This window comes from Clostridium coskatii (assembly GCF_001675205.1).
Classification (GTDB): Bacteria; Bacillota; Clostridia; order Clostridiales; family Clostridiaceae; genus Clostridium_B; species Clostridium_B ljungdahlii.
Map to the genome: position 1 here is coordinate 1 of NZ_LROR01000055.1, position 57,671 is coordinate 57,671.

A 57,671-nucleotide genomic window follows, 5' to 3' on the forward strand; every position below is an offset into this window, starting at 1 on the left:
ACTGTACACCGGTGAAAAATTAGACACCGAATTTCATATCAAGACGAACTAACATTCGATTTTTTGTCAAAAAATTCGAACGTCTATTTTGTGCGCCCTTTTTTAAGAAAAACATATCGAAATCTTTTAAAAAACTATCTTGACATATTACCAGATTGCTTATTATTTAATTTCATTATTATTTACAGCAATTAGGTTTACTTTTTCCTTTACAAATACAATCATCTGTATCAGTTATGATATTCATTAAAAATAGCATTAATCTGTTTGCATTATTGTTATTCAAACGGTAATGACTCCATAAACCTTCTTTTCTAGATTCTACAAGTCCGCATTCCATCAAAACTTTCATATGGTGAGATAAAGTAGGCTGTGTAAACTCAAAATATTCTAGTATGTCACAAGCACATTTTTCACCGCAGGATAATATATCAAGAATTTTTAATCTGCTAGGATCTGATAATGCCTTAAATATCTTTGCATTATCTTCATATTTTTTATCCATTGTATCACCTCGTGTATAGACAATTATCTATATATAATATAAACTATAATTTATATACAGTCAATAAAATATAGTGTTATTAATTAGAACTAGTATTTATATATAAATGATAATCTATGCATACATTTTATGTATTTAATTTTAAAGTGTTCCAATCAATTTTTTAAATATGTTTTATTTATTGTAATATATTAAAATTATCTTATAACATTTGCTTATACAAAATTGACCTTTTATTAATATAAATAATAATTATTGCAAGAGAAATTTATTGAATTTAATATATGACTGAGGGGAATTATATCAAACTGCTTACAATTATATGGCAGTTTTAATATTATAAAAATACTATAGGAGGAAATTACATTGAATAAGATTATTGACTTACATAAAATAAAAACTACGGCAGAAAATTATTACCGTAATGGGGATTTTTATTGTTCTGAATCAATAGTAAAAACAATTAAGGATGAATTTAACCTGCCAGTATCCGATGACATTATAAAGATGGCTTCGGGTTTTCCAGTAGGTATAGGTGGATCTGGATGTACTTGTGGTGCAGTAACCGGAGGCATTATGGCAATAGGCTTATTTTTCGGAAGATGTGAACCCAAAGATGAAAGGGTTAATAAAGCTATGGCTTTATCTAAAGAACTGCATGATATTTTTAAAGATAAACATAAATACTTATGCTGCAGAGTTTTAACAAAAGATATGACCCTTGGTTCTGAAGAACATATGAAACAATGCATTTACTTTACAGGAGAGGTTGCAGAAGAATCAGCAAAAATAATAGCCAGAGAATTAAACCTAAAGGTGAAATAATTAATCTATTTAGCATAAAACTCCCAATACCAATCTTGGGAGTTTTAACAATTTATCCGATGGCTACCGGCCGTAATACCCCATCGCACTCTGTGAAAGCGACTATCACCAAATCAAAGATTTGGGATATCTGCTTTTCTTATAAAGTGGGGTATAACGGCTGCTACGGCCCTAGATAACGATTTCTAAGCATCAGGTGGAGTCAAAACTACATCGCACCATTTTCCATTACTCATCTTTCCTAGTCTTTCTCTTACACCTACTTCTCTAAAACCACATTTTTTATGTAGTGCTATGCTTGTTAAATTTTCTTTTATAATTCCAGATTGTAAAGTCCAAAATCCATTTTAAACAAAAACATTATTCCTTTAACACAACTCCAAGTAGGCTAATAATCGAAACAGCCTGAGTATATGAGATTATTGCGCCGCGAATATCTTCCACACCTGCAGCGATAGCATCAATTTTGCAGCTTGTAAAATCTATTCCTTTTAGTTTAGTATTGCAGAATTGCCCCTGTGTAATATCAGTGTCTTTAAGTTCCAATTTAGAAAATTTGCTCTCATAAAAATCAACATATGGAAACTGACAGTTACTGAAGATTGCTTGTTTGAAATCTGTAAATCTAAAACATGTATATTGTCCACTACACTGATCAAACATAACATTTCTAAAAACCGCTTCCGTAAAATTACTTCCCGTGAGCTTACAGTTTATAAATTCTACTTTATATATTGAGGATTCGCTCAAATTAACATTAGATAAATCACAGTTTTCAAATCTTACATCTAAAAATTCTGCCTGCTCAAATGATATATTTATAAACTTTACATTTCTGAATATTACTTCATTAAAGGATACTCTTCTTGCCTTAAAATTTTCCACCAAGCATTCATTCACCAATACAGATGAAATTGAATCATAATCAGATATTCCTCTTTGTAATAAATCAAACTCAGGTAGATTGTCTTTAATCTTTGGCTTTAGTACTTTAGTAACATTTCTATTTTGAACCATTTTGTTTTTATCTCTCCCCTATAACTTATTTCTGAAATAACGCACCTATTTAATAAATAAGTTTTTCATATCAGTAATTACAGATTATGCGAATCTTTATATTAATTATAAAGCATATTTCCATACATTACATTATAATATGATGTGTAATAATTTTGCTATAAAGATGGCATATCAAGTTTGTATATAAATGAATTATAGGTAGTCATTGGATATGTAAAAATTTATAAAATGGATATAGACTAATTTATAACACCATGATCTGAAATATTTAATTTTACATTAACATTAAACTTAACACTGGGATACACGTTTTTCCAGTTAACATTTTCAAAATAAGAATTATATTTAGCGCGAATAATGTCACCTATTCCCAAAGGATCACTATCAATTTTTTGTGTATAGGTTAAAACTTGCTCACAACTTTTTTTTATCTCCGCTTCCAATGTTTTTTCAATATTTTTCCGCACTTCCACATCTGGAATGGCATTCCAATGCATTTCATTCAGCGAACCATCAAAGTTTAAAGTAATATCTGCTATTGGTGTATTGTTCTCCAAATAAACATTAACTTTTCTTTTAACTTTTCTAATACCAATGGCACATCCCCTTTTTCCATTATTATATCCTGGATTTTCAAAATGTTTACTTACATATACAGATTTTTTTGCTTTTCCCATCATCGATAATAATAGTAAAGTTTGATTTGTATCTATTTTGCCAACCATTTTATCTTCAGAAAAAAGTGCTGACCCAATTACTTCAATGCCCTTTCCCTTATCATACTGCAACTTTACCATGGGAGTAATTGGATCTATACCTGGTGAAAAAAATGTTGTAGTGAATCTATGTATTTGAGTATCAGGCACATAAGATTGCTCTATATTATCCTCAATTAATTGATGTATATAAAATGCTGGACGGGGCTTATCTCCAAAACTTTGAGCTTTTTCCATCAAATTTCTTGGACTTCCTTCCACAACTGCAACGTATGCTATTATAGAGGTAGTTGGATCTCTTTCAAAAACTTCCAATAAATTATTTATGCCCTTTGCAGCTATGGAATCTGATATTAAAACTTGCTGTACTTTTCCCGCTTCCAACATCTTAGACGAAACTTTTCTTGCATCTTCTCTAAATTCTCTTAATAAATTTTCCTTACTATCATATATAACTTCAACCTGCTCTTTTGATTTTGGCTCTACAACTGGATCTGTATAAGTAATCAGGAGATTATTATTAGAGGGCTCTATTCCAACCTGTAATATAAAACCTGTTCTCTCATAAATTGTTTGATCCCAACAACCTTCTAAAAATATGGTAAATATTAAAATTATAGTAATTAGTCTTTTTTTCAATATTACTCCCTCCCTTTTAAACATGAAATAAAAAAGGAAATTATTATAAATGCTATATTAATTATTCCCCATATAGCTATATAATTGATATATCTGCAAATCATCTGTATATCACTAAGTGTTACTCCAATTATGAACATAATTATAAAAATTACTGCAATTAATAGTTTTTCTCTTTTTATTCTAAATATTTTTAAAACACAATAGTAAGATGAAAAAAAATAATTTGTTACAGAAGATGCCATCATAGGAAACCAAAACAATATAAAAATCATATCAAATCTTTCTATAACCGGTACCCTTACTGCCTCCTCAATATTATAGATTGGGAATACAAGCATTTTTAACTTCATTTCACCAAATATAAGTACTGAAACTACAACAATAATTAGATAAAATAGTGTAGTATATACAACACCTTGTATAATATGCATTGTTATATGTTCTTTGTTAACTACATTTGGATAAAAAACTGAAGCAAGCTCAAATCCTAAAAAAGAATAAATTGTATAAGGAAGACTTTTTATTATTAAGTTAAAATCTGACTTAGCAATAGGCATTATATAAGTAATTCTAATATCTTTAATAATCATTGCAAATGTAAAAATTATTACTATATGAGATAAATACAGCAGCGTAGTAAATCTACATATTACTTTTAATCCTTTAGCAGTAAGATAAGTTGTAGGTAAAGCAATCAAAAATGATATAACAATTTTGGGAGTTTTCCTTAAGATTAAAACACTTACTATTCCAGTAAGCAGCCTTATATTGAGAGCTGCAAAAGCAAATATATAGCAAATAAATATAAAATTCAGAATTACTCCCAAACTTTTGCCATATAACTTTATATTTATCTCCAAAATCGAGTTATTTTTATATCTTTTTAAAAGTGCTAACTCAAAGAGTGCAGAAAACAATACTAAAACTCCTGTTAAAATAACAGCTATCCAACCATCATGACCAACTTTTTTTGCAAGAACAGAGGGCAATGTCATAATGCCTAAGCCAATTTGAGACGATAAAGCAAATGTCCTTAATTGTTTAGAAGTGATCTGATGCCTTTTATCCTCCAACTATTTACCACCCCTTTTCTTTTTGAGTGGCTTTGATATATGCGGTATTATCTTCATAAAATCTAAAGGTGCTCTAATTATAGTATCCTTAATATTCCTTTTTTTGAAAGGAACTATAGGCATTAAATAGGGCTGGCCCAGCGATTCCAATGATAATAGGTGTGCTATTACTAAAACTGTAGATATTAATACTCCTATGATTCCAAAAAAAGATGCTAAAATTAAAAACATAAATCTTGTCAATCTTAATGCTGACCCAAAGTCATAAACTGGATTTACATAAGATGCTATAGCAGTAACTGCAACTATTATAATAAATAAGCTGCTGACTATTCCGGCATTAACAGCTGCCTGCCCAATTATAATACCACCTGTTACAGCTATGGTAGTAGAAATATAGGTAGGCAGCCTAATAGATGCTTCTCTAATTATTTCTATTGTAAATTCCATTATAAGCGCTTCAACAATAGGTGGAAAAGCTACTTGAGTTCTGGATATTGCCAAAGGTTCAAGCAAATTTATAGGTACTAAATAATATTGAAAGGATGTTATAGATATGTAAATGGAGGGTAAAATTACAGCAATAATCATTGAAAACAGCCTTATTAATCTAAAAAAAGATCCAATCATCCACTTAGTACTATAATCATCTAATGCTTGAAAAAAGCTCCAAAAAGAAACTGGAACTATTAGCGCAAAGGGAGTGCCATCCATTAATATTGCAAATCTTCCTTCCAATAATGCAGCTATTACCTTATCTGGTCTCTCTGTAGGTAAATATTGTGGAAATGGCGAATTTGGTGAATCTGTAATATATTGTTCAATATACCCAATAGCCAATAGTCCATCCGTATCAATTTTGCTAATCTTAGTAAGCAATGTATTTAGTAGTTTCGGATTTGCAATACCTTGAATATATCCGATAGTTACTGTCTGCTTTGTTCTACTTCCTACCTGAACAGTTTTAAACTTTAAATCATTGTCCTTGATTTCCCTTCTTATTAATGTAATATTTGTGTCAAGGTTTTCAATAAAACCCACATATGGACCTCGCACATTCTTCTCACCCTCAGGTTCTTTTATACTTCTCTTTTCAACTTCCTTTAAATCGCATATGATTGCATAGTTTAGCTTATCCATTAAAAAAACTGTTTTTCCGTTTAGTACTGATGTAACAAGAATATTAATATCATAACCTAGAGAAGTATTAAACAAAGGCAAATAATCCAAAATTTCTTTATCAGATATATTATCAATATCTATAGACAAAATAGGCTTTATAAAATCTCTCTGAATCAAATCAAAATTTATAAACCCCTTGAGATAAAAAAAACATCCTTTTATTCCATTTTTTAGAATCAACTTTTTAGTTAATATATCTGGACAATCCTTGAACTTTTCATCTAGTTCATTTATATTGACATCTATATCTTCGGATAAAACTTTATTCGAATTCATCTTTTAAGTACCCCTTAGTAAATATAATAAATTCTACAAGCTTATATCTATTATTTTTTATGAGTGCTATAATAAATATTTTTCAAAATAGAATTACATTTTTCACTTAACCTTCTATATTATTTTAGTATAGCTATTTTAGTTCAAAATATGTAAAATAAACTTGCTTAAGTCTACTACTTCACATACTCATTGCTTTAGCAATTACAGTAAAGATGAAACTCAAAATTAGATATTAACTGGATTAATAAAATGTCTCATAAACGGATTGTTGCTTAGAAATGGAGAAAGCGTGACTACCAGAAGTATAATCTCTAATTGGTCTTTCCTGTGTGGGAGGGAATGGATATAGATTTGTGTAAAAATCAAATCTATATCCATTATTTTTGTTCTCCATAACTGAGAACTGTGTAATTATTCCATTCTTTTAATGTATCAAATTGAGAGGCATTATTCCTTTAACACAACTCCTTATAACTTATTAATTATATTTGCCCCTCTAATAACATCCAATCTTGCAAAAAGTCTATGTATTCCTGCAACCCCTACATCAATCACTTTTTCAACTCTATTTCCTAGTATTTTTGCAGTTTCATACGCCTCTTCTACTACTGGCAAGTCAGAAGTTCCTGCCGAAACAATGGCTATATAACTATCTGTAATGGCTTGTTCTTTTTTTCTGATAGTTATTGTTTTTCCAAGCTTATTGTACTCTGCCTCAATGCATATCTCCTTTACCGCATTATACATTTCTTCATTTGCTCTAGTACCTAATATATTAACATTTTTTGTAAGCATAAATTTCACAATATCTCTAACTTGATCTACTGTCTTTCCAGCACAATATATTACTTCCGGATAACCAACTCTAATTTCTCTATGATTATCTATTTTTGCAAAACCCAAATCCTTAAAAGGTAAATCTTCTAATTTTTCAAGAACTTCTTCTACATTTATTCTATTCTCTTTAACACTTTTCAATAAAATTTTAATTTCTTCTTTATCCACTATGACCTTTCCTTATATCAATTACATAATTATAATCTTGCTCTTTAGCAATATATAATATGATACTAAACACTGCAGTTTTGCAAATTATACTCTTAAGACATTTGCAATATAAATAAAATTTTATAGTGTATCTAGACCTCTAGAGCTTCGATGACTTTTAACAGAGTCACTTTAATTAAATAAAAGTGTAAATGTTCACCATCAATAATTTGATAATTAACATTTACACTTTTACAGTACCACTACAGTTTGCCTATAACTATAATAAATCTAATAGGTAATAGTAATGACTATACAAATTTATACTAGATTTATTAATAAATTTGTTTAAATAAAAATATCGCAATAATGCTTCCAGCTATTGGTGCTACCACAGGAATCCAAGCATATGACCATTGAGAATTTCCTTTATTTTTAAGAGGAAATAATGAATGTACGATTCGAGGACCTAAATCTCTGGCAGGATTTAATCCAGGACCAGTTGGACCGCCTAAGGATGTAACTAAAGTACATACAAGAAAACCAAGACCAAGATAGCCTATTCCAATGGTTTGTTTTAAGTCTGTGGAATTAAGCATAAATTCTGCACCAAGAACTAATAAAAATGTACCAAAAAATTCCGTAATAAATCCATTTATATAACTTCCAGAAGCTGATATGGTAGAGCATGTACCAAGAATGCTTTCAGTATTCTCTGTTTTTTTATAAAATGGAAGATAAACAAAGTAAAGAATAACCTGACCAATTATAGCACCAATAAGTTGAGCCACTACATATGGAAAGACTTCTGACCAAGAAAAAAATCCATTTATTGCTAAACCTATAGTCATAGCTGGATTTATATGGCTGCCACTGATTGGCCCAAACATTAAAGCTGGAATCATTACACCAATTCCATAACCAACGGCAATAATAAGCCATCCATTGTGATAGCCTTTTGTTCCTTTTAATTCTACATTAGCAACGGCATCATTACCAAATAGTACCAAAATTGCTGTGCCAAGCATTTCACAAATCAATTTTACAATTAAACTATAATGCATTATTTAAGACAACTCCTTTTTTATGTTACCAATCTCTATTTGACAATAACAGAAAGTCCATCTGGGATAACTGTTACTTTAGCGTTTTCTCCTTCTATCTCATAAGCACGCTTTAGTGCCTGATCAAATGTTGCAGCAAGTTCCATATGCATGTCTTTAATAAGCTTTGGCTCAACAAGATCAGAAACCATTATGACATGATGCTTTGAAAGAATACGTGCCAATATTTGAGAAGTCCACTGGTCTGGAATAGTTTTCTGACGCTCTGTATGAATAGCTTTTTCTAAGAATTCCTCAGGTGTTTTGGAATTGGCAAGATTTTTATAAAATCCTTCACCACCATGACCATCGACGCAGCCAGCAACCATTATAATAACGCCGTTTTCTTTATTTGTAGCTTCTGCTGCTGTCATTCCTTTTACTGCTTGATAAATATTTTGATCAAGAGGATAACCGCCATTTGTTGATACAGCAATATCACAAGGTATCTTTTTAACTTGTGCCAGCTCCTTTACAAAATTACAGCCAGTTTCATGAGCTTTTTCAAGATCTCCAGCAAAGGAGCCTATGATTTGTTTGTTACCATCAAGAACAACATTTAAGATAAATTTAAGACCAACTGTTTTAGCTGCATATACCATATCTTCATGAACAGGATTACCTTTTATATTACCAGTACGTGCCTTATTTGAATCTATAAATTCACCACAATGATTTGCCATAATTGTTTTATAAGATGCTATTCCAGGTAATACAGATTTACGTCCACCAGAAAAGCCAGCAAAAAAATGCGACTCAATAAAGCCTTCAGCAATTAATAAATCAGCTTCAGCAGCAACTTTGTTAATAATGCATGGTCCACCTGATGGAAGAGTGCCTATTTTTACCATAGTAGAATCATCGGTTGAAACATGCATTACAATATTTTCATTTTCGACAATTTCCTCACCATATTTATTTACAAGTTCTTCGTGAGTGGATGGGCGATGAAAACCTGTAGCAACAAGTATTTTAATATCTGCATTAGGTTCAACACTTCGAATACGGCGAAGAAGTATAGGTGTAATAATTTTTGAAGGAACTGGACGTGTATGATCTGAGCTTATCAAAACAATATTTTTCTTTCCTTTTACTAGCTCCTCCAATTTAGGTGAACCAATAGGGTTATCAAGGGATTTTTCAACAATTTCTTTTTGAGATAAGTTATTTTTGTAATTTTCTGATTTTGAAATTAAAATACCAGCTAAGTTTTTTTTATTTACTTTTGCAATAATTTGCTTTTTATCATAGGGCAAATTTATATTAACATACTCCATAATTAATATCATCCTCTCTTTATACTTTACGAAGCATCCTTTTAAAAAACTTCTTCTTTTGTATGTCGAAATTAGTATAATTCAAGAAAGTATGCTTGTATAGCCAAATAAAAAGATAGCTGACATAAGAAAAATTTATAACAAAATTAGTCTTATATCAGCTATAATAAAAATAATAAATATTAGCTATTATTTTTATTTAATTTGACCACATAATCAATAAATAGTTTTATTGCACGGTATTTTGGATTTTCTTTTTTATATAATAGGAAGGCTTTCATAGTATATGATGGGTCAATATTACAGTATCCATGCTCATAGCTATCACCGAGCGTATTAAGAAGACGTTCTGCAATAAGTGCTCCGGCAGTATTTCTCTTGCAATATTGAATTATAGCATAGGGAGATGGCAATTGTGCTGCCACAACCGGTACTTTACCAGCAATGTTAAAATACTGATCAATCATTTTGTTCATAAAATTATCTGGTGGATACTTTACTAAAGGAAAATTTAAAATAGTTTTTATACTTATTGTATTACATATTTCCGTAATATTAGGTGCATAATACACCATCTTATCCCTTCGAAATAGGACTTTTTCAAAGTTTTCTAGAGTTTCATCATCAGAAAGAAAACTGGATGCAATATCAATTTTACCACTATTTAAAGAGTGTATAAGTTCATTTTTCTCCATACTGTAAACAGTAATCAATATATTCTTATTTTTTTGAAAATAAGTGACATACTGATTCATAAGTATATCACCAAGCGATGTAAGTACACCTACTTTTAGTTCTATTGCTTTTTCACTACTTTTTTGCTGAAATTCATAGATTGTTTCAACTAATTCTGGCAATATTCCACATATTTTTTTATAAAAAATTTTACCTTCAGGTGTTAAACAACTTCCCCGATTGGAACGTAAAATAAGTTTTACTCCCAAAGTTTCTTCAAGTTTTTTCATTTGAAAGCTAAAAGCAGATTGGGTTATATTTGCTTGATTGGCGGCAAGTGTAAAATTTTGTACTCTTTCGTAAATTATAAAATTCTTTAACTCTTCAATGCTAGGTAACTCTTTTATTTAAAACATCTCCTTATCCTTTGTAATATATCATATCTGCTTTTTAATTGCAAGAATAGCATATATTTGAATAAATATATGCTACTTATCCAATTTTCTTCTATTTATTTTTTAATTTCTACAAAAGTATCATAATAAGCTGCCTGCTTACCCATATCGGCAATTTGATTTTCCGTTAGAAAATTTGGATTTGAACTCTTTTCCCACCAACCTACATTCATATGGACAAGGTTATCTGATACTTTATCCGTTATATTTATCTTTACCCGTATTTCTCCCCTAGAAGATTTCAATTTAACAATATCACCATTATGTATATCCTGTTTCTCTGCTGTATTTTTACTTATATTAGCTGCAGCCATGGTGTCTACATCTTTAAAGCTTTGAGACATAAGTGATTTTTTAGGATGAGTAGTTAAAAGTCTTAATTTATCACTTTTTTCGTCATTAACATAAACTGGTATTGGACTCAATCCATCTTTCTCAGCCTCTTTAGAATATATCTCTATTTTTTTAGATGGTGTTTTAAATTTTAAATCACTCCAGGCAATAGAATTTTCCTGTATGGTTACATATCCATTTTTTATTTTTTCAAGGGTTATTCCCTTCTTTTCTAAAGGTTTTATTACTTGGGTTAAGTATTCCCTTTTAGATACGTAAGGGTACTCTTTCATCCCCATCTTTTTTGCAAGTTCCATAAAAAAGTAGTATTCATCCATTAATTTATGCTTTGGCTCTATGCACTTTTCATTATATATTATGTAGGGATTACTCATAGAAGAATATAACAGGTCTTCGCTTTCCAGTGTATTAGTACATGGAATAATCAAATCGCAGTGTTTAGCCGTATCAGTCATAAACATATCTATGCATACCTTGAACTCTATATTTTCAAAAGCCTTTATAAAATTATTCAAATCAGGCCATTGGTTTAATGGATTAGCCTTACTTACAAATATAGCCTTAATATCTTTCGAGCATTTAAGTAATTTATGAAAATTCCAGTTTCTATCCTTTAATGCATATTTATAACTGCCATAGGGGTCCAAATTTAATACTTTAGGATACACCTTGTTGGAATAATTTACTCCACCGCCTTTTTTCCCTACACTTCCCGTTATAGCAGCAAGGGCATCTATGCTCCTTACAGAATTTCCCCCATTTTTATACCTTTGAAGTCCATATCCCATACATATAGTACTGTACTTTTCTTCAGCATAAATATGAGAAATTTCTTTTATAGTGTCTATATTAACGCCGCATTCTCTAGACAAATACTCCATACTAAGAGTATCTAAATAAGCTTTATATTCCCTAAAGCCCACTACATTTTTCTTTATGAATTCCGCATCCTGCAGATTTTCTTCTATTATTACCTTTGTCATAGCCATGGCCATAGCAGCATCTGATGCTGGATTTATCTTTATATGAATATCACAAAAATTTGTGCTGTCAGTAGAAATAGGATCTATAACTATTATTTTTGCCCCGTTTTGCCTTGCTTTTTTCAAAAATGGCAGCAGCTGAATATGAGAATTTGCTGGATTTTTGCTCCACAGTATTATATTTTTTGCATTCAATATGTCTTCTATGGAATTTGATTTATTATCTCCAAAATCATACTTTTGGGCCTTATTACCTGCACTCCAGCATATTTCATTTTCTATTTTAGTTATGCCTCCATAAAAATTAAAAAATATATCTTCTATACCTTTCAGTATAGTTCCCGTTCCGGATGAACCATAATGAATTACAGAGTTTGAAGAATATTTTTCTCTGTAATATCTCAATTTATCTGAAATTATATTTATTGCTTCTTCAAAAGTTATATTTACCCACTTACCATTTTGTTTTTTCATAGGTGAATACAATCTATCTCTGGCATTTAACCTCTTCAAATGATTTTTTGCTTTTTCACATACTATACCCTTTGTATAAGGATGGTTTTTATCTCCCTCTATTTTAACTACTTTATTATCTTCCACATATACATTTAATTTACAGCATCCAAAGCAGTCCAGGGGACATCCATGACTCTTCATAATCTATACGCCTCACTTAAAACATCTAATTTTATATATTTTACACCAATTATTTTAAAATTTTCTCCATTATATCTTTTTAATTCATTAAGTACAAGCCTCAATATTTTAAAACTATCTTGCTTTCTTAAAAAATTAGGATTACAATTGTAATTGACTTTTAAAATTAATTTTACTTATAATATGGAGGCATTAAAACATGAAAAGTAAATCTAAAAAAATTTTAATAACTATACTCATAGTTTCTATAACGCTCAATGTGCTTTTGCTATCAAAATTGCACAATCAGCCATGGAATATTCATTTTACAAATGCAAATTCAAGAGATAACTATTTTACAATACACAATGTAAAACAAGCTCAAAGCATAAGTAAAGGAAAGGGAATTAAAGTAGGCATTCTAGATCACTGTTTCGGATATGAATATCATAAAGATTTATACGCTGGTGCTGTTGATTTTATGAATAGTCCTTATGCTTTAAATAAATCAAGTGAACATGGTTACTGGATGGCGAGCACTTTAAAAGAAATTGCTCCAGAATGTCAAGTATATGTATTAAATACTGCAGCAAGCAGCAATGAAGATAAAAGAGTTACTGCTATGATAAACGCAATAGATTGGGCAATAAAAAATCACATTGACATTTTAACCTATTCTCAAATGCCTATATCAGATAAAAATCGTAAAAGATTTGATGCTGCTGTAAATAAGGCAGTAAAAAATAATATTGTAACTACTTTTATACATTATGATAATCCTAATAATATTTGGCCAGAGGAAATGTCTGATCCTAGATTTTCAGATAAAGGTCAGCGAAAACCAGATTTTAGTATATTTCCTTATGACTATAGCGATTTCAGAATAGATACTTACACTGCATATGAGAAATTAAAAAATAATGTTTCTACTGCTGATGGAGATGATATTCCATATTTCTCAGTTTCATCCACCTCACCTGTTACAGCAGGCTTTATAGCTATATTGAAAAGCATAAATAATAAACTTACGCCGGATGAATATAGGCAGATTTTGAAGAAGACAAGTTATAAAACTACTTTTAAAGATCCTTTTAGATTAAATACTTTCCAGTGTTCAAATGTTATAGATATAGGGAAAGCTGCTGCATATATTAAGGAAAATCATTAATTTTTGTATATTGAAATTTTAAAAACATAAATTATTTTTCTATTTATACTATTGTTCTAATTTATATCAAATACAAATTAAGGCATGAAAAAACCGCTATAAATACTAAGTATAGCGGCTTAAATTGCTATTATTTTTTCATTCCAGTATAAACTAAAACTGCATCTCTTAAAAACTCTGCTGTCCCTGGTTGTTTTTTGTCATAATACGCTTTAAATCTTTCATCCTCTACATACATTTTAGCAATACCTGCGTGAGCTTCTTTATTGTAATTTTCCCAATAAAAACTTATCCACTTTGCATGGAGAGAAGCAGCCCTTTGAGCCAGTTCACCTGCAGGATTACCTGTTTTATAGGCTTTACTCAGTGTTTCAAGTATTTCATTTTCAAGTCCAGTTACCTTTTCATATTCCTCAGGTGTCATATTTTTAAGATTGCTATTTGCTTTATCTACAATTTCATCTCCGTACTTTTTTCTGATTTCTTCTCCATATTTTCTTTCATTGTCATTAATAAGCTTTTTCTTGAATCCTTCAAATTTTTCTCTATCACTCATTACAATTCTCCCTTCCATGGATTTAATTGTATTTTCAACATTAGAAATCAATAAATCCAGTTCAATTCTTTTTTCAAGAAGCTTTTTGTGATGTTCTTCAAGTGCTTTAACCCTGTCAAAATCAGGAGAAGTTATGATCTCTCTGATATTTTCAAGCTTTATGCCAAATTCCCTATAAAAGAGTATTAGCTGAAGCCGATCTACTTCATTTTGGCCATAAATACGATATCCTGATGAATTGATTCTTGCCGGCTTCAAAATTCCAATTTCATCATAATATCTAAGAGTCCGTGCACTGACACCCGCCATGTGGGCTAATTTCTGCACTGTATATTCCACTGCTATCACCTCCTGACAATTTAACTATAAACTTATACGCTGCGTCAATGTCAATAAAAAATCTCTGTAAAATACAGAGATTTTTTATTATTCAAATCTGAGTGCATCAATTGGCTTGAGTTTTGAAGCCTTATATGCCGGGAATATACCAAATACAACTCCAACTATAAGGGAGAAAGAAAATGCTACTGCAATTATAGGCAGAGAAAAGGTAACTGACATTCCAAAAGTTGATACAAGCCATCCTATTCCAAGTCCAAATAATACCCCTATTACTCCTCCAAGAGAACTTAGTACAAGTGCCTCAATAAGAAATTGAATCAGTATGTCCTTTCTAGAACCACCCAGTGCCTTTCTTATGCCTATCTCCTTTGTACGTTCCGATACAGATACAAGCATAACATTCATTACTCCTATGCCACCTACAATTAAAGATATTGCAGCTATTCCTCCAAGCAGATAAGTCAAAGTATTTGTTATTGAACTCATCGTGTCAAGCAGCTGTTTTTGACTCATAACCGTATGGTTTTTATCTGCTGACTTGAAGAAATTCGTAAGATAATTATCAACTTCATTTGTTACATAATCAACATTATTGTCATTAGAAGATTTTATATACATGGTACTTACATTTCTATTTCCTGCAAGAGATATAGCAGTAGTTATTGGTATAATCACCATATCATCTGTATTACTTCCCATAGAATTTCCCTGAGACTTCAACTCACCTACTACCGTATAGGTACTTCCCTTTATAGTTATATTCTTTCCAACAGGATCTGTAAGCCCATACAGCTGTTGTGCTATATCTGACCCTAAAACAGCTACTTTGCTTCTATAATCCACATCAAGGTCAGCTATAAATCTTCCTTCTGCAACATTCATGTTCCTTATTTGATAAAAGTTGCTGGTAGTTCCAGTTACTGCAGTATTTTGTGAATTTTCTCCTACTTTAACTGAAGTACTTGAAGATATGATAGGAGCCATTTCATCTACACCATTAAGTTTCTTTATATTATCCATATCATCAAGAGTCAACTGCTTGGTTCCACTGCTGAATGTATTAGCTACAATAAGATTAGTTCCAAGTGATTCAACTTGAGAAGTTATATTCTTTGTAGATCCGCTTCCCATACCAACAAGTACTATTACAGATGATATTCCTATAATTATACCTATCATAGTAAGGATAGATCTCAATTTATTGCTTCTTATATTTTTTATAGCCAGCTTTACAGTTTGAAAAAAGTTCATCTAATCTCTCCTCCTATGCATATAATTTACCATCTCTTATGGTTATGATTCTCTCAGCTTGTTTAGCTACATTAGGATCATGAGTTATAAGTATTATAGTTTGTCCATTTTTATGGAGTTCTTTAATAAATTCCATAAGCTCAGCACTTGTTTTACTATCCAGTGCACCTGTTGGTTCATCAGCTAAGATAATCTTTGGACTACCCACTAAAGCTCTTGCAATAGCTACTCTCTGCTGCTGTCCTCCAGATAACTGATTTGGCTTATGATGTTCTCTTCCTTTAAGCCCCACCTTCTCTAAATATTCTAATGCCAACTTTCTACATTCCTTTTGGTTTATTCCCCTATATAAAAGAGGAACTTCTACATTTTCTACTGCATTTAATTTAGGCAGTAAATTAAAATTTTGAAATATAAAACCTATCTGCCTGTTTCTAATTAGGCTTAACTCATTTTCGCTTGCATTTTCTACATTTACATTATCAAACATATAGTTTCCGGAATCAGGTATATCCAAGCATCCTAGTATATTCATAAGAGTTGATTTTCCTGATCCTGAAGGTCCTATAATAGATATAAATTCATTTTCATCTATACTTAAATTTATATCATCCAATGCCTTTACTACTGTATCTCCCATGGTATAGTATTTACATACATTTTTAATGTCTATCATAAGGTTCCCCTTTCTTTAATTCTCACAGCTCTGCTGTTACTACAAACTTAGTTACTGCTTCTACTGCTGCTTCCTTGAGAACCAGATTGTCTATTTCCTCCGCCAGAGTTTCTCATCATCTGGAAGCTTCCCATTCCTCTCGTTGAAGAGCTTGTACTAGAACTTTTAACTTGTGGGAGTTGAACCTCTTCTCCTGCTACCAATCCATTAGTTACTTCAACTGACTTTCCATCACTTATACCAAGTTCTACTTTCTTCATAGATGTTTTATTACCATCATACACAAGTACATATTTTCCAGCATTAATATCTCTAACTGCTTCTACCGGTATTGCAAGTACATTATTTTTAGAATCTGTAGTTATGGATACTTCTGTAGACATTCCAACTTTAATATTTTGAACATCATCAAAATATACCGATACATCAAAATTTGACACTCCATTTGAGTACTGTCCCTGCTGACTTATACTTGTAACTGTCCCTGTAAATTTCGTATCGGGAAAGGCATTTAATTTTATATCAGCTTTTTGTCCTACCTTTAACTTCATTACATCTGTTTCATCTACAGATATAGTTGTAAGAAGATTTGTATTATTAAACATAGTTACAATTGGAGTACCTTGATTTACATTATCTCCTGGATTAACATTTACGGCACTTATAACTCCACTCATATCTGCCACTATAGGCGCACTTCCATTAGTAAATGTCACAAGTTCATCTCCTGTACTGACTATTTGATTATTATTTACAAGTACAGATGCAACCGTGTCTTTACCTGCTGCTTTGAATACTTCACTTTGAGATGCTTGAACACTTCCCGAACCGGATACAGACTGTGTAATGTCATTTACAGTTACCTTTCCCCTAGCAAACTGAGAATTCACATTTTGAGCTGACTTCTTAGCTGATACATTTTTATATACCAAGAAGCCTCCAACTGCAACTACCGCCACTAGTACTATGCCAACAATCATTTTTTTCATATCTATCTATTCCTTTCAATAAATTTAATGTATCCTTTATGAAAATGATTATGACATTTTAATCTTAACTTTTGCTTAACTAAAATTATTTTTTAAAACTACTTCTACAACCGTTCCTCTAGGTATATTTTCAAAAATATTTATAGTTCCTTCATGTTTTTGTACTATCCATTTAGCTATAGAAAGTCCAAGACCTGCACCACCTGTTTCCCTATTTCTACTCTTATCACCTCTATAAAACCTTTCAAATACCAATTCTTTTTCCTCACTTTTTATACCAATACCATCATCTTTTACATAAATGATGCACTTATTATCTTTTTTAGTAAGGACAACCTGTATATTTCCTCCTCTATAAGTATATTTAATAGCATTATCCAAAAGAATTACCATTAGCTGCTTAATTCTTTCTTCATCACAGTTTACAATTAAGTTTTTCTCTAAATCAGTTTTTAACTGTTTATCCTCCATATCTGCAACTTCAGCATATATATCAGTTATTTCTTTAATGAGCAAATACATATTTACAGTTTTTTTATCTATTTCTACTGCATCAGAATCAGAACGGGTAAGAATGAGCAAATCAGCTACCAGTTTTGATAACCTTCTTGTTTCCGATAAGGCTATTCCTAAATTCTCACTTTTAGTTATTATTTTATCCTCCGAATTTCTAATAACCAATTCCAACTGTGCCTGTATTACGGTAATCGGCGTCCTGAGCTCATGGGAAGCATCCCCCACAAACCTCTTTTGCTTTTCCCATGCCTTAACTATTGGAACCATACTCCTTTGGGCCAGTAAATTTCCAGCTAGCGTACAAACTAAAAGTACAATAATGCTTCCCCATATTATTATTTTTAACAAATTATTTAAGAATTCTATTTCTGAATTTGTATTTCTAAGCAGCTGAACCATTACTGTTTCACTTTTTAGTTGAGCTGAAAAGGCTATGCTTCTGAAATGAAATCGTTTAAAGTTTATGTCATATAATTGATCTACCTTAGCTGGTTTGATATATTCCTGATTTGCCCTATAAAATATATTTATATGAGTATCTAAAATAACTTTTCCACTCTTGTCACGTACTATGGCTATCACCCTTGGATCTAATGTAGATAAATAAGAACTATTTTGCGGCATATTTTTTTGAATCATATCTCTTGAAATCAGCAAATTTTTATCTATTGAGGAATATACATTTGATTTAGCATATAGGTAAATGACAACATTAAATATTAAAAAAAGTATAAAAAAGACCCCTACATTTAAAAATGTAAGCTTTAATTTTAGCTTTTTAAACATTTGACTTCTCACTGGATTTAAACATGTATCCAATTCCCCTTACAGTTTTTATTTCTCCATCACAACCGTGTTCAACTAATGTTTTCCTCAATTTGTGCATATATACCTCTACAACGTTTATTGCAGTATCTGATTCAAAACCCCACACTCTATCAAATATCTGCTCTTTGGTGAGTATAGTTCCTTTGTTATTTATTAAATACTCCATAAGATCAAATAGTTTAGCCTGTAAATTTACCTTTTCATAATTTATTGATAGTTCTCTAATTTTAGTATTGATTTCTAAATTTCCACATTTTAATATATTCTCATTTACCAGTGCTCCGCTTCTTCTAAGTAATGCCTCAATTCTCACTTTTAGCTCTTCTATATGAAATGGCTTTGAAATATAATCATCAGCACCTATTTTAAAACCATTTATTTTATCCTCTAAAGAATCCTTTGCAGTAAGCAATAGTATTGGCGTACTTATTCCCTTTTTCCTCAAGCTTTTAAGTATTTCACTTCCATTTAAACTTGGGAGCATTATATCTAGAACTATAAGGTCATATATATTTTGCTCTGCCATGTAGAGTCCTTCTTCTCCATCCAAGGCAGTATCTATACTATAATAATCTTTAAGGCTGTTTTTTATACTTTGAGAAATAAGTTTATCATCTTCTACTACAAGTATTTTCATTATTTTTCCCTTTCAAATAAAATGTTCTTTTAATTAAATATTCCCACATAGGCTAGATATTATTTAGAAAGGCTTTTGGTTAATAAATCAGATAACAAGCAGAAACTTTCTATCATAGTCCTTCCTTGCTCTTGAGACATATTACTGAGAGCTTCTACCTCCGATGCTTTAAGTTGTTCTAATATTCCCCTTGCATATTTGTCTCCTTCTTCTGTGAAGCTGACTACTTTATTTCTGCGGTCTTCAGGATCTAACTTTCTAGAAATATATCCTTTTTTCTCAAGGTGGGATAATATTAAAGAAACCGTCTGTTTTGGCAGGCATAATTTATCGCAAATTTCATTTTGACTGCAGCAAGGAGAAACTTCTATTACATATAAAATAAACAAAACCGTATCCTGAATACCATGTTTTTTTGACCAGATACGATAAATTTCATTAATTTTAAACCAGGATTCATAATAATCACTTAATAACTCAGTGACTTCATTTTCTTCATTCATATTTCATACACTCTTTTCTAATTATCAATAAATCTTGCTTAGTAGGAGTTTGTTTCTCCTACTAAGTTTAGATGAATTATCCAGGGGCGTAGCTACTGTTACCTCCCACTTTGATAGAAGTTGGAGTGTTACAGTAGCTAGCCATCGGATAAAAAAGTTAGTGACTAACGCCGCTAAAGTTTAATCCTACAACTCCTAATATAATAAAAAATATAGACAAAACTTTTAAAATACTTATATTTTCTTTAAAAATAAAAATTCCTATTACTGATATAATAGTAGTTCCTGCAGCTGACCATATAGCATATGCCACACTCACAGGTATCTTTTTTAATGATATTGAAAAAAGTACAAAGCACAAGCCATACGTTAGAATTGTCCCTAAAGCTGGCAGTAATTTTGTAAATCCATCAGACATCTTCATACAAGTTGTTCCTATTGTTTCAAGTATAATAGCTCCAATTAGGTAAATCCATTCCAACAATAAAACCTTCTTTCACTGTTTATAATAATATTAGTCCATTTATGGACTAATATTATTATAAGCTAAAAGCTCTTTTTGTTCAATTAGAAATAATTTTACTGGAAACAAAACGAAACTATATAATAAGATGATGCTCTTATTACAATCTCTATTGGCCTAAATTCTTATGCAGTGCTATAATTACATTATTAATTTTATATAGAGAGACTAACTATATGAAGTCAATATAATTTTAAAGGTTTTTTCATTTTTTAGCCTCTTAAAAAAGTGCATAACAAATAGAGCAACTAAGTTGCCAATTTTAAAAATAAGGATTACATTTGTGGAACAAAAGCTGTATTGGTTTTTAAAAGATAAAATATTACACGCACTAATTTTTTAGCAACATGACTCAGAGCAACATAATAGTGCTTACCTTCAGATCGTTTCTTTGATAAATATGCAAAAAAGGTTGCGTCTCTCATTGAAACAGTTCTGGCAGCTGTAAGTACAGCCCAACGTAGATAAGTAGATCCACGTTTGACCATTGGGGTATGCGAAGCATTATATTTGCCAGATTGGTAAGTTGAAGGATCTAATCCTGCGAAAGCTAAGAGCTTACAAGGACTTGTGAACCTTTCTATATCCCCAATTTCAGACAATATTATTGCTGCTAGAGTATATGAAATGCCAGGAATACTAATCAGTGGTGAATTTATTTCAATAAGAATTTCTTTTATTTGAAGTTCTAAAGCATCAATTTCAACTTGAACTGATTGTATTAACCTAATAGTTTGTTGAAGTTCAAAACTTAAAGCCCTCGAACTAGTGCCAATAGAATCCACGGCAGATTTCTTTATAGAAATTGCTTTATCTTTACTATACTTGCCTTTGGAAGCTGCACTTAGTATGTTTGTAAGCTTAGTCAAGTGGCAAGCGGCTATCTCATTTGCATTTGGCAATATAGATAAAAGAGCATAGGAAGAACTTTGATGGATTGACCAAAATAGCTTAGGTAACTCTGGAAATATAATGTCTATCAATCTATTGACAGATATTTTCAATTTAGCTCGATATCCTATTAAACGATATCTGTGCCTAGTTAGTGACTTTAGCTCTTGAATCTGGTATGATACAGGAGAATAGGATTTTGTATCATCAGAAAAAAGCATTTTAGCAATAACTAATGCATCCGTTTTATCAGTCTTAGTTTTTCTAAGAGTCTGAGCTTTACGGAAAAGATTTGTAGCTAAAGGGTTGAGAATGGAGAGCCTGAAGCCTTTAGCATACAAAAAATTTTGAAGATTAGTGCTATAATGACCTGTTGATTCAAGTCCTATTTTTACGTTAGAAATATCCTTATCAGGCAGAATAGAAAGTATGGAAGAGTAAAGGAACTCAAAGCCTTGACGAGAATTGGATATACGTAAAGAATCATTAAGAATAGCACCATCAGAATTTATGATACAGCAGTCATGCTTATTTTTAGCTACATCAATGCCAATGTAAATCATAAAAACAACTCCTTTAAGGTTTAGTCCGCTATGCTCCACAAATCCTATGCTAAATGTATCCTTGCTCTATATAAAACGTCATGCGTTATCTAACTAATTAACAAATAAGCATAAGACAGTGGTTAGATCCTCAATTAAAATAGTCTAGCTATAGGTGCGAAAACTAATCCACAGCGTCTTATGATAATTATAGTAAAAAATCTTTAAGAAAGGAAAAAGTATAATGAATTTTTTACTACATGTTCATTATACAAGGTGCAAATTATGGACAACACAACTACTGAATTAGAACTGCTTTATACTGATGCTAAAAAAGATCCTTCCTTAAGAAAGAAGCTGCTGGAAACTCGTCTCGCAGATGATCCTATGGATACATTTTGTAAAATAGCCTGTGATGCAGGACATCCTATAACTGTTGGGGGTCTTCTTGCAGTTGGACAAGAGTACAGTGACAACCAATGCAAAAGCACAAACGGCGGAAATCCAGATCCCTACGATTCATTTGAAGACGCATACGAAATGTTTTTATCTTCCTTATAATCTCACTTAATACATAATTAATGGATTGCCTAATTTTAAGGCAATCCATTTTTGTGGTCTATAACTTTAGTAACTTCGTACATTTGCCGGACACTTGATAATGCAAACACGTTACCTATATTTAACCCCTCTAACAATTCGTATCCTACATACCCTATCATTTGTGTAATACTTTTTTAATGTCAAATCTCCAGCATTTTCTTGGTAACACACATTTTTGAATTTAGATTTCCATTTTGCAGAACTAAAATTGAAAGTTACAGATTATTAATAATAATTTCCAATTATTGATATTGAAACTAATATAATAATGTGTATAATAGTTAGTATAGTTAATCATTAGTTATATTAACTATTATACACATTAACTATTATTTGCACTAACTATTATCTATATGACTATCAGTATATTAAATTAATAATGTTAACAGAATAATATGAAAAAGCATTTTAGGAGTGTTGTTTATGAATAAGAAAGATACCGATTTAATTAAGATTGATCCAATGGAGTTAACTTTTGAGATAACTGACGAGATTATTAAAATATCAGATTTAATAAATAAAATTGGTGAAGAAGGCTATAAAAAGTTTGAATTAACACAGGTACAATTCAAAGTTCTGTATTACCTATATTTATGTGGTGATGAAGGAAGTACTTCATCTACTCTTAGTAAGAAATTAGGAGTAAAGAAACCTAGTGTAACAACTTTAATTGATAGAATGACATTAAAAGGAATTGTTCTACGACAGGAAAATAAAAATGATAGGAGATATACAAAGATTACTATAACAGAAGATGGGAAGAAAATTTTAGCTGAGATATTACCAGATAAAGAAAATATTATAGTGTCTTTATTAGGTGTTTTACCAGAAGAACAGATGCAAATTCTACATGAATCACTTGTAAAAATTAGACAACGTTTGACTAACAGGTTCTTATAAGTAAATATATTAGTTGGTTTGGGAGGATTTATATGAAAAGAAAAAAAATTGCATTAGTATTAGCTCTAACAATTACAATCGGTTTGTTTTCAGGATGTAGTAAGGATTTTGTTTTGACGGGAGATAAAATAGTAAAACAGCAGAGTGACCACTTAACTGTTCAAGGAGACATAGAAACTAAAGAAATAAATATAAATTCTAAAGCTGCAGGAAAAATAACAGCTATAAAGGTAGCTGAAGGTGACAGCATAAAAAATGGACAAGTTTTAATAACTATAGACAATAGTTCGCTAGTTGCAAAGGAAGCTCAATCAAAAGCTCAAATCGATGCAGCTACTGAACAAATGAAAGCAGCTCAAGCAGCAAAATCATCAGCACAAGCACAACTTCAGAAGGCTCAAAATGGAGCAAGACCGGAGGAAATTGATGAAGCTAAGTCTCAATATGATTTAGCGAAATCTACATACGATAGGATAAATGCACTGTATAGTAAAGGCTATGCAGCTAAAGAAGATTTAGATAAGGCTCAAACAGATATGGATGTAGCACAAAATCAATATAATGTTGCTAAAGATGGTTCAAGACCTGAAGATATAGCCGCATTACAAGCACAAGTAAGTCAAGCAGATGCAACCATACAGGGATATCAAGCCCAAATTAAACAAGCTGAAGGTGGACAAGATGAAGTGCAAAGTTATATAAATGATACAACAATAACAGCACCGGCAGATGGAGTTGTAAATCAGTTAAATGTAGAGGTTGGTGAACTTGTATCTACAGGAATGCCTCTTCTTGTAATGACAAATACAGTTGCACCCTGGGTTGAATGTGATATAAAAGAAACAGATCTTTCAAAAGTGAAGTTAAATGAAGAAGTGCCTGTGAAAATTCCTGCTTATCCTAATCAAAAATTTAAAGGTAAAATAGTTAGAATTAATAAGGATGCTGATTTTGCAGTTAAAAGGGCAACAAATGATAATGGGGATTTTGATATAGTGTCCTATGGAATTAAAGTTGAATTAATTGATATGAATAAACCACTTCATGCTGGAATGACAGCCTTTGTTGATTTTGGAAAGAAGTGATTATTATTATGAAAGAAAAAATATTAAGATTTAAGTATATGATAACTCCTATATTAATGCTTTTTATAATTGGCATTGGGGGGGCTGTTGTTTTAGCACTTGAATTTAGTGCTCATTCACTTAGCAAAATGCCAACTGTTATTGTAGATCATGACAACTCTTTATTATCTCAATCTTTTGTTAGGGAAATAAGGACAAATTCAACATTTAATATAGTTGCATATAGTCAGATTAATAATGATGTTAAAGATTTAATAGACAAAGGAGACGTAGCTGTAGGATTTATTATTCCTAAAAATTTTTCAAAGGATCTAACTGATGGGAAGAACCCCAACATTATGGTTATTTATGATGGAGCACAAATGGCCATGACTTCTTCTAGTAGAACAAAAATTGCACAAATTCTAGGTACCATTAAGTCAGCATATTTAATAAATGTAGCAGAGGGTCAACTTGGATTAATGCCAGAAGTAGCTAAAAATTATATCAATCCAATAAGTTATAATTATAGGCTTATAGGAAATCCTACTCAAAATATGTTTAATTTTTTCATTCCAGGATTTTCAATTAATACTATTCAGGTTGGAATGATTATAGTTGTAATTTTATTAATAAAAAAAGGTAATAGTTATAAAAAAATGTGGATTAAAGGTATTATGGTTGGACTTCTGGGATCAATTTCGGTTTTTATTATATTCGTAATTTTTTGTAAATATTTCGGTTTACCCTATAGGGGTTCTGTTGAAGCAGGAGTTACGTTAACTACTCTCTTTTGTATTGGAATGACATTTGTGGGAGTACTTCTAATTATCTTGCTTAATGGAAAGCAGATAGATGCAGTAGGACTAGCAGGCCCAGTAGCAATAACTCTATTTTTGGTTGGATACACATTTCCAACTGTAGCTATGCCTGATATTGCTCCTATAATAGCTAAATATATTCCATTTTACTACTATGCCATACCTCTAAGAGATTTAACACTTATAGGCGGAAGTTTTCAAGATAACTTATCTAATATATTCTGGCTTACTAAATTTATGATTTTTATGTGGGTGGTTACATTCCTTTTATATAAAATGAAAGAGGCTAAAAGGCTTAGAAATATTAGAATAAATGAGAAAAATAGTATCATCAATAGTCAAGATGAAGAGGTGATAACATAATGAAGAGTCTTTTTAAGATATTAAAAGAAGAAAGAAGCTCCCTACTTAAGACTATTATACTCACTATTGTAGCAACACTTATTTTTGGCTATGCCATGTCTAATCCTTATATAGAGCATCTTCCCTTTGGTGTAGTTGATAGAGATAATTCAAATTTGTCAAGAACTATTGTACAACAGCTTAAAATTAGTCCAGGTTTAAATGTTAATTATTATGCAAATTCGGATGCTGAACTTGAAAAAGCAATAAAAGATCGTAGGGTAAATGGAGGTATAATAATACCTAAGCATTTTGAAAAAGATATAAGCATGGCAAAATCACCTAGTGCCTTATTGTTAATAGATGGGACTGATCTTCCCATACTATCCAATATTTTGGCATATGCTAGTCAAGTTTTAGGTACGGTAAATGCTGGTGCTCAAATAAGTGTTCTTCAAGGAAATGGTATGGTTCCATACCAATCTAAGCAAACCGTTCTAAACTTTTCCTATGTTGAACGCGTACTGTATGAGCCCCAAAGTAGTTATCTTAGATATTTAATTTATACTTTGATACCTTTAGTTAATCAAGGTTTTTTTGTACCAGTACTTTTAGTACCTGCTTTAATGAAGAAGAAAGAGCAATTTGCACATATTAAGATGCGTTCAAAAGAAGGTATAAAAGCTATACTCGGTCTTATAGGAAGACTATTACTATATTCTACTCTATGCATTATAGTAATTTTCACTTGCTTATGTATTGTTGATAAATTATTCTGTGTACCTCTTCGTGGTGATATATTAATATATATTGTTTTAATGTCTTTATTCTTTATTAACCTTACAGCTATGGGATTAGCTTTAACATCATTTATGGATAACCTTGGTCACTTTATACTGTTTTTTAATTTGATAAATATAGTTATATTTCTAACCTGTGGTGTTGTAATGCCAGATTATCTGCTGCCAAGTGGAATGCCAGAGGCTCTTAATAGTCTATGGCCATTCAGACATATGACTGTAGCATTAAAAATGTTAAGTCTAAAAGGATTAAGTTGGGATCTTATGCTTCCTTATTTGCAAAATGAGCTTAACTTTGGTGCATTTTGGTTACCAGTAGGACTTGCGATGTATGCGGCTAAAATTGCTTTTATGAAATATAAAAATAGTAAACTACTACAAAAAGCTTAAATCTTTACGTTTTTCATCTTCACTAGAAACATACTTAATATTATAATTCCCGCCACATATTTTCATCGAAAGTTACTTCATATTGGCATTAAAATTTGTTGTTTCTATGTTTATTATGCGCGGTTTCTAACTTAAAAATCAACTTATACGTAGGTATATTTTTACAATAATGAAGTTCTTTTAAATATTTTGCATATAAGTCTTAGGAAAAAATTCGCAAAAACTTAGAACTTTTGAATTGTCTGAGGTACGAGTTTTCAAAAGTTCTTAAATTTTTTAGAATTTTTTACTTAGACTTATCAAAATATTTAATGAACTGAAGGTTGTAAAAAATATCCGCAGTATAAGTTGATTTTTCGTTTAGAAACTCTATATTATTTTACAAATTTAATAACTCCATCTTTTCTTTCATGTGCTTCTGGTATGCTTTCAGGATATCCAATGGATGCCATTCCCCAAACAATATGATTTTCAGGTATACCAAAACTACTTAGTACTTCCCTTACTTCTTTTTCATCACAAATAGTTCTTAATTGGTTGATCCAACAGGAACCTATTCCCAGCGAATTTGCCATTAGAAATATATTTTCAAGAGCACAAGCACAATCAGCAAGCCCATTTACATTTTCCTTCTCATTGGACAGTATAATTAAAGTTGGAGATGCATAAAAATTATATCCAGCGTCTCTCCCTAATGCTTTTCTAACTACTTTTGCAAGCAGCTCCATCTTCTCTCTACTTTGAACGACTGTAAACTGCCAAGTTTGTTTGTTCATGCCACTTGGTGCATACACTCCAGCTTTTAAAATCAATTCTAATTCTTCATCTTTTATTTGTTCTTCTTTGAACTTTCTTACACTTCTTCTTGTTAAAATATTTTGTAAAACTTCATTCATAATGATGTCTTCCTTCCATATATATTATAAGTTAATTGCCTATAAGAAAATCTAGAATATTCCATCCAGCTGAAGACTGTGCCTTGTACAATTCTGTATACCCACACTTTTTACAGCTAATAGTAATAAATTTCTTATTCTGTACATCAAATATCTTTGAGAAATTTCCTCCTGTTGCCTGAAATTGATCTGATTCATATTCTGTATTTCCACATTTTGGGCAGATGTATTGTTTCTTTTCCATTTAAACCCTCCTCTTAACCTATATATGATTGTAAAATAATTATGATTGATTTACGATAATATCTTAGTATACCCTTTGCGATTATATTCCAAATAAATAAAAAATAGTGTTAAAATATAACTCATAACAATATATAAATGAAGTGGACATAATTAGAAAGGTACAGAAATTAAAACTAGTAGTATCTCTCAAGCAAATGGTCGTGTAGAGCGTCTATTCCAAACGTTACAGTCACGGTTACCCTTAGGACTTGAACTAAGCAGCTGTAACAATTCTGGAACAGGCAAATGAATTCTTCAACCACTACATAAAAGAATTCATTACCAAATTTGCTCTTGAAATCAATCATACCAAATCTGTGTTTGAAAAACAACCATCTGTTGATAAAATTAATTTAACACTTGCTGTTTTAGCAGATCATAAGATTGATTGTAGACATTTTCGAAAATGGTTGACACATTACTTCTGGGAATTTATTGTACTTAATTTTATATTTGGAAAATCAATTTTCATTAAAACTACATAAACAATTGCAGCTATAGCAACACCTACAAACCATGAAATGTTACTTAAACTTTTTAATGAAGGAATGAAGTCTCCTATTAGTGCAAAAAATGCTCCAATTAGCGTAGCAATAAATGCTCTATAGTTATATCCTTTATTATAAGTATATTCTCCATTCAAAGCATATAAATCATCCACATTTAATTCTTGCTTACGTATAATAAAATAATCAGCAAACATAATACCTGCAACCGGACCAAGTGCCCCACCAATTGTTCCTAAAAATGACATTACATTTGTAGCACTTTCCATTGTCTTCCACGGAAAAGTAAACACAGCTAAAATTGCTGTAATATAAGCTCCACGTTTAAAATTTACATACTTAGGAAATAAATTAGCAATATCATACGCAGGTGAAACCATATTTGATGCAACATTAACTGACATTGCTGCAATGCAAAGTGTAATTACTGCAGCTGCAATTACAAATGGACTATCAAAACGAGAAAGTACATCTACAATATTCCAAATTGGTTTTCCATAAGCTACCTGAGTTCCTGACGTTACAGTAATACTAGCAAATGCAAACAATGCAAAAGTTCCAGGTAATCCTAAAAATTGTCCCTTCTTTTGAGCTTCTTGAGATTCCGCAAAACGTGTAAAATCCGGAATATTTAATATTAAAGTTGCCCATATTGATATAACTCCCGTAACACCTGCAACAAAAGGCCAAAATGCTTCTTTAAATGTTCTAAACTTTCCTGGTTGAGAATAAATTGGTCCAAGACCACCAGCAATGCTAATAGCCCAAAAAACCATACCACCAAAGACTAGATAAACCATTGGACCTGCAAAAACTTCAAATTTTTTAATAGATTCCATACCATGATTTAATGTAAATAAATGAAGTGCCCAAAATAACAAAAATGAAATCATACCCGAAAGATGAAGTCCAAAAAAACTCCAGTTGCCACCAAGGCTATTCCATGATGGCCAAAGTTTTTGTATCAAAATATTAATAGCTGTGCTTCCTGCATAGGTTTGAATTCCAAACCACATAATAGCAACAAATGCTCTCAACATTGCTGGAATATTAGCACCAATAACACCAAAGGAGGAACGAATTAAAACTGGAAATGGTACTCCAAATTTCGTGCCTGCATGTCCATTAAGTGTTAATGCAACATATAATATTAGAGAAGCAGTAATAATTATTCCTAGGGTTTGCCATGGCGAAAGCCCTAATGCTATTAACCCTCCTACAGTAGCATAAGTAGGAATATTGTGAATGATTCCCATCCAAAGTGTAGCATAATTAACAGTCTTCCACGTACGTCTTTCTTTTATAATCGGTTTTAAATCATCATTTGTCAATGAATTAGAATTTTCAAACTTATAATTTTTCAATTTAATGCCCAAAATATAAACCCTCCTCATATTTAAATAACAATTCTACCTTTTATCGTATAGCTTTAACTAAACAGCCCGTACCATGTTTTCCTACAATTTTGCCATCATCATAAACTATATTTCCCCTTACTATTGTAGTAACTGGAATTCCTTTACCCTGAAGTCCAATAAAAGCTGATATTTTGTTCTTATAAAAAAGTGACTCTGAAGTAATTTTCCATTTTCTTCTTGGATCAACAATTACAATATCAGCATCTGAACCAATATTTAAATTACCTTTTCTAGGATATAAATCAAAAGTTTTTGCCGGCTCATTAGATAAAATTTTTGTCAATATAGTAGGAGATAACCCTTTCTCATTTACTACTTTATCAAACATAACCTGGAATGTAGTTTGTATGCCACTTATACCTCCCCATATTTCCCATATATTATGTTTATCTTCTGATTTTTCTTCAATAGTACAAGGAGAATGATCAGATGATATACAGTTTATTGTGCCATCCATCACATAATTCCAGAGCTCTTCCTTAGCTTTATAGCTTCTTAATGGTGGAGCACATTTGAATATTGCACCATTTTCCACCATGTCATTATTTGTAAATACAAGATAATGAGGACATGTCTCTGAAGTTATGTTTACTCCTTCACTTTTTGCTTTTTTTATTTCTTTAGCAACCTCTGGATGGCTTACATGACAAATATGAACTTTTCCACCTGATTCTCTTGCCATTTCTATCACATTTTTAACTGATAATAATTCTGCAATAACCGGCCTTGATTGAGAATAATCTGATCTACCAAATTTATTCTCCTTTTTTAACTTTGCTTCATAACTTTTTATTATTGAATAATCTTCACAATGGAATCCAATAACCATTCCTAATGGAGTAGTTATTTCCAATGCCTGCCTTGCTATTCCCATATTTATGGTAGAATAATCAGAAGAAACTGGACCTAAAAATGCTTTTAGTCCTATTACACCTGACTTATAAAGCTCATCTATATTCTGCACATTATTATCTACAAGTCCTCCCCAAAAAGCATAATCAACAACAGACTTGTGCATTATTTTATTTTGCTTATCTAAAAATATTTTACTTGATGTAAGTGCAGGTTCGTTCTGGAGCGGCATATCAATTATAGTTGTTACACCACCTGCTGCTGCTGCTTCAGATCCATGTATGAAGTTTTCTCTCCATTCAAATCCCGGGTCATTTAAATGTGCATGACAATCTATAACACCTGGAAATATCATTTTCCCGGAAGCATCAATTACGTTAACAGCATCAATTTTAACATCAGTATTTGTAATGCCCACTATTTTACCGCTTTTTACAGCTATAGAACCTTTAAAGATATAATCATTTTCTATGATTTTGCCACCTTTAATAAACAAATCTAACATCTAAATTTCACCTCAAAATTAATTAATTATTAATTCACCACGATAACCATCATCTAAAATCTTTCCTTTTTCAAATACTTTATGACCTTTTGCAACTGTATAAACTACCTTACCTCTATATTTTTTACCAATAAATGGACTAACCGGATGTTTATATAACAAGTCCTCTTTTTTGAGTATAAAAGATTGATTTAAATCAATAATGGCCAAATCCGCATCACTTCCAACTGAAATTGTTCCCTTCCTAGGATAAATTCCAAATCTTCTAGCTGGATTAGCAGATGTTAATTTAGATATTAATTCCAGCGAAACTCCCCTCTTCCAATATCCTTCCTCTAACAGAACATTTAATGTACTTTGAGCTGAAGATATACCTCCCCACACATTAAATATGTTTTTTCCATCACTCATATCCTTTAAATCAGGTGAGGATGGTGAGTGATCAGAAGATATAATATCAATATCCCCATTTATGAGCGCTTTCCACAATTGATCCACATCATCTTTTTGTCTAAGTGGAGGAGAACATTTAGCTATTGCACCTTGTGTTACGATGTCCCCTACAGTTAGAGATAAATAATGAGGACAGGTTTCTAATGTAACATCAACTCCTCTATCTTTTGCAAGTTTAACTCTTTTAACTACTTCACTATTACTTACATGAGCTATATGAATTTTACAATTTGCCACTTCTGCCATACACATAGCTCTATCTACAGCCTCAATTTCTGAAATAATTGGTCTTGAAGCAGCATAATCTTCAGCAGCAATTTTTCCTTCACTTATTGCCTCTGAAGCTAAATGACTAGTTATAACCTCACTTTCTGCGTGAAGCATTACTATAGAATGTAGCTTAGATATTTTCTTCAATCCTTCAAATAAGCTGTTATCATCAAGATAATTAAATTCCTTGATACCACTGTTTGACATGAAACCTTTAAAGCCTATAACTCCACATTTCTTTAAATCCTTTAAATAATTTAAATTTTCAGGAACTAATCCTCCTAAAATGCCAAAATCAATTATAGATTTTTTCTTTGCCAAATCTTCTTTTATTTTAAATTGGTCAGGATAAATTAAAGGCGGATCACTGTTTAATGGCATGTCAAAAAATGTTGTAACTCCACCTGCTGCCAAACTACAACTACCAGTATAAATACCTTCCCACTCAGTTCTCCCCGGCTCATTGAGATGAACATGTATATCAATCAATCCTGGTAAAATATAGAGTTCTTCTGCATCGATTATTTCATTGGCAGTTTCATTTATTTTAGTACTCACTTCAACTATTTTACCGTTTAATATTCCAATATCTCCTTTTTTAACAGAATGTTCAGATACAATATTTCCATTTTTTATGATAAGATCATACTTATTCATTACTACCTCCTACTTAATCTAAAAATTAAACTAAAAATGTAAAGAACTGCCCCATTTAAAATATTTATTTTTTTATAAAAACGTTTAATTATAAAATTACAATCAAATGGCTATAAAGAATGTTCCTCTTTGTAATCGTTAAGATCGGTAACAATAGTATCCTTCATTAATATCCAATAAGAAAGTCCGCTTACAAATACTCCTATAAACCAGGAAAATGAAGCTATTACTTTAAATGCAGGAACCATAGCTGCAGGTACAGATATTATCACTCCAAGCAATAATGCCAATACAGCCTTTTTATTAAAACCATTATCATACCAATATAATCCACTCAATTGAAATAACATTTGTACATCTACTTTTTCCTTCTTGACTACATAATAATCTATTATGATTATCGCAAAAATTGGGCCTAGAAATGCAGCCAGACCGCCTAAAAAGTAATTTACTGCAATCGGATTTGCATATATTTTCCATGGCAATACTACTATGGAAAGCATGGCAGTAATTATTGCACCTCGCTTGAAATTAATATGCTTTGGAAACAAATTTGCAAGATCATAAACAGGAGAAACTAAATTTGCTATAACATTAATTTCTAAAGTCGCAATCATAAATCCAACGGCTCCAATAAGTTGAGCTGTATTATTGGGAATTTTTTGTACTAATAGTATAGGATCATAAATTGCCGAACCAAATATAACTATACTTCCTGCAGTCGTAATTACACTTGCTATGGAGAATAATGTAAAATTAACAGGCAATCCTAAAAAATTAGCTCTTTTAACCACTTTAAAGTTTGGTGAAAATCTAGTAAAATCACAGACATTAAGCATAATTGTACTAAAATATGCTACTACCAATGCAATTGCTACTACAAATGTATAGACGGCATTTAACCCAAATAATCTTTTACCTGCTAAACCAACATTTAAGTTAATATGTCCACCCGATGTATTTACAACCCATATTATCAAGAAAAACATTAAAACGTAAACTAAAGGCCCGGCTAAGTTATTGAATTTTCTGACTATTTCCATGCCATATATCATTATTAACAATTGAACAGTCCACATAATTAGGAATCCAATCCAATAAAGACTATTCAACCCCAAAAATGATCGTGACATTAAAGATTTAGCACCCGGAGCAAATATTAATATAATGCCTACAACCGACACCGATGCTAAGTAAGTCTGTATGCCATACCAAAATACTGCAACTAGTCCTCTAATTAAAGCAGGTATATTGCCTCCCCAAACCCCAAAAGATATACGGCTTATTACAGGATATGGAACTCCAAGCCTAGTTCCAAGCCTGCTGGTAAGATTGGAAAAAAACATTACAATAGATATACCAATAATTTCAGCTAATAAAACTTGCCATGCAGTCAGTCCCATAAAAAATAAACCTGCTGCAAAGGTGTATCCACCAACACTATGGACATCAGACATCCACATTGCAAATATACTATATGTTCCCCACTTACGTTCTTTTGCAGGAGCAAGATCTTCATTATATAGTCTTTCATTAGGATTAACTAATTCTCCATCAAATACATCTATATCTTTTTCCATTATAATTCCTCCCTAGTTTGTTAAATAAATCACTTAAGCATATAACGAAATTTTCCAATCCACTTTCTTATCAAAATAGCCTATTGAACTTAATAATATATCAACATCATAGTTACATACATATCTAGTACAATAGGCTAATTAAGTTTAAAAACTTTTTTTATCAATCATTTAATTTTCATATTACTAATTTTTATATTATACTTCTTTACTGAACTTTTCTCTCCACTCCTTTCCTACAACTTCCATATCCGAATTCTTATGAGTTCTTCTCAATCTGTTTAAAGTAGGCATACCGCATTGGAATTCCAATAACCATCTTTTTGCAAATTCACCTTTTTCAGTTTCTCTAAATATTTTTTCAATTTCATCATAATTAATAACTCTGGGTCCCGAAGTTCTAACTGCAAATTCACAAGTTCTGCTGCATCTTTTCGACAAATATTCTTCTATTCCAACTCGATCTATATCGTCAATTACTGACCTAATGGACCTTATAGCCTTTGCATAAGCAAAGGATTTTGGATATCCATTCTTAGCCATAGTTTCATACACTGCCCTCATAAGATTGATTGTTCCACCATAAAGAACCTGTTCTTCAAAGTTATCTCCTTCAGTCTCATGTTGGAATGAAATATATACTGTACCAGTTCTTGTGCTGCCAACACCTTTAGCAATCGCAAGAGCTGTTTCTTTAGCATGTCCAGTAACATCTTGATCTACAGCAACTGCACCATATATTCCTGAACCATCTAGAAATTTTTGCCTTACAACAGGACCTGGTCCATTAGGAACAAAAAGTACTACATCTACAAATTCTGGTGGCACAATTGTTCCATACAATATTGCAAACCCATGTGCAAAGCAAAGTGTCTGATTTGGTCTTAAATTTTGATGAATTGATTCATAATAAACTGCAGGTTGAGCAGGGTCTTGAAGTAATATCATTACTACATCAGCTTTTTTAACTGCCTCATCAAAAGGATATACAGTAAATCCATCCTTTTCCGCATTTTCCCAATCCGGATATCTATCCTTATTTCCTGCACCAATTATAACATTTACTCCATTGTCTCTTAGGCAATTGGATTGTCCTCTTCCCTGACTTCCATATCCCATTATTGCTACAACCTTATCTTTAAGTGCATCCATATTAACATCTTCATCATGATAAACCTTTTCAATACTACTCATACTTTTTTACCTCCTACTATTATTTATAATCTCTTTCTATTAGTTTTTTAATATTTATAATAATACCTATGCAACAATTACAGTCCCTGTTTTACCTTCAATAGCCTCTGCTGCACGTTCTAGTGATGTAATTATTGCCTTTCTCCTACTACTGGATTTTACAAACTTAATTGCAGCCTGAACTTTTGGAAGCATGGAACCTGGAGCAAATTGTCCTTGTTCAATATATTTTTCTGCATCTTTAATTGTTAACATATCAAGATTAGCTTGATTTGGCTTTCCATAATTGATTGCTGTCTTATCCACTGAAGTAAGTATTATTAATAAATCTGCGTCAAGTATTTCAGCAATTTTTTCACTAGCAAAATCCTTGTCTATAACCGCAGAGACTCCTATTAAACTATTTCCTTTAGCAATAACAGGTATGCCTCCTCCTCCAACAGTTATAACAACCTCTCCATTGTCAACAAGAGTTTTAATGGTTTTCTTTTCTGCTACATCTATAGGAATTGGAGATGGTACAACTCTTCTCCATCCTCTTCCTGCATCTTCCTTCATTATATAACCCTTTTCTTTAGAAATAGCTAAAGCCTCTTCACTACTATAAAACGCACCTATTGGTTTTGATGGCTTATCAAATGCTGGGTCTTGCTTGTTAACAATAACTTGGGTTATAACAGTTGCTACAGGAATATTCATCCTTCTACTTAGCAATTCTTCCCTTAATGCATTTTGAAGATGAAATCCAATATACCCCTGGCTCATGGCTCCACACTCTGGAAATGGCATTTTGGGAGTTTTAGCACCAGTTTTGGATGCAGTCTCCAAAGCAAGATTTATCATTCCAACTTGAGGTCCATTACCATGAGCTATTATAACTTTATCTCCCCTCTGAATTAAATCAACAATTGGTTTTACAGTACTTTTTACTAATCGCTTTTGTTCTTCTGGTGTATTACCTAAAGCGTTTCCACCCAAAGCTACTACTATTTTTCTGCTTTCCATGCTTTTAGTTCACTCCTTTTATGAAATACCTATCATAGATGCAATAAGTGCCATTCTTATTGCTACACTAAAGCTTATCTGCTTAAAATATAGCTCATGTTCTGTATTATCTATTCTAAAATCAAATTCTCCTTTGAATCTTGGTAGAGAATGCATTATTCCTATTATTTTTCCAGTTTTCTTTTTTGCTTTCTCTAAAGTTTCTAGATCAATATAATAGTTTGCTGCCTTTTCCATGAATACATCTCTTGCATCCTGTCCTACAGGAACGCTGCAGCCTGGAAGATAAACAAGGTCACAAGTTGTTATTAATTCACCCTGCTCTTTCTTGTTTAAATCAAAATGTTCTTCATATTTTGCACCCATATCATTCAATTTACCTTTTATAAGATCTGGAGTTTTCAAATTCTTTGGTCCTGAATATACTATCTCTGCTCCCATTCTGGCCAAACCTAAAGCAAAAGAATGCCTACTTCTTGCTCTTGTTAGATCTGGTGATGTTACCATTACTCTTAATCCTTCAAATCTTCCAAAAGCTCTGTAAACTGTATACATATCAAGAAGTCCTTGAGTTGGATGAGTTATATTTCCCCAGCCACAAGAAATTACTGGAACTTCAGCTGCTGGAAGTGCTTCAAATACTTGCTTATCATCAGGATGTCTTAAACCAATTATGTTTGCATATTGAGAAACTACTCTAAGTGTATCCCATAATGATTCATCTTTAGCTACAGAAGAATTATGACTTGGATCTGATTCAGTTATAACTGAACCTCCTAATCTAATCATTGCAGTTTCAGTACTAAATCTAGTTCTAGTACTTGGTTGAAAGAACATTGTGCATAAAACTTTACCATTCATTATATTTAATTTTGATCTCCAGTACGGTTCCAAAACTTCGGCCGCCTTAAATAAACTTAATAATCCTTCCTTTGAAAGATCATCAACAAATTTGAAATTTTTCCCTTTGAGTCCAGTAGCTTCAAGATAATCACTAAGCTTATTTGGTTTAAAATCTTTAGTAATAGCCATAATAAAATTCATCCTTTCTTAATTTTATACATTTCTAACTTTAACTAAATTTTATCTAGTTTTAGCAGTGTTTCTAGTAATACATCACTTCCCCTTTTTATATCTTCAAAGGAAGTGTATTCTTCAGGTACATGGCTTTTCCCATCCTTACTTGGTACAAATATCATACCAACATCAGTAATTTCTGCCATTACTGCCGAATCGTGAACTGCTCCGCTCAACATTTTGCAATAGGAATACCCTCTGCTTTTAACAATATCCTCAATAATATTGTTAATTTTTTCACAAGTTTTAGTGCCTTTAAACGAAGTTATTTGCCTAATATTGCATTTAAGTTCATATTTATCTGAAATTCTATTTGAATAATTTATTACTTCTTTAAGCACTCTATCCATAGCATAGTCATCTAAGTCTCTTATATCAATTGTAAATCCTACTTTTTCAGCTATAACATTTGATACATTAGGGTGACATTCTATTTTACCTACTGTAGCAACTGTTGTAGATAACCCATTTTCTTTCACTATATCGTTTACATGTGAAATTATTTCTGAAGCTGCTATCAAAGCATCTTTTCTCATATTCATAGGCGTTGCACCAGCATGATTTGATTCTCCTATAATCTCCACACCATAAGTTCTAGTCCCAGCTATCCCCTTCACAATACCTATAGACAAATTATTTTTATCTAGAACTATGCTCTGTTCTATATGAAGTTCTAACATACCAAGAATGTCCTTCTTATCTAATCTTTCCTTATCAATATTTTCAGGATTAAGACCACTTTCTTCTAAAACTTCATAATAACTTTTTCCTTCAAAATTTTTTATATTTTTTAATTCAGATGAAGCAATTTTACCAGTTATCACTTTACTCCCCAAAGTAGTAGCTCCAAAATTAGAACCTTCTTCCTCAGCAAAACCAATTAATCCTATGGTATGCTTTGTATTTATGTTATTTTCTTTTAATACTCTAATAACTTCGAGGGCTGCAATTACTCCAGTTATACCATCAAAACTCCCTCCATGTTTCACTGTATCCATATGAGAACCTACCAAAATAATTGGTAGATTTTCACACTGGCCCTTATATGTGCCTCTTAAATTTCCAACTCCATCTATTTTTACATCCATACCAAGTGAAATCATTTCGTCTATTAAATAATTTTTTGCTTTTTTATCCTCAATACTATATGAAAATCGTGTACATCCTTGTCCAGGAGTACTGGTGAACTTTTGAATTGTTCCTATATCCTTTTTTATTCTTGCTAATGAAGTCTCCATACTCATCATTTCCTAACATTTTATAAAATTACGTCTCTATTACAATCCTTAGAATAAATATAAGTTAGTCTTTCTCTTCCTGTAGTATACACTGCTTGTTTCATGAAAGGTCCAAACCATATGAAATCTTCTTTCTTAACTTGTACCCATTCATCTCCAAGTAAGTATATTCCTTGTCCCTGCATTAGATATGCTCCATGCTCCTGTACATGTGTTTCTACAAAAGGATGACAACCATCTGGTTCAAAACTTAAAATATGCATATTCATGTCAAATCCTAATTCAACTGGAAGTAAATCCTTTATAAATACGTTTTCCATTTCATCATAAATTCTTTCTTCTATATCATTGACATTGCCAAATACTGCCCTAGCTGATTTTCCTTCAAGAGGAATATATCTTTGTTTATAAAGCAATATCCTCATTGTTCCTTTAGATTCATTTTTTATGTTCATCCCTAAATCTGCAGGTGCAAAAGCATATCCTCCCTGTTTTAATTTCTTTTCTTCGCCTCCAACTTTTACTTTAAGCTCTCCTTCTCCATCCAAGAAGAATACAAAAGTTTCAATACCATCTCCTCCAAATGTTTTAGTAGTTTTTGCACCTGGTGCTACTTCACCTATATACTGTACAAAACTTGTTCCCATTTTTGGTGAAGCAAGTATTGTCATTTTAAATCCTTCAAAATTTGGTATAACATTAATTACCCTTCCTTCTGGTGGTAAAACAGCATACTCCCCTAATTTAATTACAGCTCTTGATACAAGATGATCTTTTGGATAACTCATTTTATAACCCCTCCTAAATTTTTCAAATTATTTTCTATATTTTCATTATATTTCATAAATTTTGTAAAATAAATTACTACATATTCTAAAATAAGGAAATGGCAATTATCTATTTTGGATAATAAACTTCTATAAATTTTCTCTTATATCACTTGTTATGGATAAACAATATTAAATGTTTTATCCATAATAGATACATTTTTTAATCGATTTTATGTTACTATTTATATTAAGAAACAATTTATTAAAAGGAGGATATAAAGATGCTCGAACTATTAAAAAAGAGAAGAAGTATAAGAAAATACACAAATGAAAAAGTTTCCGATGAAAAAATATTGAACTTAATACAAGCTGCATTATTCTCACCAACATCTAAAAATTCTAAATCTTGTGAATTTATTATTGTTAAAGATAAAAACTTATTAAGTAAACTTTCTAATTTCAAACCAGGTGCCTCATTTTTAAAAAATGCTGATCTTGGAATTATCGTTATGGGTAATTCCTTGCTAAGTGATGTATGGATAGAAGATGCTTCAATTGCAGCAAGTAATATCCATTTGTTATCTCAAGAAATAGACCTAGGTTCTTGTTGGATTCAAGTAAGAAATAGAAATTATAATGAAAATACATCCTCAGAAGAATACATTAGAAACTTGTTTAATGTTCCTGAAAACATAAACATTCTAGCAGTAATCTCTGTAGGCTTCCCAGGTGAGCAAAAAGATCCTTTGACAGAAGAAAACTTAAATTACAATAAAGTATATTTGAATAGTTATTTAAATAAATACTTAAAGTAGCAGTATGAATTATTATCAAGGGACTGTCGCACTAAGGAATTTACATACAACACATTGTTCTGCAAGTCACTTGCTAACACAATATGTTGTAGAATTTATTTTTAGTGCGACAGCCCCTTCTTGAATTATTTAAAGTAAATAATTCTTTTAAGCAAAAATAGAGGAATATTATAAATTATTATCGTATACAATAATATATTCTTTTTGTATACGATAATGATTTATATAGAGGTGTTCCAATTGTTAAACATTTTAATCGAATTTCTTAAAAATAAAGTTATTTGCGAATATTACATTCTAAAAGAATATCCTTATGATGATAATTTTCTTTCTACAGTTTTTACTGATGATTGTGACAACAATGATGGTATTCAGCCAAATTCTTTATATATTCTTAATTTAAAAACTTTTGATTTGACCAAAGATAATATTATCAAAACATTAACTAAGCTTTCAAATAAAAATATTACTTTAATTCTATTTAGCAATAAGGAAGATAACATTATTAATAAAAACATTTCTAATATATTTGTTCAATATGAAAAAGGACTTAAAATATCAATAATATACATAGTAACAAATGAGTCGGTTTCCAAAATTATTAATCTACTTTTACTGCAAATTAACCAAAGTTATCTAAATGAATTAAATAGAATCAAAAAAATTTATGATGCATTCTCTTATATATCTTTAAAAGAATTAGGTCTTCAGGCAATATTAGATTATTTTAAAAAATCCATAGGTAATCCAGTTGCTGTATTTGACATAGATAACAAATGTATTGCCTCAACAGATAAATATTTGGATAAATACTTTAAAATTAAAAGTTCAGCTATCAGAAATGATTTTCATAATTTGTACTACTTTGCCCAAACTGTCCAAATATCTAATAACAGTTCAAATAAGGAAATATCTGAAATTTTCTTTCCTATAACTGTTCAAAATAATGTAAAAGCTTATATTTGTATTTTTGAAATCAATAAAAAGCTAAAGGATACTGATTATTTTACTCTGGAAGTTGCGACTACTGCTACTCTAATTGAAATGAAAAAGCACATTGCAATGAAAACCATTGAAGAAAGATTTATAAATGATTTAATTTATGATCTTATAAATAATAAAGTTACTGATGAAAAAATGCTTTTAGAAAGATCCAGTCTTATTGGTTTAAATATTAAAGGAAAATACTCAGTAATACTATTAGACATTATTAGCTCTTCAAAAACAAAATTAAAAAATCCAAATCTAAAACATGAAGATATTTATGATAAAATTTTCAAATTGGCCTCAAGAAAAATTCAGCATAAAAACCACCACTGCATAATTGGTAAGTTAAGTAATACAGTAATTACTTTATGGCCAATGGATGAGCAAGATGTTGAAATTACTCTTGCTTCTATAAAGGATGTTTTTAATAGCATTCAGAAAAAAATTATTGAAGAATATGAAGATATTAAAGTAGTCTCCGGTATAGGAAAACCAGTAGATAATCTTAAACTAATATATAAGAGCTATAGAGAATCAAAAGATGCTATTGCTCTTGGTTCCACCATCTATTCTAAAAATGCTATTATTAGTTTCAAGGACTTAGGAGTTTTAAGATTAGTAAGTAAAGTAGATGATAGAGATTCCTTACTAGAAATTATACCTAAAGAATTAATTAATCTTAAAAAACATGATGAAAAATATAATACCCAATTACTTGAAACACTAAGGATTTATCTTGAAAACAATGGTAATGCCTCAAAAGCTGCCCATGTTCTATTTGTACATTATAAAACCATTTTGTATAGATTGGAAAAAATAAACAAAATTTGCAACATTGATTTAGAAAATTATTATAACCATCTAGAACTGGAAATCGGTCTGGAATTAATTAAAGTACTAAGTTATAACAATATTCCTGTAAAATGATACAAAACATACTACTAACTTCTTAATAACCTCATATTTAATTCTACCTTTAATTATATTCACTTTGTTTATATGTTGTTATGAAGTATATTTTAGCACTATTTTTTATTTATTTGGGACATAATTGCAAATGGTATACTAAGACATTATCACAAATCAATCATACTTTTTAATAAACAAATTCCCACTTGCTTGAAAAAACTTTTTTCATATATTATACTGGTTATAATTTTAAAAAGTATTGCTAGGGCTTGGCCCTTCTTTTCCCTAAAGAAGAAAGGAGTTCAATATATATGAGGAGAAAATATATAAATTATCCTTCAAATATACCTGTTTCTATAAATTTAGCAAATATAATGAATTATCCTCTTCACTGGCATAATTCAATAGAAATACTTTATGTCCTAAAGGGCACTCTTTATATCACCATAGAATCTGACAAATATGAACTCATAGAAAAAGACATAGAAATAGTAAACATAGATGAAACCCACAGTATTGTAAGCAGTGATGTACATAATAGAGTTTTAGTGTTTCATATAGATCCTTATTTTTTTGAAAAATACTACAGCGATATTGAAAACATGTTTTTCTTTACCAATACCACAGATGACAGAGCTCAAGAAAGTGAAGAATATGATATTTTAAGAACCTTTTTAGCTAAAATAGCCTGTGAATTAATTCAAAAACAGGATAACTACGATGAGGAAATAGAAACCATTCTTATAGATCTTCTCTATCATCTCATAAACAATTTTCATTATTTAATGTATGAAAATGAAGATTTAAAGGAAAAAGAAGAACAGCTTGAAAGATATCATAGAATTTCCAAATACATATTTAATAATTATAACGATAACATAACACTGCAGGACATTGCAAAAAAAGAATTTTTAAGTACTGACTACTTATCCCACGGTATAAAGGATGTCACAGGATACAGTTTTACAGATTTATTGAATTCAAATAGAGTTGAAGAGGCCCTAAAACTTCTTTTAGATACAGATAAAACTATATCTGAAATTTCAGAAGAAGTAGGATTTTCCCATACCAGATACTTTAACAAACATTTTAAAATTCAATATAACTATACTCCCCTTCAATATAGAAAAAAATTTAAAATGAATGATGAGACTTTTGAAAAACAAAAAATCATTGAATTTTTTAATCTAGAGGAAAGCCTTCAGTATATAACGCATTATTTGGAGGACTATGACAGGTTCAATTATGAGGATAAAATAACAAAGATAAATATAAATATGGGAAATGACCTTGGAAATTTCAACAAAAATTTTAAAGATATATTAAATGTAGGAGATTCTTTTGAACTTCTCCTAGAAGATAACAAAAATATATTAGAAGTTCTTCAGGAAGAAATAGGCTTTACCTATGCCAGACTTTTAAATATTTTCAGCGAAGATATGTGTATATTTCCAGAGTCTAAGTTCTATAATTGGAATAGAGCTCGAGATGTACTTGAATTTTTAGATACACTTAATATAAAACCTATTATAGTCTTAAATGATACTGGCTTCTCTACTTCAAGCTTTCTATTAGCTATAAAATCTTTCTTAAATTATTTTAATGACTTAGATAGCTTAAACTTAGATTCCTTTAAATTTCAATTTGACTCTACTCTAGAGTCTACTGTTATACATAAGGTAACAGAACTTTTATCTACAGAATATAAACTGGAAATAATTAAAGATGTATTTTATGCAAAAGACAGCATAGATTTTATCTACGATACCACATATATGCTGCCCTATATTATACATAGTGTAATAAACAATACAAATTCTTTAAACTTTTTAAGAGCCTTTGATGTGTTAGATAAACAAATAAACTTAACTAATGAAGTGTTTTTTGGATACCCAGGACTTATAAATAATAAGGGAATAAAAAAACCTTCTTATTATGCCTATTACTTGCTGAATAAACTTGGAGACACTTTAGTTGCTAAAGACAAAGGATATATAGTTACAAAATCCAATAATGAGTATCAAATCCTACTCTACAACCACCATGACAATGTAAATAAACTGATTCCTTTTGAGAATTTTTCAAAACTTAGGGCTGTGAAAAACGCTGCTGCACAAAAGCTTTCAATAAATATAGTAAACATACCTTCATCTATAAAAATGATCACTTATGAAATAAACGAAAAATCAGGTTCCTCATATAACTACTGGTTTGATATGGGTAAACCTAAAAGACTAAGCAAAGAGGAAAAACAGATTCTTCACAAAGCCTCTTTTCCAAGTATACATTTTAAAAGCTTTAAAAAAAGTACTGTATTTAATATACGAACTAAACTCAAAGGTTATGGTGCTCTATTAATTCTAATAAAAGAGGTCTAATAATATATTAAAACAGGTGCTATTATGCTATTTCAATAATGTGACTATTTTCACGCTATAACGACATAGTACCTTTTTATGAACCTTTAAGTGAATGTAAATTTTGCCAAAAAGCATTATAATTTAACTATAGAAAAAAGTTAAGCCTACTTTTTAATAGCTTAACTTATTGAGGTGAAATTTATGGAAATTCAAAATAATACTCTTAAACAAGGTAAAATAAGAAAATTACTTTTAAAATTTGCCATACCTTCTGTGTTCGCACTTTTGGTATCTGAGCTTTACAATATTGTAGACACGGTGTATGTGGGACACTACATAGGAGTTACTACACTAGCCGCTATTACTATAGCATTCCCAATTCAAAAATTATTAGTAGCCCTTGGGCTTTTGATAGCTGTAGGAGCTTCCACTTATGCCGCTAGAAGTTTAGGTGAAAAGAATTATTCAGAATTTAAAAAAATAGTATTTACTTCTTTCAGTTTGGTTCTAATATCACTTACAATAGTTTCATTAATTATTTTTATATTTAGAAGGCCAATTTTTTATGTATTAGGTGCAGACAATCTAACTTATCCTCTAGTTAACAAATATGTATCTATATTACTTTTAGGAGGCATTTTCCAGTCATTATCAGTAGTTGCCTGTTATATTATGATTTCTCTAAAAAAGACAAAAGCTCTTCTATATACTAATTTAATAGGTGTTACTTTAAATATTTTAATTAACTATATATTAATAGTTAAATTGCACTTTAAAATAGAAGGTGCTGCTATAGCTACTGTATTGTCTCAAATAACTGCCTTTACCTTTGCATTTTACAAGTTTAAAAATATCATAAAGGAATTTCATATGGAATTTTCAATGCGTTCCATTCACAATTTAGTTACAAAAGAAATTATATGGGGCATAATTACCGTTGGATTCTCCACCTTTATAATAGAAATTGAGGATGCCTTAGTTACTGTAGTTCTAAACAACCTTCTTTACACTGAGGGCGGAGAATCTGCCATTGTCATGGTAGGAGTAATAACTAAAATTTCTATGTTTCTATTTGTAACCATAATAGGCATAAGTTCTGCAATGCAGCCTATAGTTGCTTATAATTTTGGTGCTGAAAACTATGATAAAGTTAAAAAGGTTTTAAATACTTCAATTAAAGTAGTTCTAATAACCTCTTTTGCACTTTGGTCAATCTTTATGTTATTTCCAAATTATATCATAGGCTTTTTCTTAAATGATACTACCCTTTTAAATGAAACAGTTAAAGCATTCAGATTATGCATATCTCTAATTCCTTTAACGGGAATATATTATGTAGTAATAAACTATTATCAGGCAATTGGTGAAGCTAAAAAAAGTTTCTTACTTTCAATATATAGAGAGATCATAGTGTTTATCCCTTTAGCCATACTACTTGTTCAGCTTTTTGGTATAAAAGGTGCCTGGGCTGCCTATCCTATAACTGATGCCTCCGCTGTTTTAACCTCTTTTTACTTTTTAAATAAAGCATTAAAGGAAGATTTTGATCAAGTTGGAGTGAGTGAAAAATTTTAATGGATTACTTTACAGCCACATATATATCCACTTCGGAATTTTCACTCCCATCATATCTCTCATCATAAATCTCAAAATCTCCTGTATATGTTCTTTCAATATCAGCATTCCATATATATCCCCAGGCTTCTCCAATGCTTTCCGGCATTTTTCCCTTTACTGTTACCACATAATATTTAGATGCCGGAATTACTTTATATGTCATACTATCAGGTATGTTACCTATATCTTTTACTTGAAGTCCAACCATATAAGAATAATGCCCAAATTCTTTATTTTCATACTCACTATATAATCCTAAAACTTCACCGTTCTTCAACTTATTGGGTATTTTATCCTCAAGCTTTTGCTCACTGAATTCTTTCCAGAGTTTTTCAATTGCAGCCTTGCATTTGCCACCTTCATTAGTAGTCCTTATTTCTTTTCCAACCAATATAATTTGATCCTTTTTAACTGTTTTACAGGTTATTTTGCTCTTTCTCCACCTTTTCAAATTTGGAAGACAGTTTGCCATAAGACCCCTTGCTTCACTTTCCTTCATTCCCTTTTGAACCATAAAAGGTACAGAAGCCTCAATCATCTGTTCCATAGTTAAATCTGGCTGTTTAAAATCTCCATTTTCATAACAGTAAATACAATATTCCTGATTTTTTTTATTATTCTTTTCAGTACCATAAAGTTCCTCACTCATTGGCATTCCACAACTTTGACAGTATTTTTGTTTCATATAATATTCTCCTTCCCTATGGGTTAATTTATCCGATGGCTACCAGCCGTAATACCCCCATCGCACTCTGTGAAACCGACTATCACCAAATCAAAGATTTGGGATATCTGCTTTTCTTATAAAATGGGGTATAACGGCTGCTACGCCCCTGGATAACGATTTCTAAGTTTCAGATGGAGAAAAAACTCCACCTGAAACCAAGAACTCTGTTTATATTTTTATTATACAGGGAAGCTTTGACAGCATTATGTCAAGTTTAATTTTGTTTTTCGTAAATATCATTCATTTTTTTGCATCTATTTTTTATAATCTCTCTTACATGAAGAGGTTTTATTACCTCTACATATTCCCCATAGCCAAGTATCATGGAATAAATCCATTCATCCTCCAAAACTTTAATATTTACTATGATGCTTCCATCTTCTTGAAAGGTCATTTCATCCTTATCAAAAGAATCTTCTACCCTATATCTAACTTTTTCTGAAAATTTAAGAGTAAGTTCTGTAGGCAGCTTTTCAACTTTATTCATGCTTAAATATTTTTCATAAGAAATTCTACCTTTATGAATATCTTCATTTAAAATACTCAAAGTATCCATTCTAGAAAGTTTAAATATCCTGTAGTCCTGCCTTAAATTGCAAAAAGAAAATAAATACCACCCAAAACCTTTAAAAACAAGGGTTATGGGTTCTACCTTCCTCAAAATATACTCACTTTTTGCATTTCTATAGTTAAAAGTCATACACTTCTTATTCTCTAAAGCCTCATATATCATATTATATTTTTCGTTTTCTTCACTAGATTTTTTAAAGCCCCAGGGTAAAGTATCTATAAATATTTGTTTAAAATGCAAATTGAAATCACTCTTCTTTTCATCCGGCACTATATTTTTTACTTTTTCAATGGCTAAATCTACGTTTTTATCATTTAAAACTTCATTTATGTTTCTCAAAGCTTCTACTATGGAAATCATGTCATCCAACGTTAAAAACTGATGGTTGATTTTATAATTGTTCACAATGTAAAAACCTCCATTATTTCCGGACTGAGATGCTATGGGAATCCCTGACATGTTAATTGCTTCAATGTCTCTATAAATAGTTCTTACAGATACCTCAAATTTTTCAGCCAATTCTGCTGCAGATATTTTCTTTCTATTTAAAAGCATGACAACAATTGCAATAAGCCTATTTATTTTCAAAACTAAAATCCTCCATATATTTTAATTACAGTTCCTCTCCTAAATCAATATCCATAATTATCTTTTCTATGTCTCTTATTCTTTTTTCTTTTAGTTCTAGTAAAAATTCGATGTAATAATTCTGCCATTCATATTCTAAAGTACCTTTATAAAGAAGCAGCTTCTCATCCGTGAGTTTAAAAGAATTACACCTTAAGTCATCATAAAATACATTTTTACCAAGTACAGCAAGGGACATGTCATCAAGTGACTGAAATGCCTCTTTATATTCATCGCCAAATAAACATTCCAAATTCAAAATGTCCATGTAATCTTCAAGAGAATGTACATTTTCATTTATAATTTCAAGCTTGTCTTTAACGCTTTCGCATTTTGTAACCTCATCCACAACACAACTAAATGCATAATCATCCATTTTCCTGCCTTTTTCAAAAGCAACATAATTTTGTTCATTATCTTCTTTATCTATAACAACCATATTATAAAGATTCCCGCTGCTACAGGCAATCAAAAACCTAGTTTTAAATGAATTCTCATACTTTTTTATATAGCCTATAAGTTTCAAGTTTTTTATATTAAACTTGGAAATAATTTTACTAAAAGTTCTGTTTACAATTAAACATATCTCCTCTTTGCTTTTTCCTAAAAGCCTTTCACTTATTCTTTTAAACTCATCCATTGATATTGTAAGTTTCTCTTCACTGCTATCTGATAAAACTAGAAAAACAAACTGATCAATAAGCATTTCAAAGACATTTATTGGAGCTTTTATAATATTTATTTTATATTTTTTACCATAATCTCTAAGTAATTTTCTAATATCTTTCTGCATAAAGAAATTACAAAATTCAGTTTCAATCTTCAATTTTTCAAGGTATTGTTTTATATAATAAATGCCTTTTATATTCATATTATCAAATACAAGGGGATAATCCATAGTACACGTTACATCCTGTGCTGCAAAAACTATGTCATAGCTTTCAAAGAAGCAAGTCAGCGCAGTATCTATCGTATAGTTATATATTTCATTTGGAATATGAAGCTTGTTTTCTTTTACTTCTCCATAAAGTTCTTTGCACTCTAACACAGATTTTTTAAGAATTTCAATGCCACCTTCATACGTTTTAACTATATCATCTTGAACCATCAAAGAAAATCCTTTACTAGAATTTGTGGAACTTTTAATGTAGGCATTTATTGCATAGTAAATTGAATTCAAAATACGAACTGCTGTATCCTCTTTTATGGAACTGCTTTTACCTTTTGTGTATCTTACTATTAGATTTTGAAGAATATATAGTGCATCTGTGTTTCTATTTTTAATAAATTCTTTCACTATTTATTGTCCTCCTCTTCTTTTATATTATTAACATCTTTACCATTTCTAAAATTATCTACAATTTTAGAAATACCTTTGCCTTTTATAAGTTCCATCGAACCACCATAAACTGTATTGTAAAAAAACATTATAGTTTTTAATATTTCATCATCACATAAAAAATCTGATGTAGAATTTTTCACATAATGAAATACTTCATACATATCACTAATTGTTTCAACTAAATTGTCCTGATTTACATAAGAAGATTTTCCAAGCTCCTTTATAATAGATTTCATCACATCTAAATTTAGCTCAATCCTACCCTGAGCTTTTAATGCATTGTTTCTGGTCCTTATTATATCTTTTGCATCTTTGACGCTAAGAGCAAGATCATGGATTTTAAGGTCATCATTTAATTTAGAAATTTCATTTATACTGTTTGATTCCTGTAACTTGCTGAGTGAATTAAATATTTCAGGTAAATTCATCGTTTTTCCTCCTAAAAATGAAAATAAAGTACTTGACACAAAATTCATTTTATGATATAGTATTGTTGAGCAATTATATGTTTGTGCAATGGTTATTATAACACATCTCTTATTATAATTAAATAGATAATGTGTAATTTACTATTTTTTATAATGTCAAATCGATAAAATTCATCATAGTCTATATATTTCTACTTATTAAAATAAAATCCAGTTAAATATTTTGCATTTAATTTAACAAAATATCTAACTGGACTTTTAGCTTTAACTACACGCAGTTAAAAATTCATTTCTATAGGTTTCTACCTTAAAAATCAACTTATGCGCAGGCATATTTTTACAATAATCAAGCTCTTTTAAATATTTTGTAAATAAGACTTAGTAAAAAATTCGTAAAAACTTAGAACTTTTGAATTGTCTGAGGTACGAGTTTTCAAAAGTTCTTAGCTTTTCTAGAATTTTTTACTTAGGCTTATCAAAATATTTAACCTAGCTGAAGGTTGTAAAAAATATCCGGAGTATAAGTTTGATTTTTTGCCTAGAAACCCTATAGATATTATAATTGACTTTATGACAGTTCAAAGGCTCCTGTATATAACTGATAATATTTTCCTCTTTGCTCAATCAAATCGTCATGACTTCCTCTTTCAATGATTCTCCCCTGTTCCAGCACCATAATTACATCTGAATTTTTAACCGTTGAAAGCCTATGAGCAATTACAAATACCGTTCTTCCCTTCATAAGCTTATCCATTCCTTCTTGAACAATAGCTTCTGTTCTTGTATCAATGCTGGATGTAGCCTCATCAAGTATTAAAACCGGTGGATCTGCAATAGCAGCTCTAGCAATAGTTAATAGCTGTCTTTGACCTTGTGACAGGTTTCCACCATCTCCAGTAATAACCGTATCATATCCCTTTGGTAAATGTCTTATAAATCCATCTGCATTTGCAAGCTTTGCTGCTGCAATTACTTCTTCCTCTGATGCATCCAATTTTCCATACCTAATGTTATCTGCAACTGTTCCTGTAAACAGATGCGGATCCTGCAGTACAATTCCAAGAGATCTTCTTAAATCATCCTTCTTGATTTTATTAACATTAATGCCATCATATCTAATTTTTCCATCCTGAATATCATAGAAACGGTTAATTAAATTAGTAATAGTAGTCTTTCCTGCACCTGTAGCACCTACAAAGGCTACTTTTTGTCCCGGTTTTGCATAAAGCTTTATATTATGCAGTATAACTTTCTCATCAGTATATCCAAAATCCACATCATCAAATACTACCTCTCCGAGAAGCTTTGTATAAGTAAGCGTGCCATCATGATGAGGATGTTTCCATGCCCAAATTCCCGTATGCTTTTCAGTTTCTACTAATTCCCCTTTTTCATTTTCTTTTGCATTAACCAAGGATACATAGCCTGCATCTTCTTCTGGCTTTTCATCAAGAAGTCTGAATATACGTTCAGCTCCTGCCAGTGCCATTATAACGAAATTAAACTGCTGTGACATTTGATTAATTGTAGTACTAAATGTTCTTGTCAATTGCAAAAATGCTGCAATTCCTCCAAGAGTAAATCCGCCAAATCCACTAATAGCTAAAATGGAACCAAAAATAGCAACAAATACATAATTTATGTAACCAATATTACCCATAATAGGCATTAAAATGTTGGCGTACTTATTTGCATTATTTGCACTATGATAAAGATCGTCGTTTAACTTATCAAAATTGATTTTTGCCTCTTCTTCATGACAAAAGACTTTAACAACCTTCTGGCCATTTATCATTTCTTCTATATATCCATTTACCATACCTAGGTCTTTTTGTTGAAGCCCGAAATACTTTCCACTTTTTCCGCCAATATTTTTGATAACATAAATCATCAAAATTACAATCAAAATTTCAACTATAGCCAGTGGGAAACTTAAATATACCATTGAAATAAAAGTACTGACAACAGTAATAATTGCTGCTAATATTTGCGGAATACTTTGACTAATCATCTGCCTTAAAGTATCTGTATCATTTGTATAAAGACTCATCAAATTTCCATGGGAATGTGTATCAAAGAAACTAATAGATAGACTTTCCATATGAGAAAATATGTCATCCCTTATTCTTTTAAGAGATCCTTGAGAAATTATAATCATCACACGACTGTATACATATGTTGACACAACTCCAACATAATAAATTGCTGCCATAGTAGTTATCATTTTTAAAAGCGGTCCAAAATTAGGATTTGATTTTTGTAAAAGAGGTGTTATATAATCGTCAATTAAATTTCTTAAAAATAATGTACCAATAACATTAGCAAGAGAACTTACGGTAATACCTACTAATACAATAAGAAATAAAAACTTATATTCCTTAATAACATAGGCTAATAATCTTTTTAATGTTTTTAAAGAGTTTTTACTAGGCTTTACATATCCACGATGTCTGCCCATTGCTCTAGGTTTACTATTATTATTTTGAGCCATTGTCATCGTCGTCTCCTTTCACTTGAGATTCATAAACTTCATGATATATATCATTTGTCTTTAGTAACTCCTCATGAGTTCCAAAGCCATCTATTTTTCCATCGTTTAATACAATAATTCTATCTGCATCCTGAACTGAAGATATACGCTGTGCAATAATAATTTTTGTAGTATCTGGTATTTCCTCTACAAATGCTTTCCTAATAAGAGCATCAGTTTTAGTATCCACTGCACTAGTAGAATCATCTAAAATCAATATTTTTGGTTTTTTTAGCAGAGCCCTTGCAATACATAATCTTTGTTTTTGACCGCCTGATACATTTGAACCACCCTCTTCAATAAAAGTATCATACTTATCAGGAAACTTTTCTATAAATTCATCAGCTTGAGCCTCTCTACACGCAGCAACTATTTCTTTATCAGAAGCATTCTTATTTCCCCATCTTAAATTTTGCTTTATTGTCCCAGAAAACAATACGTTCTTTTGCAGCACCATTGAAACTTCATCCCTAAGAGTCTCTATATCATATTTTCTAACATCAACTCCGCCAACTTCAACAGTTCCACATGTAGTGTCATATAGTCTTGGAATAAGTTGAACTAAAGTAGATTTTCCACTTCCTGTTCCTCCTATAATACCTATGGTTTCACCAGAATTAATCTTCAAGCTTACATTTTCCAAAACTAGATTGTTCATATCTTTGTTATAACTAAAACCAACTTTGTTAAATGATATGGATCCATCTTTTACTTCACAAATTGGATTTTCTGGATTTGCTAAATCACTTTTTTCATTTAAAACCTCAACAATTCTTTCAGCAGATGACTTGGCCATAATTACCATTACAAATACCATTGAAATAATCATAAGACTCATTAATATATTAACGGTATAAGTAAATAAACTCATAAGTTCTCCCGTTGTCATGGATTTTGAAACAATCATTTTTGCTCCAAGCCACGACAAAAGTAAAATACATGTATACACTGCAAATTGCATTGCAGGAGCATTAATTATTATTAATTTTTCAGCTCTTATAAAGTACTTATACAAAGTTTGAGAAGCTTTATAAAACTTGCTTTTTTCATGCTCTTCTCTTACATAAGCTTTTACAGTCCTTATAGCAGTTAGATTTTCTTGTACACTAGCATTCAAATCATCATACTTTTTAAAAACTTCCATGAAATATGGATGTACTCTTGTCATAATAATATACAATATAATTCCCAAAAAAATTATGGCACCTAAGAATACAAGTGCTAACTTTGCATTTATATAAAAACTCATTGCCATAGCAAAGATTAGCATAAACGGTGCTCTAACAAGCATTCTTATTATCATTTGAAATGCATTTTGAACGTTTGTTATGTCTGTAGTTAGTCTAGTTATAAGACCAGCTGTAGAATATTTATCTATATTAGAAAAAGAAAAGTTCTGAATATTATAGTACATTGCTCTTCTCAGGTTTCTAGCAAAACCAGTAGATGCTTTAGCCGCATATTTTCCTGATAATGCACCGCAGGTAAGTGATACAAATGACACCATAAGCATTATAGTTCCAACAATGCATACATATTTTATATTTCCTTTTCCCACGCCATTATCAATTATCAATGCCATCAACAGCGGAATAATCGTCTCCATTATGGCCTCTAAAGCAACAAATATAGGCGTTATAATAGAATCTCTTTTAAATTCGCCTATATAACTTGATATCTTTCTTATCATAACCTTGTTCCTCCCCTTGTTAGATTTCTAACTAATATTAGGAATCTATATTCCATCGCCAATTTTTTCAGACAATCTGTCAAGTAAATCGACTAATATGTCTGTCTCCTCATCACTTAATTCATCCTTTAAAGATTCTTCCATTCCAAGAATAAAATCATATACCTTTTTTTGAATTTGCAAACCTTTTTCTGTTATTATTATCTTCTTAAGTCTTGCATCTTCAGAAACACTTACCCTTTTGATATATCCATTTTTCTCCATCAGCTGAAGTACGCTAGTTACTGAAGAACGTCTAATATCAAGTTCTTCTTCTATATCCCTTTGGAATATATCTTTTTTATTGGACTTACAATATATAAAACCAAGTATCCTAGCTTGAACAGCAGTTATACCATACTGTGATGCCTCTTTATCTATTCTTCTATGAATTCTTCTAGAAAGTATACTAACTTTTCTTCCAATGTACATTTCTGTTTTATTGTTCATTTTCACGCCTCCACCATTTGTTAGGTTTCTAATTGTAAGGTTTCTAACTATTATAATTTTAATTATACATTATGTCAATAATTTTTCGCAGAATATAAAAACTATGAAGTTTAGATTAAAAATCTTTCTTCATAGTCTTTATATTACTCTATAAGTTCTTTTATCCATTTATTTATCCTATAAGGTTCATTAGACCAATATTCGGCAATCTGAGGTAAAATTTCATATTGAATAATATTTTTATACTCCTCTTTGCTTAATGTATGCTTTGGCGTACAAAAATAGCTGTGTCCTATGCGAAAATCCCCACCTAAGAAAGGATCATTTTCAATATCTTCATTAAGTTTTATAAACTTTTCAATAATACTGTCTGCCAAATCTTCGTTCTTACTTTCCATATATCTTTTAAAATTTAAATTATTAAATGCAGGTTCAATTTCAATAAAAGCAAAACGCCTTCTAAGGCCACAATCAAACACTCTGCTGCTGCCTTTATGTGCAGTCATAGTGCCTATAATATAAACATTTCTTGGTATATAAAATAAGTTTTCAATATAAGGTAAAGATATACCATAATTTTCCCCGCGCTTATCAGCCTCAACAAGCATAATAACTTCTCCAAAAATCTTACTAAGATTTCCTCTGTTTATTTCATCAATTATAAAATAATAGGGTCTTCTAGGATCACTTTCAGCCTGCTTACAGAAACGATAAAATATGCCGTATTTAAGACTAAATCCATTCTTTTCTGGTCTATAACCTATGACAAAGTCTTCGTAAGAATATCCTTCATGAAACTGAATCATCTTAACCCTTGTATCATCTCTTTGATCCATTATAGAGTAAACAAATTTTCTAGCTATAAGGGTTTTGCCAACACCAGATGGTCCTTTTAGAATTATGTTCTTTTTATACCTTAAAAGGTTATATATAACATCATACTGGCTTTCTTCCATGAATATTTCACTTAAGAAAGCCTTTTTAGAATACGTAGATTTTGAACAAACAGATATTTCTGAATCTTCTTCATCAATAACATCCCTGTTTAGCACAATTTCATTGTACTTAGACTTATCTATTTTCATTCTCTCTATGCTTAGTAATTTCATATCCAATACTTTGTAATTCCTAAACAGACACTCTTCATCCCTAAACTTTTTAATTTTTCTAGTATTTTCAATATAATTTGTAAGCTCTTTTGGATCTGTAAAAATTACACCTTTTTCTTCAAACAAAACGTAATCTTCAATTGTATCAGTGTTAATTATAGGGAAAATATATGGTTTCAAGCAATGAAGAATAACTGAAGCTTCCACTGCTTGCATACCTTTTATGCTAGTTTTAAAGGTTTCCTCAGCCATATGAAGGATTTCATTTTCATCATATGATTTATGTATTCTTATACACAAAGATATAAATCTTCTAGCGCTCTCTTCGTCTGATTTTGAGGCAAATGTGTAAAATCCAGTACTAAACATTCCTACAGACCATTCACCTACGATATTTTCATATTCATGTTTTCTAGCTCTCTCCATTACAGAATTAAATACTTTTATTAGTCTTTTCTTTTCTTCTATAGGCAAATGACTATTTTGTATTTTTTGGATCTTATACTTTACCTTAACCTTCCAGGTTCCCACAGTCATAAAATATAACATATCCAAATCACTTACATCTATAACATCTATTGGTATTCTTGAAAAGGATTCTACTGTTTCCCGAACAAGCTCATAGGACCCATCATATTTATCCGGATCTACATCAGGCATATCCATTATTTCCTGAACAAGTTTATTTTCTTTAAACTCCTCATACAACTTCAAGGAATTAAAAAGATTTTTTGCTTTTATATTTTCATCATCCTCTTTTTCAGTATAAGAAAGTTTAGGAAAAATAGACTCACACTTATCCCTTGCATAAGAATCATCTAGATCTCCATAAGATTCTTCTATTATAAGGCAATTTGAAATTTGAGCATTACAAGTCATATCATCTAACTTTTTAATTATTTTTAGCCATTTATAAAATACGCTTTTATTCATAGGAATTCCCCTTTTTAGTTTATAATAAACAGAGTTCTTGGCATCAGATGGAGTTTTGACTCCATCTGATGCTTAGAAATCGTTATCCAGGGACGTAACTGCTCTTTACTCCCACTTGGAGAAAAGCAGATATCCCAAATCTTTGATTTGGTGATAGTCGCTTTCACAGAGTGCGTGGGAGTATTAGAGCAGGTAGTCATCGGATAAAAAGCAGCTTCATAATTTATCCTTCCATTTTAATCGATATTATATTACATTAAATTAAATTTATATAATTTTATTTATAAATTGGCTTTCAAATTCTCAATTAGTTTTACAGGATTTATTATTTTTCCTAGTTCATAGACCTTCCCTTTGTTTTTAAATTCAATTGTATCTCCAGTTTTTAATGCTACTTTCCAAAATTCTTCAGGAGCTATATTGGGATCAACCTGACATGCCAGCGCATAAACACCTGCTATATAAGGAATTGACCAACTCCAGCCACCTTCTCTGTAAAAAGCATAATCATTATAACCCGTTGGGCTTGCAGTAGACCTTGAGTCCATAGGAACAAGCAATGTATTAGTTGAATCGTATTTTCCGTTATAATAATCTTTTTGCCACCATAATCCTGGGGTATATGATGATTCCATATCAGGATTTAATAAAGGATTTCTTCCAAGTCCATTGAACTTAAATCCATAAGTATGTCTAAGAGATGAAGACACCACAAATATATTTTCCTCCTTAGCTCTCTTCACAGCTTCTGTTACTTCTTTGTATCCAATGTCCTTT

49 protein-coding genes and 2 pseudogenes (1 of these 51 running past the window's edge) are annotated in these 57,671 nt (G+C 30.8%); 11 read left to right on the forward strand and 40 right to left on the reverse strand.

The genetic code is table 11. The features are described 5' to 3' along the window. Window positions 1–178 precede the first annotated feature (178 nt). Window positions 179–505, reverse strand: a complete 327-nt coding sequence (locus tag CLCOS_RS13600) for an ArsR/SmtB family transcription factor (protein ID WP_063602569.1) — start codon at window positions 503–505, stop codon at window positions 179–181. Window positions 506–871: 366 nt separating this feature from the next. On the opposite strand from CLCOS_RS13600, the gene CLCOS_RS13605 reads away from it, so the two are divergent. After that, window positions 872–1,330, forward strand: coding sequence for a C-GCAxxG-C-C family protein (locus tag CLCOS_RS13605; protein ID WP_063602568.1), 459 nt, complete (start codon window positions 872–874; stop codon window positions 1,328–1,330). Window positions 1,331–1,515: 185 nt separating this feature from the next. Here CLCOS_RS13605 and CLCOS_RS22830 read toward each other — a convergent pair. The 10 genes and pseudogenes from CLCOS_RS22830 to CLCOS_RS13650 all read right to left on the reverse strand — a co-directional run. Next, a pseudogene (locus tag CLCOS_RS22830) lies at window positions 1,516–1,677 on the reverse strand (N-acetyltransferase family protein); the annotation flags it as partial. Between the two features lie 13 nt (window positions 1,678–1,690). Next, complete coding sequence (locus CLCOS_RS13610; protein WP_063602567.1) at window positions 1,691–2,347, reverse strand: pentapeptide repeat-containing protein; 657 nt, start codon at window positions 2,345–2,347, stop codon at window positions 1,691–1,693. Between the two features lie 242 nt (window positions 2,348–2,589). After that, entirely contained in the window at window positions 2,590–3,705 is a 1,116-nt protein-coding gene (locus CLCOS_RS13615; protein ID WP_063602566.1) for a Ger(x)C family spore germination protein, read from the reverse strand. 2 nt (window positions 3,706–3,707) lie between these two features. After that, window positions 3,708–4,781 (reverse strand): GerAB/ArcD/ProY family transporter, encoded by a 1,074-nt coding sequence (locus CLCOS_RS13620; protein WP_063602565.1) that lies wholly within the window; start codon window positions 4,779–4,781, stop codon window positions 3,708–3,710. Continuing rightward, window positions 4,782–6,239 carry a spore germination protein gene (locus tag CLCOS_RS13625; RefSeq protein ID WP_063602564.1) on the reverse strand — a complete coding sequence of 486 codons (1,458 nt, stop codon included), beginning with the start codon at window positions 6,237–6,239 and terminating at the stop codon, window positions 4,782–4,784. A gap of 483 nt (window positions 6,240–6,722) precedes the next feature. Then, window positions 6,723–7,247, reverse strand: a pseudogene (locus CLCOS_RS13630) (nickel pincer cofactor biosynthesis protein LarB); the annotation flags it as partial. A 317-nt stretch (window positions 7,248–7,564) separates the two neighbouring features. Further along, window positions 7,565–8,293 (reverse strand): MIP/aquaporin family protein, encoded by a 729-nt coding sequence (locus CLCOS_RS13635; protein WP_063602563.1) that lies wholly within the window; start codon window positions 8,291–8,293, stop codon window positions 7,565–7,567. Window positions 8,294–8,328: 35 nt separating this feature from the next. After that, entirely contained in the window at window positions 8,329–9,609 is a 1,281-nt protein-coding gene (gene larA / locus CLCOS_RS13640; protein WP_063602562.1) for a nickel-dependent lactate racemase, read from the reverse strand. Window positions 9,610–9,791: 182 nt separating this feature from the next. Further along, the gene (locus CLCOS_RS13645) at window positions 9,792–10,691 is read right to left on the reverse strand and encodes a LysR family transcriptional regulator (protein WP_063602561.1); all 900 of its coding nucleotides are present in this window, start codon (window positions 10,689–10,691) and stop codon (window positions 9,792–9,794) included. A gap of 104 nt (window positions 10,692–10,795) precedes the next feature. After that, complete coding sequence (locus CLCOS_RS13650; RefSeq protein ID WP_063602560.1) at window positions 10,796–12,733, reverse strand: molybdopterin-dependent oxidoreductase; 1,938 nt, start codon at window positions 12,731–12,733, stop codon at window positions 10,796–10,798. A gap of 199 nt (window positions 12,734–12,932) precedes the next feature. Here CLCOS_RS13650 and CLCOS_RS13655 point away from each other — a divergent pair, with 199 nt between their 5' ends. Further along, entirely contained in the window at window positions 12,933–13,880 is a 948-nt protein-coding gene (locus tag CLCOS_RS13655; protein WP_063602559.1) for a S8 family serine peptidase, read from the forward strand. Between the two features lie 130 nt (window positions 13,881–14,010). Here CLCOS_RS13655 and CLCOS_RS13660 read toward each other — a convergent pair whose 3' ends face one another. From CLCOS_RS13660 to CLCOS_RS13700, 9 genes are all read right to left on the reverse strand, one after another. Then, entirely contained in the window at window positions 14,011–14,775 is a 765-nt protein-coding gene (locus tag CLCOS_RS13660; RefSeq protein ID WP_063602558.1) for a MerR family transcriptional regulator, read from the reverse strand. Window positions 14,776–14,862: 87 nt separating this feature from the next. Next, the gene (locus CLCOS_RS13665; RefSeq protein WP_063602557.1) at window positions 14,863–16,029 is read right to left on the reverse strand and encodes an ABC transporter permease; all 1,167 of its coding nucleotides are present in this window, start codon (window positions 16,027–16,029) and stop codon (window positions 14,863–14,865) included. A 13-nt stretch (window positions 16,030–16,042) separates the two neighbouring features. Next, window positions 16,043–16,705, reverse strand: coding sequence for an ABC transporter ATP-binding protein (locus CLCOS_RS13670; RefSeq protein WP_063602556.1), 663 nt, complete (start codon window positions 16,703–16,705; stop codon window positions 16,043–16,045). Between the two features lie 47 nt (window positions 16,706–16,752). After that, window positions 16,753–17,694, reverse strand: a complete 942-nt coding sequence (locus CLCOS_RS13675) for an efflux RND transporter periplasmic adaptor subunit (protein WP_063602555.1) — start codon at window positions 17,692–17,694, stop codon at window positions 16,753–16,755. A 75-nt stretch (window positions 17,695–17,769) separates the two neighbouring features. Continuing rightward, the gene (locus CLCOS_RS13680) at window positions 17,770–18,996 is read right to left on the reverse strand and encodes a sensor histidine kinase (protein ID WP_082853646.1); all 1,227 of its coding nucleotides are present in this window, start codon (window positions 18,994–18,996) and stop codon (window positions 17,770–17,772) included. After that, window positions 18,989–19,675, reverse strand: coding sequence for a response regulator transcription factor (locus tag CLCOS_RS13685; protein ID WP_063602553.1), 687 nt, complete (start codon window positions 19,673–19,675; stop codon window positions 18,989–18,991). Before CLCOS_RS13685 ends, CLCOS_RS13680 begins: the two co-directional genes overlap by 8 nt. 59 nt (window positions 19,676–19,734) lie before the next feature. Beyond that, complete coding sequence (locus tag CLCOS_RS13690) at window positions 19,735–20,178, reverse strand: MarR family winged helix-turn-helix transcriptional regulator (RefSeq protein WP_063602552.1); 444 nt, start codon at window positions 20,176–20,178, stop codon at window positions 19,735–19,737. A gap of 157 nt (window positions 20,179–20,335) precedes the next feature. Beyond that, on the reverse strand, window positions 20,336–20,659 hold the full coding sequence (locus CLCOS_RS13695; protein ID WP_023163293.1) for a DMT family transporter: 324 nt from the start codon (window positions 20,657–20,659) through the stop codon (window positions 20,336–20,338). Window positions 20,660–20,976: 317 nt separating this feature from the next. Further along, window positions 20,977–22,155, reverse strand: a complete 1,179-nt coding sequence (locus CLCOS_RS13700; RefSeq protein WP_063602551.1) for an IS110 family transposase — start codon at window positions 22,153–22,155, stop codon at window positions 20,977–20,979. A gap of 264 nt (window positions 22,156–22,419) precedes the next feature. Here CLCOS_RS13700 and CLCOS_RS13705 point away from each other — a divergent pair, with 264 nt between their 5' ends. The 5 genes from CLCOS_RS13705 (at window position 22,420) to CLCOS_RS13725 (ending at window position 27,054) form a co-directional block, all read left to right on the forward strand. Continuing rightward, complete coding sequence (locus CLCOS_RS13705) at window positions 22,420–22,695, forward strand: Nif11-like leader peptide family natural product precursor (protein WP_063602115.1); 276 nt, start codon at window positions 22,420–22,422, stop codon at window positions 22,693–22,695. A 465-nt stretch (window positions 22,696–23,160) separates the two neighbouring features. After that, window positions 23,161–23,637, forward strand: coding sequence for a MarR family winged helix-turn-helix transcriptional regulator (locus CLCOS_RS13710; protein ID WP_063602116.1), 477 nt, complete (start codon window positions 23,161–23,163; stop codon window positions 23,635–23,637). A gap of 32 nt (window positions 23,638–23,669) precedes the next feature. After that, window positions 23,670–24,722, forward strand: a complete 1,053-nt coding sequence (locus CLCOS_RS13715; RefSeq protein WP_063602117.1) for an HlyD family secretion protein — start codon at window positions 23,670–23,672, stop codon at window positions 24,720–24,722. Between the two features lie 8 nt (window positions 24,723–24,730). Next, window positions 24,731–25,885, forward strand: a complete 1,155-nt coding sequence (locus tag CLCOS_RS13720; RefSeq protein ID WP_063602118.1) for an ABC transporter permease — start codon at window positions 24,731–24,733, stop codon at window positions 25,883–25,885. After that, the gene (locus CLCOS_RS13725; RefSeq protein WP_063602119.1) at window positions 25,885–27,054 is read left to right on the forward strand and encodes an ABC transporter permease; all 1,170 of its coding nucleotides are present in this window, start codon (window positions 25,885–25,887) and stop codon (window positions 27,052–27,054) included. Before CLCOS_RS13720 ends, CLCOS_RS13725 begins: the two co-directional genes overlap by 1 nt. Window positions 27,055–27,428: 374 nt before the next feature. On the opposite strand, the gene CLCOS_RS13730 is transcribed toward CLCOS_RS13725, so the two are convergent. The 11 genes from CLCOS_RS13730 to allE all read right to left on the reverse strand — a co-directional run bounded on the left by CLCOS_RS13730 (window position 27,429) and on the right by allE (window position 39,778). Beyond that, the gene (locus tag CLCOS_RS13730; RefSeq protein WP_063602120.1) at window positions 27,429–27,950 is read right to left on the reverse strand and encodes a nitroreductase family protein; all 522 of its coding nucleotides are present in this window, start codon (window positions 27,948–27,950) and stop codon (window positions 27,429–27,431) included. A gap of 31 nt (window positions 27,951–27,981) precedes the next feature. Then, window positions 27,982–28,194: a zinc ribbon domain-containing protein gene (locus CLCOS_RS13735; protein ID WP_013238197.1), complete on the reverse strand. Its 213-nt coding sequence runs from the start codon at window positions 28,192–28,194 to the stop codon at window positions 27,982–27,984. A 459-nt stretch (window positions 28,195–28,653) separates the two neighbouring features. After that, window positions 28,654–30,117: an NCS1 family nucleobase:cation symporter-1 gene (locus CLCOS_RS13740; RefSeq protein WP_275507177.1), complete on the reverse strand. Its 1,464-nt coding sequence runs from the start codon at window positions 30,115–30,117 to the stop codon at window positions 28,654–28,656. 40 nt (window positions 30,118–30,157) lie between these two features. Next, entirely contained in the window at window positions 30,158–31,516 is a 1,359-nt protein-coding gene (gene allB / locus CLCOS_RS13745; protein ID WP_063602121.1) for an allantoinase AllB, read from the reverse strand. A gap of 18 nt (window positions 31,517–31,534) precedes the next feature. Continuing rightward, window positions 31,535–32,896: an allantoinase AllB gene (gene allB / locus CLCOS_RS13750; protein WP_063602122.1), complete on the reverse strand. Its 1,362-nt coding sequence runs from the start codon at window positions 32,894–32,896 to the stop codon at window positions 31,535–31,537. A 110-nt stretch (window positions 32,897–33,006) separates the two neighbouring features. After that, complete coding sequence (locus CLCOS_RS13755; RefSeq protein ID WP_063602123.1) at window positions 33,007–34,476, reverse strand: NCS1 family nucleobase:cation symporter-1; 1,470 nt, start codon at window positions 34,474–34,476, stop codon at window positions 33,007–33,009. 198 nt (window positions 34,477–34,674) lie between these two features. Continuing rightward, window positions 34,675–35,670 carry a ketol-acid reductoisomerase gene (gene ilvC, locus CLCOS_RS13760; RefSeq protein WP_082853605.1) on the reverse strand — a complete coding sequence of 332 codons (996 nt, stop codon included), beginning with the start codon at window positions 35,668–35,670 and terminating at the stop codon, window positions 34,675–34,677. A 66-nt stretch (window positions 35,671–35,736) separates the two neighbouring features. After that, window positions 35,737–36,675 carry a carbamate kinase gene (gene arcC / locus CLCOS_RS13765; protein ID WP_063602124.1) on the reverse strand — a complete coding sequence of 313 codons (939 nt, stop codon included), beginning with the start codon at window positions 36,673–36,675 and terminating at the stop codon, window positions 35,737–35,739. 18 nt (window positions 36,676–36,693) lie between these two features. Next, window positions 36,694–37,707 (reverse strand): aspartate/ornithine carbamoyltransferase family protein, encoded by a 1,014-nt coding sequence (locus CLCOS_RS13770; RefSeq protein WP_063602125.1) that lies wholly within the window; start codon window positions 37,705–37,707, stop codon window positions 36,694–36,696. A gap of 44 nt (window positions 37,708–37,751) precedes the next feature. After that, a complete protein-coding gene (locus CLCOS_RS13775) occupies window positions 37,752–38,990 on the reverse strand; it encodes a M20 family metallo-hydrolase (protein WP_242866998.1) in 1,239 nt (412 codons plus the stop codon). Window positions 38,991–39,010: 20 nt separating this feature from the next. Continuing rightward, window positions 39,011–39,778, reverse strand: coding sequence for a (S)-ureidoglycine aminohydrolase (allE, locus tag CLCOS_RS13780; protein WP_063602127.1), 768 nt, complete (start codon window positions 39,776–39,778; stop codon window positions 39,011–39,013). Between the two features lie 263 nt (window positions 39,779–40,041). On the opposite strand from allE, the gene CLCOS_RS13785 reads away from it, so the two are divergent. From CLCOS_RS13785 to CLCOS_RS13800, 4 genes are all read left to right on the forward strand, one after another. Continuing rightward, window positions 40,042–40,575 (forward strand): nitroreductase family protein, encoded by a 534-nt coding sequence (locus tag CLCOS_RS13785; RefSeq protein ID WP_063602128.1) that lies wholly within the window; start codon window positions 40,042–40,044, stop codon window positions 40,573–40,575. 240 nt (window positions 40,576–40,815) lie between these two features. After that, window positions 40,816–42,489, forward strand: a complete 1,674-nt coding sequence (locus CLCOS_RS13790; RefSeq protein WP_063602129.1) for a PucR family transcriptional regulator — start codon at window positions 40,816–40,818, stop codon at window positions 42,487–42,489. 293 nt (window positions 42,490–42,782) lie between these two features. Then, on the forward strand, window positions 42,783–44,849 hold the full coding sequence (locus CLCOS_RS13795; protein ID WP_063602130.1) for a helix-turn-helix domain-containing protein: 2,067 nt from the start codon (window positions 42,783–42,785) through the stop codon (window positions 44,847–44,849). A 183-nt stretch (window positions 44,850–45,032) separates the two neighbouring features. Further along, entirely contained in the window at window positions 45,033–46,406 is a 1,374-nt protein-coding gene (locus CLCOS_RS13800) for an MATE family efflux transporter (protein ID WP_063602131.1), read from the forward strand. A 4-nt stretch (window positions 46,407–46,410) separates the two neighbouring features. On the opposite strand, the gene CLCOS_RS13805 is transcribed toward CLCOS_RS13800, so the two are convergent. The 9 genes from CLCOS_RS13805 to CLCOS_RS22835 form a co-directional block, all read right to left on the reverse strand. Next, a complete protein-coding gene (locus tag CLCOS_RS13805; protein WP_063602132.1) occupies window positions 46,411–47,133 on the reverse strand; it encodes an effector binding domain-containing protein in 723 nt (240 codons plus the stop codon). 256 nt (window positions 47,134–47,389) lie between these two features. Next, on the reverse strand, window positions 47,390–48,334 hold the full coding sequence (locus CLCOS_RS13810; RefSeq protein ID WP_063602133.1) for a helix-turn-helix transcriptional regulator: 945 nt from the start codon (window positions 48,332–48,334) through the stop codon (window positions 47,390–47,392). A 25-nt stretch (window positions 48,335–48,359) separates the two neighbouring features. Further along, window positions 48,360–49,670, reverse strand: coding sequence for a DUF6179 domain-containing protein (locus CLCOS_RS13815; protein WP_063602134.1), 1,311 nt, complete (start codon window positions 49,668–49,670; stop codon window positions 48,360–48,362). Then, window positions 49,670–50,143, reverse strand: a complete 474-nt coding sequence (locus tag CLCOS_RS13820) for a DUF6323 family protein (RefSeq protein ID WP_013238180.1) — start codon at window positions 50,141–50,143, stop codon at window positions 49,670–49,672. Before CLCOS_RS13820 ends, CLCOS_RS13815 begins: the two co-directional genes overlap by 1 nt. 568 nt (window positions 50,144–50,711) lie before the next feature. Continuing rightward, the gene (locus tag CLCOS_RS13825; protein ID WP_063602154.1) at window positions 50,712–52,634 is read right to left on the reverse strand and encodes an ABC transporter ATP-binding protein; all 1,923 of its coding nucleotides are present in this window, start codon (window positions 52,632–52,634) and stop codon (window positions 50,712–50,714) included. Continuing rightward, complete coding sequence (locus tag CLCOS_RS13830) at window positions 52,621–54,363, reverse strand: ABC transporter ATP-binding protein (RefSeq protein WP_063602135.1); 1,743 nt, start codon at window positions 54,361–54,363, stop codon at window positions 52,621–52,623. Before CLCOS_RS13830 ends, CLCOS_RS13825 begins: the two co-directional genes overlap by 14 nt. A 45-nt stretch (window positions 54,364–54,408) precedes the next feature. Beyond that, on the reverse strand, window positions 54,409–54,852 hold the full coding sequence (locus CLCOS_RS13835) for a MarR family winged helix-turn-helix transcriptional regulator (protein ID WP_013238177.1): 444 nt from the start codon (window positions 54,850–54,852) through the stop codon (window positions 54,409–54,411). 143 nt (window positions 54,853–54,995) lie between these two features. Then, a complete protein-coding gene (locus CLCOS_RS13840; protein ID WP_063602136.1) occupies window positions 54,996–56,894 on the reverse strand; it encodes an AAA family ATPase in 1,899 nt (632 codons plus the stop codon). A gap of 281 nt (window positions 56,895–57,175) precedes the next feature. Further along, window positions 57,176–57,671: the 3' end of a S8 family serine peptidase gene (locus tag CLCOS_RS22835; RefSeq protein ID WP_242867000.1), read on the reverse strand. It continues 722 nt past the right edge of the window; 496 of the gene's 1,218 nt are visible here — the last part of the coding sequence; its start codon lies beyond the right edge, outside the window; its stop codon occupies window positions 57,176–57,178.

Coding starts and splice junctions, on each gene's coding strand:
- CLCOS_RS13600 (WP_063602569.1), bottom strand. CDS start 505: ATGGATAAAAAATATGAAGATAATGCAAAGATATTTAAGGCATTATCA.
- CLCOS_RS13705 (WP_063602115.1), top strand. CDS start 22,420: ATGGACAACACAACTACTGAATTAGAACTGCTTTATACTGATGCTAAA.
- CLCOS_RS13625 (WP_063602564.1), bottom strand. CDS start 6,239: ATGAATTCGAATAAAGTTTTATCCGAAGATATAGATGTCAATATAAAT.
- CLCOS_RS13830 (WP_063602135.1), bottom strand. CDS start 54,363: ATGATAAGAAAGATATCAAGTTATATAGGCGAATTTAAAAGAGATTCT.
- CLCOS_RS13755 (WP_063602123.1), bottom strand. CDS start 34,476: ATGGAAAAAGATATAGATGTATTTGATGGAGAATTAGTTAATCCTAAT.
- CLCOS_RS13675 (WP_063602555.1), bottom strand. CDS start 17,694: ATGAAAAAAATGATTGTTGGCATAGTACTAGTGGCGGTAGTTGCAGTT.
- CLCOS_RS13725 (WP_063602119.1), top strand. CDS start 25,885: ATGAAGAGTCTTTTTAAGATATTAAAAGAAGAAAGAAGCTCCCTACTT.
- CLCOS_RS13655 (WP_063602559.1), top strand. CDS start 12,933: ATGAAAAGTAAATCTAAAAAAATTTTAATAACTATACTCATAGTTTCT.
- CLCOS_RS13610 (WP_063602567.1), bottom strand. CDS start 2,347: ATGGTTCAAAATAGAAATGTTACTAAAGTACTAAAGCCAAAGATTAAA.
- CLCOS_RS13770 (WP_063602125.1), bottom strand. CDS start 37,707: ATGGCTATTACTAAAGATTTTAAACCAAATAAGCTTAGTGATTATCTT.
- larA (WP_063602562.1), bottom strand. CDS start 9,609: ATGGAGTATGTTAATATAAATTTGCCCTATGATAAAAAGCAAATTATT.
- CLCOS_RS13825 (WP_063602154.1), bottom strand. CDS start 52,634: ATGGCTCAAAATAATAATAGTAAACCTAGAGCAATGGGCAGACATCGT.
- allB (WP_063602122.1), bottom strand. CDS start 32,896: ATGAATAAGTATGATCTTATCATAAAAAATGGAAATATTGTATCTGAA.
- ilvC (WP_082853605.1), bottom strand. CDS start 35,670: ATGAGTAGTATTGAAAAGGTTTATCATGATGAAGATGTTAATATGGAT.
- CLCOS_RS13800 (WP_063602131.1), top strand. CDS start 45,033: ATGGAAATTCAAAATAATACTCTTAAACAAGGTAAAATAAGAAAATTA.
- CLCOS_RS13795 (WP_063602130.1), top strand. CDS start 42,783: ATGAGGAGAAAATATATAAATTATCCTTCAAATATACCTGTTTCTATA.
- CLCOS_RS13680 (WP_082853646.1), bottom strand. CDS start 18,996: ATGTTTAAAAAGCTAAAATTAAAGCTTACATTTTTAAATGTAGGGGTC.
- CLCOS_RS13710 (WP_063602116.1), top strand. CDS start 23,161: ATGAATAAGAAAGATACCGATTTAATTAAGATTGATCCAATGGAGTTA.
- allE (WP_063602127.1), bottom strand. CDS start 39,778: ATGAGTTATCCAAAAGATCATCTTGTATCAAGAGCTGTAATTAAATTA.
- CLCOS_RS13715 (WP_063602117.1), top strand. CDS start 23,670: ATGAAAAGAAAAAAAATTGCATTAGTATTAGCTCTAACAATTACAATC.
- CLCOS_RS13650 (WP_063602560.1), bottom strand. CDS start 12,733: ATGAAGAGTCATGGATGTCCCCTGGACTGCTTTGGATGCTGTAAATTA.
- CLCOS_RS13685 (WP_063602553.1), bottom strand. CDS start 19,675: ATGAAAATACTTGTAGTAGAAGATGATAAACTTATTTCTCAAAGTATA.
- CLCOS_RS13805 (WP_063602132.1), bottom strand. CDS start 47,133: ATGAAACAAAAATACTGTCAAAGTTGTGGAATGCCAATGAGTGAGGAA.
- arcC (WP_063602124.1), bottom strand. CDS start 36,675: ATGGAAAGCAGAAAAATAGTAGTAGCTTTGGGTGGAAACGCTTTAGGT.
- CLCOS_RS13690 (WP_063602552.1), bottom strand. CDS start 20,178: ATGAATGAAGAAAATGAAGTCACTGAGTTATTAAGTGATTATTATGAA.
- CLCOS_RS13785 (WP_063602128.1), top strand. CDS start 40,042: ATGCTCGAACTATTAAAAAAGAGAAGAAGTATAAGAAAATACACAAAT.
- CLCOS_RS13700 (WP_063602551.1), bottom strand. CDS start 22,155: ATGATTTACATTGGCATTGATGTAGCTAAAAATAAGCATGACTGCTGT.
- CLCOS_RS13665 (WP_063602557.1), bottom strand. CDS start 16,029: ATGAACTTTTTTCAAACTGTAAAGCTGGCTATAAAAAATATAAGAAGC.
- CLCOS_RS13835 (WP_013238177.1), bottom strand. CDS start 54,852: ATGAACAATAAAACAGAAATGTACATTGGAAGAAAAGTTAGTATACTT.
- CLCOS_RS13735 (WP_013238197.1), bottom strand. CDS start 28,194: ATGGAAAAGAAACAATACATCTGCCCAAAATGTGGAAATACAGAATAT.
- CLCOS_RS13670 (WP_063602556.1), bottom strand. CDS start 16,705: ATGATAGACATTAAAAATGTATGTAAATACTATACCATGGGAGATACA.
- CLCOS_RS13730 (WP_063602120.1), bottom strand. CDS start 27,950: ATGAATGAAGTTTTACAAAATATTTTAACAAGAAGAAGTGTAAGAAAG.
- CLCOS_RS13840 (WP_063602136.1), bottom strand. CDS start 56,894: ATGAATAAAAGCGTATTTTATAAATGGCTAAAAATAATTAAAAAGTTA.
- CLCOS_RS13775 (WP_242866998.1), bottom strand. CDS start 38,990: ATGGAGACTTCATTAGCAAGAATAAAAAAGGATATAGGAACAATTCAA.
- CLCOS_RS13820 (WP_013238180.1), bottom strand. CDS start 50,143: ATGAATTTACCTGAAATATTTAATTCACTCAGCAAGTTACAGGAATCA.
- allB (WP_063602121.1), bottom strand. CDS start 31,516: ATGTTAGATTTGTTTATTAAAGGTGGCAAAATCATAGAAAATGATTAT.
- CLCOS_RS13635 (WP_063602563.1), bottom strand. CDS start 8,293: ATGCATTATAGTTTAATTGTAAAATTGATTTGTGAAATGCTTGGCACA.
- CLCOS_RS13720 (WP_063602118.1), top strand. CDS start 24,731: ATGAAAGAAAAAATATTAAGATTTAAGTATATGATAACTCCTATATTA.